Genomic DNA, 57,325 nt, shown 5'->3' on the forward strand with positions numbered 1-57,325 from the left:
TTCCGCATGAACGACAGCATCGCGAGCGCAACCTGGCTCTCCGACGATGAAAAGCGCCATCTGCAAACCGTGCTCGCGAGCGAGAACCGTCACAAGCTGGAGACGGGCTTCGGCGCGCTGCTGGCAAGCGGCCGCATGTGGGCGCTGATCGCCATCTACTTCGGCTTCACGATGGGCCTCTACGCCATCAGCTTCTGGATGCCGACGCTGGTGCAGCGCATGGGCGTGAAGGACGCGGCGAGCATCGGGCTGCTGACGGCGATTCCGAGCGCCTGCGCGATCGTCGCGATGGTGCTGATGGGCCTCAGTTCGAGCCGCCGCAACGACCTGCGCTGGCACCTGACCATCGCCTATGTCACGGCTGCGGTGGGCTTTGCGCTGTGCGTCGTGTGGCAACGTCAGCCGGCGCTCGGCGTGTTCGCGCTGTGCGTGGCGAACATGGGCGTGTATTCGATTCCCGCGCTATTCTGGGGCTTGCCCACCGCGCTGCTGACCGGCGTGACGGCGGCCGCGGGCATCGCGCTCATCAATGCAATCGCAAACCTGGCGGGCTTCGTCGCGCCCTATCTCATCGGCTATCTGAACACCGTGACGGGGCGCACCGACGTGGCGCTGATCGTCGTCGGCGCATGTCTTGCGCTCGGCGCGGCGCTGGTGCTGATCGTCACGCGCGAACGCCGGCTCGCCGCGGGCGGCGTGGACCGGCGCGCGGCCTGAAGCAAACCAGTCAAACAAATCGACCTGAAAGGAGACAGACATGGCAGGACCTCTGAGCGGAATGCGCGTGATCGAACTGGCGCACATCATGTCGGGACCGGTGTGCGGCATGATGCTCGCCGACATGGGCGCTGAAGTCATCAAGGTGGAGAAGATCCCGCATGGCGACGACTCGCGCCGCTTCTCACCGATGCTCGACAACGGCGAATCCGCATCGTTCATGATCGTGAACCGCAATAAGCGCGGCATCGGCCTCAATCTCAAGACCGAAGGCGCACGCGACGTGCTGCGCAAGCTGCTCGAAAGCGCGGACGTGGTGACGGAGAACTATCGCGAAGGCACGATGGAGAAGTTCGGTCTCGGCTACGACACGCTGAAGACCATCAATCCGGGCCTCATCTACTGCTGCATCTCGGGCTTCGGACGCACCGGTCCGTGGGCGAGCAAGGGCGGCTTCGACCTGATCGCGCAGGGCATGAGCGGCATGATGAGCCTCACCGGCGAGGAAGGCCGGCCGCCGGTCAAGGCGGGCTCGCCGGTCGCGGACATCAACGCGGGCATCCTCGCGGCGCTCGGCATCTCGGCGGCCTACACGCACAAGCTCAAGACGGGCGAAGGACAGATCGTCGATACCTCGCTGTTCGAAGCGGCGTTGCAGCAGATGTACTGGCCCGCCGCGAGCTGGTTCGCGCAAGGCGCCTTGCCGAAGAAGATGGGCTCGGCCAACACGACGAGCGCGCCGTATCAGGTGTTCGCATCGAAGGACGGCTGGATCAACATCGGCGCGGCGAACCAGAGCAACTACGAGCGTTTGCTGTCGGTGCTCGACATGCCGCAGCTCGCCGCCGATCCGCGTTTCGCCGACAACGCCGGACGCATGGCCAATCGCGACGAACTCGTGCGCCTGCTGACCGAGCGCCTGATGACGCGCACCACCGACGAATGGATTCGCGCGTTCGATGAAGTGGGCCTGCCCGCCGGTCCGGTGCTCGATGTCTCGCAGGCACTGGAACATCCGCAGGCGCAGGCGCGCGGCATGGTGGTGGAGTCGCACCACCCGCTCGCGGGCGACGTGAAGGGCATCGGCCTGCCGATCCGTTTCTCGAACGGCAATGCCTCGCAGTCGGGGCTCGCGGCGCCCTTGCTCGGCCAGCACACGCGTGAGGTGCTGCGCGAGATCGGCTATGCCGATGCCCAAATCGACGCGATGCACGAATCCGGCACCGTGTTCGCGCGGGCCGAATGAAGCCGGCTGAAACTGAAATACGGCACTTATCTCAAGGACATTCAATGTTTCTCGAACTGACGCGACCAGAGCTGGTGCGCACGGGCAATCTGATCGACGGTACCTGGAGCGGGGCGGCCGAAGGCGGACGCTATCCGGTCATCAATCCCGCCAATGGCGAACGCTTCGCCGAGGTCCCCGACAGCAGCGCCGCCGATGCACGCGCCGCCACCGATGCCGCCGCCCGCGCCTTGCCCGCCTGGCGCGCGACGCTGCCGCGCGAGCGCGCAGCCATCCTGCGCCGCTGGCACGGGCTGATCCTCGCGAACCTGGAAGATCTCGCGCGCATCATGTCCACCGAACAGGGCAAGCCGCTGGCCGAGGCGCGCGGCGAGGTGCGCTATGGGGCGTCGTATGTCGAATGGTTCGCGGAGGAAGGCCCGCGCGTCTATGGCGATCTCATTCCGCAGCAGCAGCGCGGCAAGCGCATGAGCGCGGTGAAGGAGCCTATCGGCATCGTCGCGGCGATCACGCCGTGGAACTTCCCGCTCGCGATGATCGCCCGCAAGATCGCGCCCGCGCTCGCGGTGGGCTGCACAGTGGTCGCAAAGCCCGCCGAGGATACGCCGCTCACCGCGCTGGCACTTGCGCAACTGGCGCTCGAAGCGGGCCTGCCCCATGGCGTGCTCAACATGATCGCGGCTTCGCGCGAACACGGCGTCGCGGCAGTGGCCGACTGGCTCGCCGATGCACGCGTGCGCAAGATCACCTTCACCGGCTCGACGGCGGTGGGCAAGCATCTCGCGCGGGCGTCGGCGGATACGCTGAAGAAGCTCTCGCTCGAACTGGGCGGCAACGCGCCCTTCATCGTGTTCGATGACGCCGATCTCGATGCGGCCATCGAAGGGCTCATGGCCTCGAAATTCCGCAACGGCGGGCAGACCTGCGTGTGTCCGAATCGCGTGTACGTGCAGGCCGGCGTCTATGAAGCGTTCGCGCGCAAGCTGGGCGAGCGCGTGGCGTCGCTGAAGGTCGGCCCCGCCACCGACGATGCCGCGCAGATCGGCCCGATGATCAACGCGCGCGCGGTCGAGAAGATTGCGCGGCACGTGGACGATGCGCTCTCGCACGGCGCACGTGTGCTGACCGGCGGCCGCAAGCTCGATGCGCTCGGTCCGAACTACTATGCGCCGACCGTGCTGCTCGATGCCCGAGACGGCATGGCGGTGTGCTGCGAGGAGACCTTCGGGCCGGTCGTGCCGCTGTTCCGCTTCGAGCGCGAGGAAGACGTGATCCGCGCGGCGAACGACACGCCTTATGGCCTCGCTGCCTACTTCTACACGCGCGATGCGCGGCGCATTCATCGCGTGGCGGGGCAGCTGGAAGCGGGCGTGGTCGGTGCGAACGAAGGCGCGGTGTCGAGCGAGGCGGCGCCCTTCGGCGGCGTGAAGGAATCGGGCTATGGCCGCGAAGGCTCGCGCTACGGGCTGGACGACTATCTCTCGGTGAAGTACGTGTGCGAGGGCGGGCTCGATTGAACCGTCATGTCGACCTGAACGATCTGCGCGTCTTCCATGTCGTCGCGCAGAAAGCGAGCTTTGCCGCGGCGGCGGATTTTCTGTCGGTGTCGCCCGCGTATGTCAGCAAGCGCATCCAGTTGCTCGAAAGCGCGCTGGATGCGCCCTTGCTGTTCCGTTCGACGCGGCGCGTGGCAATGACCGAAGCCGGCGAGCGTCTCTACCGGCGCGCGCAGCAACTGCTCGACGATGCGGATCAGCTGATCGACGATGTCTCCGGCGTCAAGCGCGCGCCGCGCGGCATGCTGCGCATTTCGAGCAGCTTCGGCTTCGGACGGCGCGTGGTCGCGCCGGTGCTGGCGCGCTTCATCGAAACGCATCCGCAACTGAACGTGCGGCTCGACCTGTTCGACCGCATCGTCGATGTCGCGGCCGAAGGCTATGACCTCGATATCCGCGTGGGCAACGACATCGCGCCGCATCTGATCGCGCGGCGTCTCGCGACCAACCATCGGATCCTGTGCGCGTCGCCGGACTATCTGCGTACCCGTGGCACACCGGACAGCATCGAGGCATTGCAGGCGCACGAATGCCTGTGCATCAAGGAACGCGATCATCCGTTCGGCGTGTGGCGCTTCGCCGTGAACGGCGCGGACGTACGCGTGAAGGTCAGCGGCGCGCTTGCATCGAACGATGGTGAAGCCGCCGTGCAATGGGCGCTGGCGGGTCGCGGCATCATGCTGCGCTCGATCTGGAACGTCCGTTCGTACCTCGACGACGGCCGGCTCATCCAGGTGCTGCCCGAGGTCACGCAGCCCGCCGATATCTTCGCCGTGTATCCGGCGCGGCTCGCGACGTCGGCGCGCGTCAAGGCATGCGTCGAGTTCCTGGAGTCGGAGTTCGAACGCGGCGCATGGTCGCCGCGCGGGTGACGCACGCGGCCTTTCTTCAGGCCTTTTTCTTCCTTTGATTGTTGCGCTCGCAACAACATCACGGTCCCCTCCGCGACGCTACTGGCGTCCGCTGCTCCTGACTACACTTCGTCGCACAGCTGATCGGCATGCAAGCAAACGCAGCGTGCCAACGTCGTCGCCCCGTGCGGCGTTTCCCCATCGACAGAAGGAGTAGCGAACATGAGCCAGACCACCCGCAATGTGCAGCCGGTCATCACGAGTCCGGGCAAGCAGGCTTCGGGAGAACTCGTGCCGTCGCGTTACGCGGTGCGTATCGGCGACGTGGATGTGGTCCTCATCAGCGACGGCGTCCTGCCGCTGCCGACGTCCACCATGTCCACCAACGTGAGCGAGGCGGATCGCAACGCCTGGTTCGACAGCCGCTTCCTGCAGCGCGACCGCTTCGACTGGGCGCTCAACATCGCGCTCGTGCGCAGCGGCGAGCAACTGATCCTGATCGATTCGGGCGTGGGCGACGGCTTCGAATACTTCACGCGCGCCGGGCAATCCGTGATGCGCCTCGAAACCGCCGGCATCGATCTGAAAGCGATCACCGATATCGTGGTGACGCACATGCACATGGATCACGTCGGCGGCCTGAACGTCGATGGCATCAAGGGCAAGCTGCGTCCCGACGTGCGCATTCACGTAGCGGCTGCTGAAGTCGAGTTCTGGAAGAATCCCGACTTCAGCAAGACGGTGATGCCGGAAACGGTGCCGCCGGCGCTGCGCGAAGCCGCCGCGAAATTCGTGAAGCTCTACAGCGAAAACCTGGTTCGTTTCGATCGGACCACGAACGTGGCGCCGGGCGTCTCGGCACGCGTGACGGGCGGACATACGCCGGGTCATTGCGTCGTGGATATCGCATCGAATGGCGAGAAACTGACCTTTGTCGGCGATGCGATTTTCGAAGTCAACTTCGACCATCCGCTTTGGCAGAATGGCTTCGAGCATGACCCGGAGAAGGCCGCGGAAGTGCGTGTGGCCTTGCTCGATGAAGCCGTGCAGACCGGCAGCCTGCTGGCCGCCGCGCACGTCGCCTTCCCGTCGATCGGTCACGTGGCGAAGCACAAGGAAGGCTTCCGCTTCGTGCCGGTTCTGTGGGATTACTAAGCCGCGTCAGTGCGGATTGCGCGCGCTGCTTCAGTCCATGCAGCCCCTGCAGCCCCTGTCTAATCCGGAACCTCGCCCAATTTTGATTTTTGATTGCGGTTGACAAGCAAAAATTCAGCGCCTTAGACTTGGGCTCATCCTCGCGGCCCGACAAAGATGTCCGCCCGAGGACCCGGCACCGAAGCCCCCTGACGAACCGACCGTTCGTCAGGGGGCTTTTTTTTGTCCGAATTTTCCCGTTCAAGCGCCCACTTCTGGAGAACCCGCATGTTGCTGAAGCCGTCGGGCTGGATGCGTCTCGCCCTTACCGCAGGACTTGCACTGACCTCGCTCGCATCGAGCGCCGCCGATCCCGTGAAGATCGGCTTGCTGGAGGACGCTTCGGGAAACTTCGCATTGGCCACTATCCCGAAGATCCACGCTACCCAACTCGCGGTTGAGGAGATCAACGCGAAGGGCGGCATTCTTGGACGTCCGGTGACGCTGATCGCCTACGACACGCAGTCGGACAACACCAAGTTCCAGGAGCTCGCCCGGCGCCTCGTGCAGACCGACAAGCCCGATGTGATCTTCGGCGCGTTCTCCAGCGCGTCGCGCGAGGCCATCCGTCCGATCATGGACCGCGCGCATCAGCTCTACTGGTACGACAACCAGTACGAAGGCGGCGTCTGCGACACCAACACCTTCGTGACCGGCGCGGTGCCCGAGCAGCAGTTCTCCACCCTCATTCCGTGGATGATGCAGAAGTACGGCAAGAAGGTGTACACCATCGCCGCCGACTACAACTTCGGGCAGATCTCGGCGGAATGGGTGCGCAACATCGTGAAGGAGAACGGCGGCACGATGGTCGGCGAGGAATTCATCCCGCTGTCCGTGTCGCAGTTCGGCCAGACCATCCAGAACATCCAGAAGGCCAAGCCGGACTTCGTGGTCACGCTGCTGGTCGGCGCAAACCAGGCGTCGTATTACGAGCAGCAGGCGTCGGCGCACCTGAACCTGCCGATGGCCAGTTCGGTCAACGTCGGCCAGGCCTACGAGCACAAGCGCTTCAAACCGCCGGCACTGAAGGACATGTATGTGACGGCGAACTATGTCGAGGAAGTCGATTCACCGGCAAGCAATGACTTCAAGAAGCGCTTCCACGCCAAGTTCCCGAACGAGCCGTACATCAACCAGGAAGCGGCCAACGCCTACGACGCCATTTATCTTTACAAGGCGGCCGTCGAAAAGGCCAAGACCACGAACCAGGATGCGGTGCGCCGGGCGCTGGAAAGCGGCGACATCTGCACGACGGGCGCGCAGGGCAAGGTCTGCATCGACCCGAAGAGCCATCACGCGAGCCATACCATCTACCTGGTGCACGTGAAGGAAGACCATAGCGTCGAGATTCCGAAGGTATGGGACGACGTGCAGCCGTACTGGCTCGGCAAGGTCGGCTGCGATCTGCCGAACAAGCCGGATCATCGCCAGTACACGCCGTCGAACCTGCCCAAGAAGTCCTGATCCGAAGCCGGCGCGCGCTGCCTGACGCGGCGCGCGCGTCTTCCTGAACGTGGAGCATGCATGGCCACTCTCACCACGCTTTACTCGCTCGTCTACCAGTTCGGCGACAACTTCGCCTACCTGGTGCTCGCCGCGCTCGGTCTTGCGGTGATCTTCGGCATGATGGGCGTGATCAATCTCGCGCACGGCGAGTTCATCATGTGCGGCGCCTATGTCACCCTCATCGCCGCAAAGCGCGGCCTGCCGCTGCCGCTCGCGATGCTGCTCGGCGCGCTCGCGGCGGCGTGCGCAGGCGTGATCGTCGAACGGCTCGTGATCCGTCATCTCTACGACCGCCTGTTCGATTCGGTGGTCGCCACCTGGGCCATCAGCCTCATCGTGCAGCAGACCATGCTGCTCGTCGCGGGGCCGTCCATGGAAGGCATCGCGACGCCCTTCGGTTCCTTCTCGCTCGGCGAATATTCGTTCTCGACCTATCGCGCCGTGCTGCCGCTCATTGCCCTCGCGATTCTCTTCGGGCTCTATCTGCTGTTCTTCAAGACCAACTACGGCGTGTGCGCCCGCGCGACCATCCAGAACGCGAGCATCGCGCAATGCCTCGGCCTGCGCACGGACCGGCTCTATACGCTGACCTTCGCGCTCGGCGCCGGGCTTGCCGGCCTCACGGGCGCGCTGTATGCCCCGACCATGACGGCGGTGCCCACCATGGGCAGCAATTTCATCGTGCAGGCTTTCGTCTCGGTGGTCGTGGGCGGCGCGAACGTGATTGCCGGAACGACGCCGGCCGCAGGCGTCCTCGCCATCATTCAGACCGCGCTCACGGCTTCCTATGGACAATTGTTCGGGCAGATCGGGCTGCTGTTGACGGTGATCGTCGTGATCCGCCTGATGCCGCAAGGCCTCGGCAATCTCTTTACCCGCCTGCGCTAGGAGGCCTGCATGAAGCAAACCGGAATGGCTTCCAGCGCCGCGCCCGGCGCCTGCGCGCGGGTCCTGCGCGTGCTGCCTTGGCTCGTTGCGCTGTGCCTGCCACTCGTTGTCGATGCAACTACCAGCGGCAATCTCGCGTATTGCCTGCTGTGGGCCTTCAGCGCGATGGGCCTCGCCGCGATGTGGGGCTACGGCGGCATTCTGTCGTTCGGGCAGACCGCGTTCTTCGGGCTGTCGGGCTATAGCTACGGCATCTTCACGCTGAACTATGGCGACTACTGGTTCCAGTCGTGGCTCGGTCTCGGCGCGGGGCTCGTGGTCAGCGTGCTGGCGGCCGCGCTGATCGGCTACATGATCTTCTATGGCCGCATCAAGGGCGTGTTCATTGGCATCGTCACGCTGTCCGTGACGCTGGTGCTCGAAACCTTCATGGCGCAGACCGCCGGGCCGCAATGGGCGATCGGCGAGGCGCGGCTCAACGGCTACAACGGCATGGGCGGTATGACGCCGCTGACGATTCCCTGGCCGGGCGGCCCGCTGACGCTGGAGAACGCCAGCTTCTACTACCTCGTGCTGATCCTGCTGATCGTGGTGTACGCCGTCATGCGCAAGCTGCTCGACGGACCGTTCGGCCTCACGCTGATCGCCATCCGCGAGAACCCGCAGCGCGCGGAGATGCTGGGCGTCGACATCCGCCGTCATCAGTGGCTCGTGTTCGTGCTCGGCTGCACGCTGGGCGGTCTGTCGGGCGCGCTCTACACGATCTGGGGCTCCTACATCACGCCATCGACGATGGGCCTCACGGCCGCCGCCATGCCGGTGATCTGGGTGGCCACATCGGGGCGCAAGACCATCGGCGGGACGATTCTCGGCACTGCGCTGCTGGTCTGGCTCTCGCAGAATCTCGCCGTGTACGGCAGCCAGTACGCGCTGATCCTGCTCGGCGCGATCCTGCTGATTGTCGTGCTGGCCGCGCCCGAAGGGCTGCTGCCGTTCGTCACGCGGCAACTCGGACGGCTCGCCGGCCGCGCGGGCGGCGGCGCGCGCCACGGCGGCCCCTGTCTCAAGCGCGAGGAGGGCAAGTCATGACCACGCTGCTGGAAACGCGCGGGCTCAAGAAGCACTTCGGCGGCGCGCACGTCATCAACGGCATCGACTTCAGCATCGACGCGGGCGAGATCCGCTGCGTGATCGGGCCGAACGGTGCGGGCAAGAGCACTTTCTTCAAGCTCATCACGGGGGAGCATCGGCCATCGGAAGGCAGCGTGATGTTTCTCGGCGAGGACATGAGCCATGTGCTGCCGCACGAACGCATCCGCCTGGGCATGAGCATCAAGTTCCAGATACCGGGCGTGTTCCCCGATCTCAGCGTGCGCCAGCATCTGCAACTGTCGCTGCATCGCGCCCGCGATGACCGCCCCGAAAGCCTCGACGACCTGCTCCAGCGCTTCATGCTGGAGCAGGAGGAGCATGTGCTCGCGCGCAATCTGTCGCACGGCAAGAAGCAGTGGCTCGAAATCGCCATGGCGGTTTCGTTGCAGCCGAAGCTGCTGTTTCTCGATGAACCCGTGGCCGGGATGTCGGTCGAGGAAACCCATGCGACGGGCGAACTCATCAAGCGGCTGTCGGCGGCCGGGCTCACGATGATGGTGGTCGAGCACGACATGACCTTCGTCAAGCAGATCGCGTCGCGCGTCACGGTGCTGCACGGCGGCAGCGTGCTGGCGGACGGCCCGCTCGACGAGATCCTCGCGCGCGACGATGTCGCCGAAGTGTATCTGGGGAAAAAGAAATGAGCGCGTTGCTCGAAGTGTCGGGCGTGGAAGCGGGGTATGGCGGTGGACGCGTGCTCAACGGCGTGTCGCTCAGCATCGGACGGGGCGAGGTGCTGGCGCTGATCGGCCGGAACGGCGTCGGCAAGACGACGCTGATGCGTGCGCTCATCGGACTGGTGCCGCTCGATGCTGGAGAGATCGTCCTCGACGGCACGGCCATCGGCCACGAGAAGCCCTACGTGAGGGCGCAGCAGGGCATGGGCTATGTGCCGCAGGGCCGCGAGATCTTCGGCGCGCTGACGGTCGCGGAAAACCTTCAGGTCGGCGCGCAGGCGAACCGCGCGAAGGCCGCGCAGATGCGCGAGCGGGTGGTCGACTATTTTCCGATCCTGAAGCAGCGTTACGCGCAGAAGGCGGGCACCATGAGCGGCGGCGAACAGCAGCAACTCGCCATTGCGCGTGCGCTCATCAGCGCGCCGAAGGTCCTGTTGCTCGACGAACCGTCGGAGGGCATCCAGCCGTCCATCGTCGATCTGATCGGCGAGACCTTGCAGCAGATCGCGCGCGAAACCGGCATTGGCGTGGTGCTGGTCGAGCAGGACATGGGCATGGTCGAGCGCATCGCGACACGCTGCTGTGTGATGGACAAGGGCCGCATTGTCGAGACATTGAGTCCCGCGCAACTCGGGGACGAGCAACTCATTCGCCAGTATCTGGCACTGTGACGGAGAGCGGAACATGAAATGGCTTGAGGACTCGATCATGATGAAGCGCGGCCAGGGCGCGGGCCGCGAGCCGGTGGAGCATCATCTCACCGAGCAGATGCAGAAGACCTATCACTACACCATTGGTCCGTACTCGGAGCCGGTGCTGCACGTGAAGCCGGGCGACCGCATCGTGGTGGAAACGCGCGATGCCTTCGAAGGCAAGATCAAGGAGGAGACGGACAAGCCGTCGCAAGTGTTGCAGGTGCCGTTCCTCAATCCGCAGAACGGGCCGATCATGATCGAGGGCGCGGAAAAGGGCGACGTGGTCGCGGTGCACATCGAGAAGATGGCGCCGCGCGGCCCGGACCCGCACGGCTTCTGCTGCATGATCCCGAACTTCGGCGGCCTGACGGGCACCGACTACACTGCGCTGCTCAACGAGCCCTTGCCGGAAGTGGTGCGCAAGATCAGGATCGACGAGGAGAACGTGTACTGGAGCAAGCGCAACACCTTGCCGTACAAGCCGCATATCGGCACGCTGAGTCTTTCGCCGGAAATCGATTCGATCAACTCGCTCACGCCTGATAATCACGGCGGCAACATGGACGTGCCGGACATGGGGCCGGGCAGCATCACGTATCTGCCGGTGCGCTCGCCGGGCGGACGCTTGTTCATCGGCGATGCGCACGCCTGCCAGGGCGACGGCGAAGTGTGCGGCACCGCCGTCGAGTATCAGAGCACGACCACCGTGCGCGTGGACCTGATCAAGGGCTGGCGGATCGACTGGCCGAGGCTCGAGAATGAAGATGCGCTGATGAGCATCGGCAGCGCGCGGCCGCTGGAGGATGCCACGCGCATTGCCTATCGCGAGCTGGTGTTGTGGATGGCCGCCGAGTATGGCTTCGACAAGTGGGATGCGTACATGATGCTGAGTCAGGTGGGCCGCGTGCGCCTCGGCAATTTTGTCGATCCAAAATACACGGTTGGCGCGATGGTCGCGAAGCACTATCTGAAGTAACGCATCATTCAGTCGGAAGAAACGGTAACAGACGGCACCAGACAGCACCAGACGACCCAGGCGCGAGGCCACGGCTTCGCGCAAACAAGAGAGCGTGTCAAGAAATGGCTTTGTCCGATCCCATTCGAGTGGGCCTGCTGTGCTCGACCAGCGGTTCGACCGCGCTGCTCGAGCAGTCCCAATGGCGAGGCGCCTGTCTCGCCGTCGACGAGATCAATGCGCGCGGCGGTATTGGCGGACGCGAACTCGTCGCGCTGCACTATGACCCCGGCTCCGACCCGGCCGCGTTCCGCGAACTGGCGGAGCGGCTGATCCTGAAGGACGGGGTCAACACCATCTTCGGCGGCTATACGTCCACGAGCCGCAAGGCCATGCTGCCGGTCGTCGAAAAGCACAACCGTCTGCTGATCTATGCGCAGATGTACGAGGGCTTCGAGTACTCGGACAACATCATCTATAGCGGCGCGTCGCCGAATCAGAACGGCGTGCAGCTCGCGGACTTCATGACCGAGACCTTCGGCGCGCGGGTGTATTTCGTCGGGTCGAGCTATGTCTATCCGTACGAATGCAATCGCACGATGCAGGAGCTGCTGCTCCAGCATCCCGAAGGCGCGATCCTCGGCGAACGCTATCTGCCGCTCGACGCCACGCGCGAGCAGTTCGAGCAGGTCATCGCCGATATCCGCCGCAAGGCGCCTGACTGGATCTTCTGCACCGTGATCGGCGAGACCGTGCCGTATCTGTACGATGCCTACGCGCACGCCGATTTCGATCCGGCCCGCATGCCCATCGGCAGCCTCAATACCTCGGAGACGGAAATCCGCGCGATGGAGCCCGGCAGCGCCACCGGCCACATCACGGCCGCGCCGTATTTCCAGAGCATCGACACGGTGGAGAACCATCGTGCGGTCGCGCTGCATCAGTCGCGCTACGGCGCGCACACGCCCACCGACATGAACTGGGAAGCCGCCTACTATCAGATGCACATGTTCGCGGAAGCGTTCGCGCGCGCGGGCTCCGACAAGCTCGCGAGCATCATGCCGCAGCTGCTCGGTTCCGAGTTCAATGCGCCGCAAGGGCGTGTGCGCATCGATCCGGTGAATCATCACATGGCGCTCTATCCGCGCATTGGCCGCGCTTCGGCGGACGGCCAGTTCACCATCCTGCGCGAATCGAAGTTCGCCGTCGGGCCCGATCCCTACATGACGCGTCAGACGCTCGGGGACTGGGTCACGAAGCTGAGCACACGGGACTCCTGACGTGAGCGCGCGCCCGGACCGAGGCCAGCGGAGCCTCACCAGTTCGATCCTCGAGCGCCATGCGCGGGTGCTCGTCTTCCATCCCGACGACAACGATGGACAGACGCTCGCCAATCACCTGCGGCGCATGGGCTTCCAGGTGGAGCGTTGCTGGCCGCCGCTGGACAGCTTGCCGGAGCGCGTGGATCTCGTGTTCCGCGCGTTGCTGCCGGAAGAGCGCGCGCCCTGCGGCGAGTGGTCCGGACCGGATGCGCCGCCCGTCATCTGCGTGGTGGCCTACGAGAATCCGACTTTCATCGATCAGGCCATCAAGCTCGGCGCGGACGGCATCGTCACGACGCCGGTGCGCGCTTCGGGGCTGCTCTCCACGGTGGTGATGGCGCTGTATCACTCGAAGCGCGCGCGTCAGCATGCGCAGCGCATCGCGAAGCTCGAACAAAAGCTACTCGACAGCCGGCATCTGCAGGAAGCCAAGAACATCTTGATGATCATGCATCGCGTGAGCGAACGCGAGGCCTACGACATGCTGCGCGCGCAGGCAATGGAGAAGCGCGTGACCATCGACGACATCTGCCACTCCGTCATCCAGGCGGGCGAGGTGTTGCAGATTGCGCGCGGCATGAGTTCCGGGGACGGGCGCGAGAAAGCGTGAGCGCGCCGTCCCGGCGTCTGACCGACATGCACAGGAGCGGCGAACATGGACCTGCAACTGAAGGGCTTGAAGGCGATCGTGACCGGCGGCACCAAGGGCATCGGGCTGGCGATTGCGCGGACATTGGCGGCGGAAGGCGCGGACGTCGCCATCTGTGCGCGCGATGCGGCCGCCGTTGAAACCACTGCGGAGGCGCTGCCCGAATTGAGCGGTGCGCGTGCATCGGGCGCGGCCGTCGATGTGGCGGATGGCGCCGCGCTCAAGGCATGGGTCGCGCGCGTCGGGGCGGACTGGGGCGGGCTGGATATCGTCGTCGCCAATGTGAGCGCGCTCGCCATCGGCAATGACATTGAATCGTGGCGCAAGGAGTTCGAGACGGATCTGCTGGGCACCGTCAATCTCGTCGATGCCGCGATGCCTTTCCTCGAGGCAAGCAAGGCGGCTTCGATCGTCGCGATATCGAGCGTGTCGGGACGCGAGATCGATTTCGCCGCCGGTCCCTACGGCGTCTTCAAGGCCGCGCTGATTCACTACATGCAAGGGCTCGCGAACCAGCTGGCCGCGAAGGGCATTCGCGCGAATACGGTATCGCCGGGCAATGTGTATTTCGAAGGCGGCGTGTGGGACTGGATCGAGCATAACGATGCCGCGCTGTTCGAACGCGCGCTCGCTCTGAATCCGACCGGACGCATGGCCCGGCCGCAGGAAATCGCCAACGCGGTGGCGTTCATCGCGAGTCCGGCGGCGAGTTTCGTGAGCGGGGCGAACTTCGTCGTCGATGGCGCGCTCACGCGCGGCGTGCAGCTTTGAGCGTCGCGCGTTCGAACACCACCTCAACAGGAGCAGCGAATGGAACGAGGCAGTGCGATGGACATCGATCTGGACACGCTCACGGTCGAAGCCGTGCAGGCGGGTTTCAAGGCCGGCACGTTCACGGCGGAACAACTGGCGCAGGCCTGCTTCGAGCGGATCGAGCGCGATAACGGGCGCTACAACGCGCTGATCTTGCTGAACCCCGCCGCACTCGACGATGCACGCGAGATCGACAGGCGGCGCGCTGCCGGCGAAGTGCTGGGGCCGCTTGCCGGCGTGCCGGTCGTCATCAAGGATCCGATGGACATGGTCGGCTTTCCGACCACGGCGGGATGGAAGAAGCTTTACAGCAAGCATGGCGGCGTCGACCTGATGCCGGCCCGCGATGCGCCGGTCGTCGCACGCATGCGGCGCGCGGGCGCGATCCTGCTCGGCAAGACCAACGTGCCCATCCTGAGCCACACGGGCACGCATGCGAACGACAGCTGGGCAGGCCCGACCCTTAACGTACCGATGCCCGACCGCGCACCCGGCGGCAGCAGCGCGGGAACGGCGTCGGCGGTGGCATCAGGCATGGCGGTGCTCGGGCTCGCCGAGGAAACGGGCGGGTCGATCCAGAACCCGGCGTCGGCGCAGGATCTCGTCGGCATCAAGCCGACCATCGGACTAGTGCCGAATGCGGGCGTCGTACCCTTGTCGGGCAATCGCGATGTAGTGGGGCCGATTGCCCGCACCGTGCGCGACGCGGCGCTCTGCCTCGATGCGCTCGCGGGATATTCGAGCGAAGACCCGAAGACGCTGGCGGGCGTCGGGCGGCAGCCTGCTGGAGGTTATGCAGCGGCGCTTGCGGCGGATGCGTTGCAGGGCAAGCGCATCGGCTTGTATGGGCCGGGCTGGCGCACGCAGGCGCTCTCCGACGAAGCCGCCGCGCTCTATGAACGCGTGCAGCGGGAACTGGAGGAACTGGGCGCGGTGCTGATCGAGGATCCGTTCGCCGGTTCGGGCTTCGCTGACTTGCGCAAGCCGACGCCGCCGCTCGAACACTTCGATGCACGTGGACTCGAATCGATTCCGTACGATCTGGAAAAGTATCTGCAACGGCTGGGCAAGGATGCGGCGCTCAAGACGTTCGCGGAATTCGCCGAAGCGACACGTGATGAAGATGCGTTCGGACCTGAAGGCGTGCTGCGTTATCTGCATAGCCTTGCGGACTTCCGCACTGCGCTGGCCGATCCGTCGCTGCCGCCAAAGATGCCGGAATTCGTCGCACTGAAGGCGCGCTATCTGACGATCTTCGACAGCGTGATGAGCCAGCATCGTCTCGATGCGCTCGTGTTCCCGCAAATGCGCAGCGAGCTTCCGTCGCTGCGTGGCAAGGAAGTCATCCAGGAAACGACCGTCGGCGAGATCAATATCGCGGGCTTGCCGGGCATTGCGGTGCCGGCTGGATATTACGCATCCGGTTCGCCGTTCGGCCTGATCTTCGTCGGACGCCAATGGGACGAGGGCGCGCTGCTCGGCTATGCCTACGCGTATGAATGCGGGACGCAGCACAGGAAGGCGCCGCGGCTTTCCTGACTTCACGTTGGACCGGCGCCCGGGCGTCGGTCGGCTCAAAAAAGACCAGTCGATCAGCCTTCTCCGGGTAAACCGCAGGGCTCCGATAAATTCTTGGATATAGTTGGCATACGGAGTATATTTCGATCCAGAGAAATCGAGACCTTGTGGAGGCAGACATCATGCAATTTCATCTCAACGGTTTTCGCACGGACGATCCGGGCATCGAACCCGCGGCCGAAGGCGCGCCGCACGTTGCAATGCCAGACGCGGTGGATGTGCTCATCGTCGGCAGCGGTCCGGCTGGACTCGTGCTCGCGGCACAGCTGGCGCAGTTTCCGTCGATCACCACGCGCATCGTCGAACGTCGTGCGGGACCGTTGCTGATGGGGCAGGCGGACGGGGTCGCGTGCCGCACGGTGGAAATGTTCCATGCCTTCGGCCTCAGCGAACGGCTGCTGCGCGAAGCGTACTGGGTCAACGAAACGGTGTTCTGGCGGCCGGATGCCGCTGACCGGGACGCGATTCGTCGTACCGGACGCGTTCAGGATACCGAAACCGGCATGTCCGAATTTCCGCACGTGATCGTGAATCAGGCGCGCTTGCAGGCCTATCTGCTCGATCTGATGCATCGTTCCGCGCAGCGCCTCGAACCGGATTACGCGCTCGAAGTCGTCGATGTCACGCGCGACGACGCTTCTGATCATCCGCTTACCGTCACGCTGAAGCGCACGGAAGGGGAGCGTGCCGGTGAAGAGACGAAGGTCCGCGCGCGTTATGTCGTGGGTTGCGACGGCGCTCGCAGCCGCGTGCGTGCGGCCATCGGTCAGACGCTCAACGGCGACGCCGCGAATCACGCGTGGGGCGTGATGGATGCGCTGGCGGTGACCGACTTCCCCGACATTCGCCTCAAGGCCGCGATTCAATCGGCGAGCAAGGGCAATCTGTTGCTCATCCCGCGCGAGGGCGGTTATCTGGTGCGCTTCTATGTCGATCTCGGCGAAGTGACGCCGGAGAACCGCGACGGCATTCGACAGATCGAGGTGGAGCGCATCATCGAGACGGCGCAGCGCATCCTGCATCCTTATACGCTCGACGTGAAGGAAGTCGCGTGGTTCTCGGTGTATGAAGTGGGCCAGCGTCTGACCGAACGTTTCGACGACGCCATGACGCCCGATGGCTCATCGCGCGAACCGCGCGTGTTCATCGCGGGCGATGCCTGTCATACGCATAGCGCGAAGGCGGGGCAGGGCATGAACGTGTCGATGCAGGATGGTTTCAATCTCGGCTGGAAGCTGGGCGCAGTGCTTCAGGGCCGCAGCGATGCCAGCGTGCTGCGCACCTATTCCGATGAACGCCAGCCGGTCGCGCAGGAGTTGATCGACTTCGACAAAGAATGGTCCGCGATGATGGCCGCGCCGCCGAAAGACCCGGCGCATCCGGAAGCGGGCGGCGTGGATCCGGCGGAGTTGCAGGCGTATTTCGTGCGCGCGGGCCGCTATACGGCGGGCGTTGCCACGCATTACCGGCCAGGTCCGCTGACGGGCGAGACGACGCATCAGACGCTCGCGCGCGGCTTCACGATCGGCACGCGCTTTCATTCGGCGCCGGTGATCCGCATCGCCGATGCCAGGCCGATGCACCTCGGTCACGCAGCGCTCGCCGATGGCCGCTGGCGTCTGTATGCGTTCGCGGATGCAAGCGTCCAGGCGTTCGATGCGCTCTGCGAGCATCTGGCTGCATGGCTGCGCGACATCACGCCACCTGATGCCGACATCGACAGCGTCATCGATCTGCGCGCGGTGTTGCAGACTCCGCATCGCGACGTGCGCTTGCAGGACTTGCATGCGCTGCTGTTGCCGCGCAAGGGCCGCTACGGGCTGGTGGATTATGAAAAGGTATTTACGCGCGACGAGTCGGCTGATATCTTCGACGCGCGCGGCATCGATCGCGAACGGGGTGCGCTTATCGTGGTCCGTCCGGATCAATACGTGGCGCATGTGCTGCCGCTCGATGCGTTCGATGAACTGAACGCATTCCTGCGTCCGCTGTTCCGAACCCGTTCCACTGCTTGATCCCGTCGACCGTGCCTGCTCAAACTCATTTCCCCGCCGCCCTTTCCCGATTCACCGGCAGTCTGGTGCGGCGCGCGCAGCAGCGGCATCTGGCGGTCTGGCAGAGCGAGGTGTCGACGGAGATCACCAGCGTGCAATACGCCGCGCTTGAAATCCTGCAACGCACGCCGGGCGTGAACCAGCGTCAGCTCGGCGACGAACTCGATGTTGACCGCTCCACCATCGCGGAACTCGTGGCGCGCATGGCCCGCAATGAGCTGATCGAGCGTTCCGACGATCCTGTCGACAAGCGCAGCTACGTGCTCTCGCTGACACCCGCCGGCAAGAAGCAGCTTGCGACGCTGCGGCCTCGCGTGGAGCAGGTGGAGCGCATCCTGACCGCAAGGCTGTCAGCAGCGGAGGGCCGTGAATTGCGGCGCCTGCTGCTGGCCTTGTTGCCGGAAGAAGCGTGACGCGTTAGTTCGAGCTTTCGAACGGCACACGCACATTTCCTTCCATCAGCACGCGGGCGCTGCGGCTCATGATGGCCTTGGTGACTTGCCAGGCACCTTCCGCCTGCACCGCCTCCGCGCCGACCCGCAGCGTGCCCGACGGATGCCCGAACCGCACTGACTGACGCTCCCCGCCGCCCGCCGCGAGATTGACGAGCGTGCCGGGGATCGCCGCCGCCGTGCCGATGGCCACCGCCGCCGTACCCATCATCGCGTGATGCAGCTTGCCCATCGACATCGCGCGCACCAGCACGTCCACATCTTCGACGCCCACTTGCTTGCCGCTCGATGCCGTATACGCCGCCGGCCGCGCGACGAACGCGACCTTCGGCGTGTGCTGGCGCGTGGCGATTTCATCGAGACTCTTGATGAGCCCCATGCGCAGCGCACCGTGCGCGCGGATGGTCTCGAAGCGCTTCAAGGCCGCTTCGTCGCCGTTGATGGCGTCCTGCAACTCGGTGCCCGTGTAACCGATGGCATCGGCGTTCAGGAAGATGGTCGGAATGCCCGCGTTGATCATCGTGGCCTTCAGCGTGCCGATGCCCGGCACGTCGAGATCGTCGACCACATTGCCCGTCGGGAACATCGCGCCGCCCGCGCCTTCTTCCTCGGCTGCCGGATCGAGGAATTCGAGCTGCACTTCAGCGGCCGGAAAGGTCACGCCGTCGAGTTCGAAGTCGCCGGTTTCCTGCACGGCGCCGTTCGTCATCGGCACATGCGCGATGATGGTCTTGCCGATGTTCGCCTGCCAGATGCGCACGATCGCAATGCCGTTGTCCGGCACGCGTTCCGGATCGACGAGCCCGCCGCCGATCGCGAACGGACCCACCGCCGCCGAGAGATTGCCGCAGTTGCCGCTCCAGTCGACGAAGGCCTTGTCGATCGACACCTGACCGAACAGGTAATCGACATCGTGGCCGGGCCGCGTGCTCTTCGAGACGATCACCGTCTTGCTCGTGCTCGACGTCGCGCCGCCCATGCCGTCGATCTGCTTGCCGTACGGGTCGGGGCTGCCGATCACGCGCATGAACAGCGTGTCGCGCGCCGCGCCGGGCACGCGTGCGGCCTCGGGCAGATCGTTCAGGCGGAAGAAGACGCCCTTGCTGGTGCCGCCGCGCATGTAGGTCGCGGGGATCCTGATTTGAGGTGCGTGTGCCATGTGAATCGAATCCTTTGAAAGAATAGACGGCGCGTCAGGCGGCAGCCTTCGACGATTCCAGGAAGTCCTGCGCGAAGCGTTGCAGCACGCCGCCTGCTTCGTAGATGGACACCTCTTCGGCGGTATCGAGCCGGCACGTGACGGGCACTTCCACGCGTTCGCCGTTCTTGCGCTGGATCACGAGCATGAGGTCCGCGCGCGGCGTGCGTGCGCCGATCACGTCATAGGTTTCGGTGCCGTCGAGCGCGAGCGTCACGCGGTTCACGCCCGGCTTGAATTCGAGCGGCAACACGCCCATGCCGATCAGGTTCGTGCGATGGATCCGCTCGAAGCCTTCCGCGACGATCGCCTCGACGCCCGCGAGCCGCACGCCTTTCGCGGCCCAGTCGCGCGACGAGCCTTGGCCGTAGTCCGCGCCCGCGACGATGATGAGCGGCTGCTTGCGCTCCATGTAGGTTTCGATGGCCTCCCACATGCGCGTGACCTTGCCTTCGGGCTCGATGCGCGCCAGCGAGCCTTTCTTGATCTGGCCATCGACCACGGCCATTTCGTTGATGAGCGTCGGATTGGCGAAGGTCGCGCGCTGCGCCGTCAGATGATCGCCGCGATGCGTCGCATACGAATTGAAGTCCTCTTCGGGCAGGCCCATCTTCGTCAGATATTCGCCGGCGGCGCTGTTCGCGAGAATCGCGTTGGACGGCGAGAGGTGATCGGTCGTGATGTTGTCGCCGAGCAGGGCGAGCGGCCGCATGCCGCGCAACGTGCGTTCGCCCGCCAGCGCGCCTTCCCAGTACGGCGGACGGCGGATGTACGTGCTCTGGCCGCGCCAGTCGTAGAGCGGGTTGATCGCGTCGTCGCGCGTCTGCGTGAGCGCGAACATCGGCTCATACACGCGGCGGAAATGCTCGGGCTTCACGCTCTGCGCGACGATCGCATCGATCTCCGCATCGTCGGGCCAGATGTCCTTCAGATACACCGGCTGACCGTTCGCGCCGGTGCCGAGCGCATCTTTCTCGATGTCGAAGTGGATCGTGCCCGCAATCGCATACGCGACGACGAGCGGCGGCGAAGCCAGGAACGCCTGCTTCGCATACGGGTGAATGCGGCCATCGAAGTTGCGATTGCCGGAGAGCACGGCGGTGGTGTACAGCTCGCGCTCGACGATCTCCTGCTGGATCACCGGATCTAGCGCGCCCGACATGCCGTTGCAGGTCGTGCATGCAAACGCGACGATGCCGAAGCCGAGCTTCTCGAGTTCAGGCAGCAGGGCGGCGTCCTGCAAGTAGAGTTCGACGGCCTTCGAGCCCGGCGCCAGCGACGACTTCACCCACGGCTTGCGCGTGAGGCCTTGCGCATTGGCGTTGCGTGCAAGCAGTGCCGCTGCGATCACGTTGCGCGGATTGCTGGTGTTGGTGCAGCTGGTGATGGCCGCGATGATGACCGCGCCGTCCGGCATCTTGCCGGGCGTCTCTTCCCACTTGCCGGCGATGCCGCGCGCCGCGAGCTGCGACGTGGGCAGGCGCTTGTGCGGATTCGACGGCCCCGCCATGTTGCGTTCCACGCTCGACAGATCGAAGCGCAGAATGCGCTCGTAGCGCGCGTTCGTAAGCGTATCGGCCCACAGGCCCGCGGTCTTCGCGTAGGTCTCGACGAGGCGGATCTGTTCTTCGTCGCGGCCGGTGAGGCGCAGATAGTCGATGGTCTGCTGGTCGATGTAGAACATCGCCGCGGTCGCGCCGTATTCGGGCGCCATGTTCGAGATGGTCGCGCGGTCGCCGAGCGTCAGGCTCGCCGCACCTGCGCCGTAGAACTCCAGATACGCGCCGACCACCTTCTCCTTGCGCAGGAATTCGGTGAGCGCGAGCACGATGTCCGTCGCCGTGATGCCCGGCTGCCGCTTGCCCGTCAGCTCCACGCCGACGATGTCCGGCAGACGCATCCAAGACGCGCGGCCCAGCATGACGTTCTCCGCTTCCAGGCCGCCGACGCCAATCGCAATGACGCCGAGCGCATCGACGTGCGGCGTGTGGCTGTCGGTGCCGACGAGCGTATCGGGGAACGCGACGCCGTTGATCGCATGGATCACGGGCGACATCCGCTCCAGATTGATCTGATGCATGATGCCGTTGCCCGGCGGGATCACCTCGACGTTCTCGAAGGCCTGCTTGGTCCAGTCGATGAAGTGAAAGCGGTCCTCATTGCGGCGGTCCTCGATGGCGCGGTTCTTCTGGAACGCATCGGGATCGAAGCCGCCGCATTCGACCGCCAGCGAATGATCGACGATCAGCTGCACCGGCACCACGGGATTCACCTTGGCGGGATCGCCGCCCTGTTCGGCGATGGCGTCGCGCAGGCCGGCCAGATCGACCAGCGCGGTCTGGCCCAGGATGTCGTGACACACCACGCGCGCCGGATACCACGGGAAGTCGCGCTCGGTCTTGCGCTCGATCAGTTGCAGCAGCGAGGCGTCGAGCATCGCCGGATCGCAGCGGCGCACCAGGTTCTCGGCCAGTACGCGCGACGTATAGGGCAGGGTGTCATAGGCGCCGGGCGAGAGGGCGTCGACGGCCGCGCGCGCATCGAAGAAATCGCACGGGGTGCCGGGAAGAGGTTTTCGGTTTGCAGTATTCATGGCCGTGTCTCGCTCATCGCATGGTCTGGTTTCAAGGGCCATGCTGCAAGGGTATTGTCGGGGGTCGAACGTTGACTACGATATCAAAAAGGCCCTGCTGCCGTGCGCGGCGGCAAGGCCCGGGTGTTACATGCGCTTCACTTGCGTTCGCGCAGCGGCGTGAACTTCAGGTTGTCCGGTCCCGTGTAATTCGCGCTCGGGCGGATGATCTTGTTGTCGATGCGTTGCTCGATGATGTGCGCGCTCCATCCCGACGTGCGCGAGATCACGAACAGCGGCGTGAACATGGCCGTGGGCACGCCCATCATGTGATAAGAAACGGCGCTGAACCAGTCGAGATTGGGGAACATCTTCTTCGCGTCCCACATGACCGTTTCGAGGCGCTCGGCGATGCTGAAGAGCTTCGTATCGCCCGCTTCCTTCGAGAGCTTCTTCGCGACTTCCTTGATGACCTTGTTGCGCGGGTCCGAGATCGTGTACACCGGATGCCCGAAGCCGATCACCACTTCCTTTCGTTCCACGCGCTGCTTGATGTCGGCTTCGGCTTCGTCGGCGTTCAGATAGCGCGACTGGATTTCGAACGCGACTTCGTTGGCGCCGCCGTGCTTCGGGCCGCGCAATGCGCCGATGCCGCCCGCGATCGCCGAATACATGTCCGAACCCGTGCCCGCGATCACGCGCGCCGTGAAGGTGGACGCGTTGAATTCATGTTCGGCGTAGAGGTTGAGCGACACATGCATCGCATCGACCCACGACTTCGACGGCTCCACGCCATGCAGCAGATGCAGGAAGTGTCCGCCGATGGAATCGTCATCGGTTTCCACTTCAATGCGCTTGCCGTTGTGCGAATAGTGATACCAGTAGAGCAGCATCGAGCCGAGCGAGGCCATCAGCTTGTCGGCGATATCCTTCGCGCCCGGGATGTTGTGATCGTCCTTCTCGGGCAGGATCGTGCCGAGCACGGAGACGCCGGTGCGCATGACGTCCATCGGATGCGCCGAAGCGGGAATCCATTCGAGCGCGGCCTTGAGGTTCGCGGGCAGGCCGCGCATGGCCTTGAGCTTGGTCTTGTAGGCCTTCAGTTCGGCGGCGTTCGGGAGCTTGCCGTGCACGAGCAGATAGGCAATCTCTTCGAACTCGGACGTGTTGGCGAGATCGAGAATGTCATAACCGCGATAGTGCAGATCGTTGCCGGTGCGGCCGACCGTGCACAACGCGGTATTGCCCGCCGTCACGCCGGACAGCGCAACCGACTTCTTCGGCTTGAAACCGCCCGTGGCGGTGCTGTTGTCTGCTTCGCTCATGTGTTCGTCTCCTGGGTGCGTTATTTCTGGGCGGAAAACAGCTGGTCGAGCTTGTCTTCGTAGGCGTGATAGCCGAGGTACTTGTACAGGTCCGCGCGCGATTGCATGGTGTCGACGGCAGCCTTTTGCGTGCCGTCGCGCCGCACGGTTTCATAGAAGTTCAGCGCCGCTGCGTTCATCGCGCGATATGCGCCGCAGCAGTACAGCGCGATATCGACACTGGCGTCCTTCAGTTCATCGACGGTGAAGAAGGGCGTCGAACCGAACTCGGTCAGGTTCGCGAGGATCGGCACCTGCACCGCCGCCTTGAAGCGCCGGTAGTCATCGAGCGTCTTCATCGCCTCCGGGAAAATCATGTCCGCGCCGGCTTCGACATAAGCCACCGCGCGTTCGATCGCGGCATCGATGCCTTCGACAGCGGCCGCATCCGTGCGCGCCATGATGACGAAGGAGGCGTCGGTGCGGGCATCGACGGCCGCCTTGACGCGATCCACCATCTCGCCCGTCGAAACCACTTCCTTGCCCGGACGATGGCCGCAGCGCTTCTGTCCGACCTGATCCTCCATATGCACGGCCGCCACGCCCGCCTTGATGAACGAGCGGACCGTGCGCGCGATGTTGAATGCGCCGCCCCAGCCCGTATCGATATCGACCATCAGCGGCAGCGACGACGCATCCGTGATGCGCCGCGCGTCGGTCAGCACGTCTTCCATGGTGCTGATGCCCAAGTCCGGCATGCCGAGCGAGTTCGCGGCGACGCCGCCGCCCGACAGATACAGCGCCTTGAAGCCGACGGCCTCGGCCATCTTCGCCGCATAGGCGGTAATGGCGCCGACGACCTGCAAGGGGGATTCGTCCCGGACGGCCTGGCGGAAGCGCGCGCCGGCAGTCTGTTCGAGTGGGGAGTTTGAGTTCACGTTTGATGTCTCCTTGGAAGGCACCGATCGTTTGCAAAATCCCTGCCATGTGGGGCAGGCGGTGTAAGCCGTTGATTTGCCTGAAGTTGGCTCACTGCCTTGCGCGTCGGTTGATTTCAGAAATGAAATTCGAGTTTCGAAATGGGTATGCGTGCGTTAGGCTATGGGTTTCCGTCCATGCCTGTGACAGCCCCACCATGAAACCCGAAACCGCCTCACGTCCCCGCATCTGGGCGGTCGGCATCAGCCGGCTGCGCGACCTGTTCATGGACGTCGGCGAGGAATACGCCGACCGCGCCGATCTCGACGCCATCCCGCTCGGCTATGAAGACGCCGTCACGCGCATCGAGTCCGAAACCGGCGGGCGGCCCGATGTCATCGTCGCGGGCGGTTCGAACGGCGCGTATCTGAAGACGCGCGTGTCGGTGCCGGTGGTGATCGTCAGCCCGACCGGCTTCGACGTGATGCAGGCGCTCGCCAAGGCGCGGCGCGAGGATGCCCGCATGGCGCTCGTCACGCACGGCGAGACGCCGCCGGAGATTCGCCGCTTTCTCGCGGCGTATGCCATCGACGTGGCCTGCGAGTCGTATCGCTCGGCGCAGGACGCGGAGCATCTCGTGCTCGATCTGCGCGACCGCGGCATCGACGTGGTCGTGGGCCCCGGCCTCGTGACCGATCTCGCCGCCCGTGCCGGCATGCAGTCGGTGTTCCTCTATTCGCGGACCTCGGTTGCCTCGGCGCTGGAGACCGCGCTCGAAGTCGCGCAGGCAATGCGTCGCGAAGCCGGGCGGCGTGCGCGGCTCGACAACCTGCTGCAGCATCTGCGCGACGGCGTCGTGGCAGTGGATGCCGAGGGCCGCATCGAAGCGATCAATCGCCGCCTGCTCGATGCGCTCGGCCTGCCCGATGCCGCCCGCGTCGCCGGCCGTGCGCTGCTGGACGTGGCGCCGGCGCTCGACGGCATCCTGCCCGCGGATGGCGAGGATGTCGTCGGCCATGTGCGCGGCGTCAGCTACGCGATCCATCGCGGCCCGCTCGGCGCGGACGGCGCCACCGGCGGTACGCTCTTCACGTTCCAGGAATCGCGCGCCGTCGAGCGGCTGGACCGGACGCTGCGCGCGCGGCAGGGCGCACAGGAATTCGTCGCGCGCTACCGGCTGGAGGCGATCGTCGGCGAGTCGGACGTCATGCAGCGCGTGAAGACGCTGGTGCGCAAGTACGCCACGTCCGACGCCACGCTGCTGATCCTCGGCGAAAGCGGCACCGGCAAGGAAATGGTCGCGCAGAGCATGCACCAGATGAGCCGCCGCAAGGACTTTCCGTTCGTCGCGATCAACTGCGGCGCGTTTCCGGAAGCCTTGCTGGAAAGCGAACTGTTCGGCTACGAGGAAGGCGCGTTCACCGGCGCGCGCAAGGGCGGCCGGGCGGGACTGATCGAAGCGGCGCATCGCGGCACGCTGTTTCTCGATGAAATCGGCGAGATGCCGTCTTCGCTGCAAAGCCGGCTGCTGCGCGTATTGCAGGAGCGGGAAGTCGTGCGGCTCGGCTCGACCGAACCGACGCGCGTGGATATCCGCGTGATCGCCGCGACGCATCGGCCGCTGGCGCAGGCCGTGCAGGACGGCTCGTTCCGTGCCGATCTGTTTTATCGCATCAACATCCTGAGCATCGCGTTGCCGCCGCTGCGCGCGCGGCCCGGCGATATCGCGCCGCTCGCCGTCGAACTGCTCGCGCAGGCGGCCAGCCGCGATGAAACGCTCGGCGGGCGGCTGCCGGATCGCGACGCGGTCGGCAAGGCGCTCGCGCCCTTGCAGGCAGCGCTGGGCGCCTATCGCTGGCCGGGCAACGTGCGCGAACTGCAGAACGTGATCGAACGGGTCGCCGTGGAGATGGCGCATCTGCCGGGGCGGAGCGGGCGGGAGCCGAAGCTGTCGCTGGACGATTTCGCGGCCCTCGCGCCCGAAGTCTTCGATACGGCGCAGGACGCGGACGCCAACCCCGGCCTGCGCCAGATGAGCCGCTCGGCGGAGGCGGATCAGGTCCGCGCCACGCTGAACGAATACGGCGGCGATCGCGATGCGGCGTGCCGGGCGCTCGGCATCAGCAAGACGACGCTGTGGCGCAAGCTGAACGACAAACGCTGACGGACAGCGCTGACGGGAGTCGGGAAACTACGGAGAAAACGCCTGCCCGGCGGAAAGCTTTCAGAAGGGCACGGTTTTTTATACTTCCTGACATTGCAGGCGATTGTTTCGGCAAGCGCCTTGAAGCTGTTCAGGAGACTTTCCCGATGCCGTTCCGAGCACGATCGCTCGCCCGCTGGCTGGTCTGCGTTGCCTTGGCAAGCGCGCTGTGCGCGGCGCAGGCGGCGCGCGCGGAGCCCATCCGGCTGATGACGGGCGGCGTCGCCAAGCTGATCTATCTGCCGGTCATGCTCGCCGACCAGCTCGGCTACTTCCGTCGCGAAGGCCTCGACGTGCGCGTGCTGTCGTCGCCGGCGGGCATCGACACGTCCACCGAACTCGTCGCGGGCGCCATTCAGGGCGCAGTCGGTTTCTATGACCATACGATCGGTCTGCAAAGCCGTGGCATGGACGTGCAGTCGGTGATCGTGCTGGGGCGCTCGGCGGGCCTGATCGAACTGACGCGCAGCGCAAGCGCCATGCGCACCATGGCCGATGTCAAAGGCCGCAAGCTCGGCGTGACCGGTTTCGGCTCGTCGACGGATTTCCTCACGCGCTATCTGGCGGCCCGCGCGGGCGTGCCGGCCGGGGCTTACACCGTGGTGCCGCTCGCGACCGAAGCGGCGTTCGAGCGGGCGCTCGTGTCGGGTGAAGTCGATGCCGCCATGACCGAGGAACCCACCGCCACGCGTCTTCTGTCGCGCGGCGTGGCGCGGCCGCTGGTGGACTTGCGCAGCATCGCCGACTCGCGCGCGCAACTGGGCGGCTCGTACGTGGGCGCGTGTCTCTACATGCGCCGCGAATGGATCGACGCCCATCCGGATGAAACGGCGCGTCTGGTGCGCGCGATGCTGGCCTCGCTGCGCTTCATCCAGACGCACAGTGTGCAGGACATCGCGGCCGCGATGCCGGCGGCGCTGAAGGGCGACAACCCGGCCATCTACCGGCAGGCGCTGACGGTCATGAAACCGGCCTTTTCGACCGACGGACGCATGCCCGCCGACGCCCCCGCAACGGTGCTCGCGATCCTCGCCGAAGCCGATGCCGAAATATCGGCACGGCACGTCGATCTCGCGCGCACGTGGACCGACCGCTTCGTCGCCGCCGCGCAGTAACGCGATTCCACATCACAACGGAGACACGCTCATGCGAGCGATTCAGATTCATGAGTACGGCGGTCCGGAGGTTCTGCGGCGCGTCGAGATCGAGGTGCCGAAGCCGGGGCCGGGCGAGGTGCTGGTGCGCGTCGTCGCGGCGGGCATCAACTTCATGGACGTCCATACGCGTCAGGGCAAGTATCGCGATTCGCGCACCTATCCCGTGCGCCTGCCGTGCACGCTCGGCATGGAAGGCGCGGGCGAGGTGGTGGAGTGCGGCGCGGGCGTCACGTCGTGCCGTCCGGGCGACCGGGTGGCGTGGTGCATCGCGTGGGGCGCGTATGCGGACTATGCGGTGATTCCCGCCGCACGCCTCGCGCGACTGCCGGACGGCATCGCCTACGACATCGCCGCCGCCGCGATCTTCCAGGGTTCCACGGCGCACTATCTGCTCGACGATGTCGCGCAACTCGAAACCGGCATGACCTGCCTGGTGCATGCGGCGTCCGGCGGCATCGGACAGTTGCTCGTGCAACTGGCGAAGCGGCGCGGCGTGCAGGTGTTCGCGACGACCAGCACCGCCGAGAAGGCCGCCATCGCCCGCGAGCGCGGCGCCGATCACGTGCTGCTCTACGAGCACGGCGGCTTCGCGGACCGGGTGCGCGAACTGACCGACGGACGCGGCGTCGACGTGGTGTTCGACGCCGTCGGCAGGACAACCTTGCGCGACAGCTTCCGCGCGACGCGCGTGCGCGGGCTGGTGGTGAACTACGGTTCGGTGACAGGCCCGATGCGCGATCTCGATCCTTATGAACTCGGCGAAGCCGGTTCGCTGTTCCTGACGCGCCCGCGCCTCGCCGACCATCTCGCCGATGCCGCCACCGTGCAGCGCCGCGCCGACGATGTCTTCGCCGCCATCCAGCAGGGCGCGCTGCGTGTGGAGATCAACGGCCGCTACACGCTGGACGACGTCGAACTGGCGCATGCGGCGCTCGAAGAGCGGCGTCAGTCCGGCAAGGCCGTGATGGCGATCGCCTAGGTTTCAACTTTTCCCAATTCTTCCGGCGACGCCCAAGCGTCGCCGGTGCTCCAACTCGTCCTTTCGCTATCCGAGGATGCTGATGAAAACCGATATTCCGAATCGCTCCGAATCGCCGTTCCGCTCCGTGTTTCGCGTGGTCAGCGGCAATTTCCTGGAGATGTACGACTTCACCGTCTACGCCTATTACGCGAGCGCCATCGCGCATACCTTCTTTCCGGCCGAGAACGAATTCGTCTCGCTGCTGCTGGCGCTGTCGGTATTCGGCGCGGGCTTCGTGATGCGGCCGATCGGCGCGCTCGTGCTCGGCGCCTACGTGGACCGGCACGGACGCCGCAAGGGGCTGATCCTGTCGCTCTCGCTGATGGCGGTCGGCACCGCGTGCGTGGCGCTCGTGCCGGGTTATGCGGCCATCGGCATCGCGGCGCCGGTGGTCGTGCTGTTCGGGCGCCTGCTGCAAGGCTTCTCGGCGGGCGTGGAGCTGGGCGGCGTCTCGGTGTATCTCGCCGAGATCGCGACACCCGGCCGGCGCGGCTTCTTCTGCTCGTGGCAGTCGGGCAGCCAGCAGGTCGCGGTGATCTTCGCGGCATCGCTGGGCGTGCTGCTCAACCAGACCCTGCCGCCCGCCGATGTCAACGCCTGGGGCTGGCGCATTCCGTTCCTGATCGGCTGCCTGATCGTGCCGTTCCTGTTCCTGATCCGCCGCACGCTGCGCGAGACCGACGAGTTCGCGGCCCGCAAGCATCATCCGTCGATGAGCGAGATCATGAAGTCGATGGTGCAGAACGCCGGCCTGATTCTCGGCGGCATGGGGCTCGTCATCATGACCACGGCATCGTTCTATCTGATCACCACCTACACGCCGACCTTCGGCAAGAACGTGCTGCATCTGTCGTCGATGGATTCGCTCATCGTCACCGTCTGCGTGGGTCTCTCGAACCTGATCTGGCTGCCGGTGTCGGGCGCGGTGTCGGACCGTTTCGGACGCCGTCCCATCCTGCTGCTCTTCACCGTGCTGACCATCCTCACGGCCTATCCGGCGATGCAATGGCTGGTCGCGGCGCCTTCGTTCGAGCGCCTGCTGGCGGTGGAACTGTGGCTCTCGGTGCTCTATGCGTGGTACAACGGTGCGATGGTGGTCGCGCTCACCGAGCTGATGCCGGCGCACGTGCGCACGACCGGTTTCTCGATGGCCTATAGCCTCGCCACGCTGGTGGGCGGCTTCACGCCGGCCATCTCGACCTCGCTGATTCACTTCACCGGCGACAAGGCCGCGCCCGGCGCGTGGATGGCCGTGGCGGCCGTGTGCGGCGCGGTGGCGACACTGGTGCTGTACCGCTCCCGCGAGGCCCGCAACGGCTACAGGTGGCACGGCGTGACCGAGCAATGAAACTGCTGCTGATAGAAGACAATCATCAACTGGCGCACTGGCTCGCGAGAACCCTGACCGACGAGGGCTTTCTCGTCGAGCATGCGCCGGACGGCGAAGCGGCCGAGGCGTCGCTCGCCGGCACACGTTACGACGTCGTGCTGCTGGACCTCAACCTGCCGGGGATGTCGGGCAAGGCGGTGCTGCGGCGCATGCGCGACGGCGCCAACGACACCCCCGTGCTGGTGCTGACGGCCACGGGCGATATCGGCGAGAAGGTCATCTGCCTGAGCGACGGCGCGGATGACTACGTCGTCAAGCCCTTCGACGACCGCGAACTGGTTGCGCGCATCAAGGCGCTGGCGCGGCGTCACGCGCCGGTGCGCTCGAACCGCCTGCGCTGCGGCACGCTGCTGTACGACATGGACCGCCGCCAGTTCTTCGTCGACGACGACGCGCTCTCGCTCACGCCGCGCGAGCACGCGGTGCTCGAAGCATTGATCCTGCAGGCCGGACGCACCGTATCGAAGGCGGTGCTGGCGGAAGCGGTGGACGACCGCGATGCGCCGCCGAGCGGCGATGCCATCGAAATCTATATCTCGCGGCTCAGGAAGAAGATCGAGAAGAGCACGGCGGCGATCATCACGCTGCGCGGGCTCGGCTATCTGCTGGAACATGAAGAGCCGCACGCGTAGCCTGCGCACGCGGCTGCTGCTCTGGTTCATCGTGCCGATGACGGCCTTCGGCCTGATTGCGGCCTGGATCACGCATGCGAACGCGCGCCGTACCGCCGACCTGCTGCAGGACGCGGCGCTGCTGGCCGCCGCCCGCGTGCTCGCCGCCGATGTGCGCTGGAGCGGCGACGACCTGGTGGCGTCGGTGTCGCCGAGCACGATCCAGATCGTCGGCACGCCGGAGGGCGATCAGGTGTTTTATCGCGTGCAGATTGCAGGCGGTGCGGTGATCGCGGGCACGTCCGATTTTCCGGGCCTGCCGCTCGCCGGACTGCCGCAGTGGTACGACGCGCGCGTGTCCGGACTGCCGGTGCGCGCGGTGTCGCTGACGCGCCCGATGTTCGACGCGGGCCGCACCGTCGAGGTGGTCGTCTCCGTGGGACGCACGCAGGCGGCGCGCGACGCGCTCGTCGCCTCGCTGTGGAAGCCGCAACTCGCCTATATCCTCGGCAGCATCGCCGTGGCGATGGCGCTGATCTGCGCGGGTCTCGCGCTGGAACTGAGGCCGCTCGAACGGCTCGCCGCCGCGCTCACCGCGCGTCCCCGGCAGGGCCGCAACCGCATCGACGCCACCGATCTCCACGCCGAGTTGCAGCCGCTGGTCGCGGCCTTCAACGCGTCGCTCGACGTCATCGAGCAGCAGAGCGCGACGCAGCGGCGCTTCATCGCGGACGCCGCGCATCAGATCCGCACGCCGCTCACGCTGCTCGGCTCGCAGCTTCAGTACGCGCGCCGTCAGCACAATCTCGACGAAGTGCGCGAGACGCTCGCGGCCATGCATCACAGCAATCGCGCGATGGTCGCGCTCATCAATCAGTTGCTGATGCTGGCGCAGGCCGAATCGGCCGATTACACGCGTTTCGAGCGCGAGTCCGTCGACCTGAAGGAGGTCATCGCGCGCGCGGTGGAGAAGCTGGCGCTGGCGGCGAGCCGTCGCGAGATAGAACTGGCCGTATCCTTCGATGATGCCGCGCTCGTCGTCAGAGGCAGCGAGCCGTTGCTGTCGGCGGCGCTTTCTAATCTTGTCGATAACGCCATCCGCTATTCGCCCGACGGCACGCGCGTCACGGTCGAGGCGCGGCGTGTCGACGACGCCGTGCAGGTCTGCGTCCTCGACGAAGGCCCGGGCATTCCGGCGGAACTACGCGAGCGGGTGTTCGAGCCGTTTTTCCGGGCGTCGGAGGAAGAGGGCAGCGGGTTGGGTCTCGCCATCGCGCGGGAGATCGTGCGGGCGCATGGAGGGACGATCGAGATCGGTGAAGCCACGCCGCAGCGGGGCGCCAAGTTCACGGTGATCCTGCGGGGGTGATTAACCGCGCCCGCTCCCGCCGTCCTGAAACGTGCGCGCCATGAAGTCGACGAACGCGCGAATCCGCGTCGACATCTGGTGACGTTGCAGATAGACCGCGTAGATATCGGCGTTGGGCGTTTCGTAGTCGGTCAGCACGGGCACGAGGCGGCCGTCGTTCAGATACTCGGCGATATCCCATTCCGCCCGCATCAGGATGCCGTGGCCGTCCAGCGCCCATTTCACGGCGATCTCGCCATCGTTCGTCGTCAGATTCCCGCCGATGCGCACCGCCTCCGTCCTGCGCGCGCTTCCGCGTCCGGATGTCAGGCGCCAGACGCCGTAGGCTTCGTCGCCCTGACGGATGCCGATGCAGTTGTGGCGCGTCAGGTCATGCGGCGTGGCCGGCATGCCGTGCGCGCGCAGATACTCCGGCGTCGCGCACAACAGCCGCCGGTTGGCCGCCAGCCTACGGGCCACGACGCGCGTATCGGGCGGCTCGCCGAAGCGGATGCAGACGTCGAAGGCGTCATCCGTGAGCGAGGGCGGCGCCACCGACAGCTGCAACTGCGCCTGCACCTGCGGATACTGCCGCACGAAACGCGCGAGCGCCGGGCCGACATGACTGCGCCCGAAGCCGAGCGTCGCGTTGACGCGCAGCAGCCCCTTCGGATTCTTGCGCGCGCTGCCGAGCAGTTCGGCGAGTTCGTCGATCTCGTCGAGGATGCGCCGCGCCCGTTCCAGATACAACTCGCCCTCGGGCGTCAGCATCATGCGGCGGGTCGTACGCGTGACGAGCGGCACGCCGGCGCGCTGCTCCATCTGCGCCAGACGCTTGCTGACCGCCGCCGCCGTGAGGCCCAGCTCGCGCGCCGCGGCGCTCAGGCTACCCGCAGCCGACAGCGTCGAAAAGAACGAAAAGTCCGCAGCCTGGACGGTCTCTGCCATATCCCCACTTTCAACTCAAAGTTAAAGATGCCTTGAGTCTAGCACCAGTTGATGCACTCCCGCTTCGGTAAAGTGAACCCACTCGAACCCGACATAGATGGAGACACCATGAAGACCTATCGCATCGCGACCATTCCCGGCGACGGCATCGGCAAGGAAGTCGTGCCCGCGGGCAAGCAGGTGCTCGAAGCGCTCGCGCAAACCGTCAGCACGTTCCGCTTCGAATTCGAGGACTTCGACTGGGGCGCGGATCATTACCGCCAGCACGGCGCGATGATGCCCGCCGATGGCCTCGACGCGCTGCGCGACAAGGACGCCATCCTGTTCGGCTCGGCGGGCGATCCGGACGTGCCCGATCACATCACGCTGTGGGGCTTGCGCCTGAAGATCTGCCAGGGCTTCGATCAGTACGCGAACGTGCGGCCGACGCGCATCCTGCCCGGCATCGACGCGCCGCTGAAGCGCTGCGGTCCCGGCGACCTGAACTGGGTGATCGTGCGCGAGAACTCGGAAGGGGAATATGCGGGTGTCGGCGGACGGGTGCATCAAGGGCATCCGATCGAAGCGGCCACGGACGTTTCCATTCTCACGCGCGCCGGTGTCGAGCGCATCATGCGCTACGCGTTCCGGCTGGCGCAGTCGCGTCCGCGCAAGCTGCTGACCGTGGTCACGAAGAGCAATGCGCAACGTCACGCGATGGTGATGTGGGACGAGATCGCCACGCAGATCGCCGCCGAGTTTCCCGATGTGACGTGGGACAAGGAACTCGTCGATGCCGCCACGGCGCGCATGGTGAATCGGCCGAAGTCGCTGGACACGATCGTCGCGACCAATCTGCATGCGGACATTCTCAGCGATCTCGCGGCCGCGCTGGCGGGCAGCCTCGGCATCGCGCCGACGGGCAACATCGATCCGGAACGCCGTTATCCGTCGATGTTCGAGCCGATCCACGGCTCGGCCTTCGACATCATGGGCAAGGGTCTGGCGAATCCGGTCGGCACGTTCTGGTCGGTGGTGATGCTGCTCGAACATCTCGGCGAGCACGAGGCCGCGCAACGCGTGATGCAGGCCGTGGAAGCGGTGACCGCAAATCCCGCGCTGCATACCGGCGATCTCGGCGGCACCGCGACCACCGCGCAAGTCACCGAAGCCGTCTGCGCGTTGCTGCAGAAAGTCGCGGCCGCGGCCTGAACATTTCCTTTCGAGCGCCGGCTCCGCGAGGGCACGGCGCCGCCTCGTCCGGAGGAGACACATGCAGAACGACATCGAAGCGCGCGTATCGCGCAAGCTGATGTGGCGCATCATTCCGCTCGTCATGCTGCTGTATTTCGTGAGCTTTCTCGACCGCGTGAACATCGGCTTCGCGGCGCTGACGATGAACCGCGACATCGGCCTCTCGCCGGCCGCGTTCGGGCTCGGCGGCGGGCTGTTCTTCATCGGCTATTTTCTGTTCGAAGTGCCGTCGAACCTGATACTCGACCGCGTCGGCGCGCGCATCTGGATTGCACGCGTGATGGTGAGCTGGGGCATCGTGTCGGCGGCGTCGGCGTTCGTGGCCGGCCCGCAGAGCTTCTATGTGTCGCGCTTCCTGCTCGGCATCGCGGAAGCGGGCTTCTTTCCCGGCATCATCCTGTACCTGAGCCAGTGGTTCCCGACGCGTCAGCGCGCCGTGGCCGCCGCCTGGTTCATGGCGGCCGCGCCGATCTCGACGGCCATCGGCTCGCCGCTCTCCGGCGCCATCATGCAACTGCCGCCGATGTTCGGCCTCGCCGACTGGCAGATGCTGTTCATCATCGAAGCGCTGCCTGCCGTGGTGCTCGGCTTCGTCGTGCTGCGTGCGCTGACGGATTCGCCGCAGAAAGCAGGCTGGCTCGCCGACGATGAAAAGACCTGGCTCATCGACCGTCTGCGCGAGGAAGCCGACGCGCGCCGCCAGCATGCGGGTCACACGGGCGCGGCGCTCGCCGCGTTGCGCGATGTGCGGGTGCTTGCGCTGGCGCTGGTGTACTTCGGCACGTCGGCGGGTTTATATACGCTCGGCTTGTGGGCGCCGCTCATCATCAACCAGTATGGCTTTGGCGCGCTCCAGACCGGACTGCTCGCGGCCATTCCCGCGTTGATCGCGGTGCTCGCGATGATCTGGTGGGCGCGGCGCTCCGACCGCTTGCAGGAACGCACATGGCACGTGGTGCTGCCGTGCGTGCTGGCATGCATCGGACTGATCCTGGCCGCGAATGCCCATAGCGCGTTTGCGATCGTCGGGGCGCTGGTGCTCGTGAATGTCGGCATCAGCGCGGCCAAGGCGCCGCTGTGGGCTATGCCGAGCACGTTCCTTTCCGGCGCGGGCGCGGCGGCGGGCATCGCGATGATCAATTCGATCGGCAATCTCGGCGGCTTCGTCGGGCCGTCCGCGATCGGCTGGCTGAAGAAGATCACGGGCGGTTATGGAGCGGGTCTCTATGTGGTGGCGGCGACGCTCGCATTGTCCGCGATCATCACGCTCTTGCTGGCACGCAAGCAGAGCGGGCCTGACATGCATGCCGCAAGTACGGCAGCGGGTTCGACGCCGCGTTGATCGACTCGTCAGCCGATGTCGCGAAGCAGCGCCGCAAGGCGTTGCGTCTCGGCTTCGGACAAGGCCTTGAGCGGCGCGCGCGGAATGCCCGCCTCGAAGCCCTGGATTCTCAGGCCGGCCTTGATCGTCGTCGGCAGGCCGCCCTTGAGGATGAACTCCAGCACCGGCAGTTGCTTGTAGAACACCTTGCGGGCTTCATCGAGCGCGCCCTTCGTGATGGCTGAGAACAGGTCGAGCGTGAGCTGCGGAATCAGGTTCGGTGCGGCCGTACACCAGCCCGACGCACCCGCGCACAACGCTTCCAGCGCCAGCGGATTGCTGCCGTTGTAGAACGGCAGCTCGCCGTTCGACGCGCGATACAACGCGTGCATGCGCTGAATGTCGCCGGTGCTTTCCTTCACCATCGTCACGTTGTCGATCTCGCGCACCAGCCGCATGATGATCTGCGGCGTCAGGTCGATGCCGCTCGTCGCCGGGTTGTTGTACACCATGATCGGCAGGCTGATTGCGCCGGCGATGGCCGCGTAGTGATCGAAGATCTCCTGCTCGTTGAGCTTCCAGTACGAGATGGGCAAGACCATCACCGCATCCGCGCCCGCACGCTCGGCAAAGCGCGCGCGCCGCACGGCGTTCGCCGTGGTCAGGTCCGAGATGCCCACGACCACCGGCACGCGCTTGTTCACCGCGCGCAGCGAGCTATCGGCGACCGCGTCCCACTCGGCATCGCTGAGATACGCGCTTTCGCCCGTGCTGCCGAGCGGCGCGACGGCATGAACGCCATCCTTGATGAGACGCTCGATGCCCTGTTCGAGCGCGGGGATATCGAGCGCGCCGTCCCGCTCGGAAAACGGTGTGACCGGATAGGCAATGATGCCCTTGAACAACGTCGATGCCATGCTGATTTCCTCTTGAGATGAATGTTGATGTGCCCGCCTGAATGGAGGCGGCGTCAGCTGAGTGCGTCGCCGTGCGTGCGCAGCGCGCGGCGGGCGTAGTAGGCGAAGGTGACGGCATCGCGTTTGGGCGTGCTGATCCAGTCGTGCGCTTCGCGGCCGAGTTCGGCGGGAATCGGTTTGATCTCACCGGCCGCCATGGCCGCGAGTTGCAGGCGTGCCGCGCGCTCCATCAGCAGCGCGAGTCCGCAGGCTTCCTCGACGGTCTTGCCGGTCACGAGCATGCCGTGATGCGACAGCAATACCGCGCGCTTCGAGCCCAGCGCAGCCGAGATGATTTCGCCTTCCTCGTTGCCCACGGGCACGCCGGGCCAGTCCTTCAGGAACGCGCAATCCTCATAGAGCGGACACAGGTCCATGTGCGAGACCTGCAAGGGCACTTCGAGCATCGACAGCGCGGCGACATGCAGCGGATGCGTATGGATGATGCAGTTCACATCAGGCCGCGCGCGATAAACCCATGTGTGAAAGCGATTGGCCGGATTGGGAATGCCGGCGCCGTCCAAAGTGTTGAGGTCCTGATCGACGAGCAGCAGATTCGACGCGGTGATCTCGTCGAAACCCTGTCCCAGCGGCTGCGTGAAGTAGGTTCCGGGGGCTTCGGCGCGGGCGGTGATCTGTCCGGCGAGGCCGGAGTCGTGGCCGCCATCGAACAGGATGCGGCAGGTCAGCGCCAGCTTTTCGCGCACGGACCAGGTGCCTTCGCTCAAGGTGTTCAGCCGCTCGTGCGAGCGCGACACGAGTTCGGCCTTCGAGAGGTTCAGGGTGTTGGGAGCAGTCATGGATTCCTCGGGTAGCATACGGACTTGAAGTCGCGACACGGTGTCGCCTATGACTCTGGGTGTAGTATATGACACGACGTGTCATTTGCAACCCGTATTCCGAGGATTTTTTGCGTGTCCGTGTTTCGCTTGAAGATTCTGCGCAGACAGATGAACCTGAGTCTGCAAGACCTGGCCGACCAGACGGAGCTGACCAAGAGCTATCTGTCGAAGGTGGAGCGGGGGTTGAGCGTGCCGTCGGTGGCGGTGGCGCTGAAGCTCGCGAAGGCGCTGCATGTGGAAGTGGATCAGCTATTCGACGATGCCCCCGCCGATGACGCCATCACCGTCGTGCGTGTGGCAGACCGTGTGCCGATGGGCAAGGCCGATGCGGGCGCCGGGTCCGCGTATGAAGTGCTGGCCGCGCGCGCGGGGCACAAGCGGATGCTGCCGTTCGTGATCCGGCCTTCGAAGGACTTCGCGGTGACGGAGTTCAAGGAGCACGAAGGCGAGGAGTTTCTCTTCGTGCATCGCGGCAAGATAGAAATGGAGTTCGCCACGCACAAGGTCGAGCTCGCGACGGGCGACTCCATCTACTTCAATGCGCAGATTCCGCACCGGATTCGCTCGGTGGGTGCGGCGGTGGCCGAAGTGCTGCTGATCGTGGCCACCGATCTTTGATGGTTTGCCTGCGGCCTACAACCCGAAGATGAGCGATCGATGCGCGGCGACGCCCGCCGTCACGCCGGCAGCCGAGGCGAACGTTGCGTTGGCCCACTCCGTCGCTGCATCGCCTGCGGCGAAGACGCCCGGGACACTCGTCTGCTTGCCGTCGTCGACGACGAGGAACGGCCCGAGCGCGCCTTCCTTGAGCGCGCATCCGAGTTGCTGTGCGAGCGGGCTTGCCTGATGCGTCCGCGGCGCCACGAAGAGCGCATCGATGCCGACGACGCGGCCATCGGCGAGACGCACTCCGGTCATCTCCGGCGCATTGCCCAGCACCTCGACGACGCGCGACCGTTCTATCCGCACATGACGAGCTTCGAGCAATGCGGTTTCGTCGGCGGTCGGTTCGACGATGCCTTGCGTGAACCATGTCGTCGGTCCCCAGTCGGGAACCAGCATCGCCTGATGGAATGAAAGCGGGTGCGTCGCCAGCACGCCCAGTTGCTTGTCCGCGACTTCGTAGCCGTGACAATACGGACAATGCAGTACCGAATGTCCCCAGCGTGCTTCGAGTCCCGGTAAAGCAGGCAGGTCGTCGCGCACGCCGGTAGCCAGGATCAGGCGATCCGCGCTCGACGAAGTTCCATCCGCACACGTCACCACGAAACGTCCGGCTTCGCGTTCGGCAGCGAGCGCTTCGCTCATCGTGACTCGTGCAGTCGGGTAGGCCAGCAACTGTGCTGTTGCGTCGCGGATGATGTCGGCCGGCGTCTTGCCATCCTGTCCGAAGAAGCCGTGCGAATGCGGCGCGAAGCGGTTGCGCGGCCGCCCTCCGTCCAGCACCAGCACGCGCCGTCTGGCACGCGTCAGCTGCATCGCCGCCGAGAGTCCCGCAAAGCTCCCGCCGATCACGATCACATCGAAGTGCGTTTCCATCTGATGTCCTCTCAAGTAACTTCACGAGTTTCATGATAGCCGCATGCTACACTTTCATGCAACTTCAAAAGTTTCTTGAGATGATCGTCCGACATGAGAACCGATAGCCGCCTGTCACGCGTCCTGCATGCCTTGATTCACCTGCAGCAGGCGGATGGCCCATTGACCTCCGAAGCGCTCGGCGAAATGCTTGGCACGAATGCGGTGGTGGTCAGACGCTTGTTCGGCGGATTGCGGGACGGCGGTCTGGTTGTCTCGGAGAAGGGGCACGGCGGAGGATGGGCGCTGGCGCAACCGCTCGAAAAGATCACGCTGCTGGATGTGTATCGGGCGGTGGGCGAGCCGCCTCTGTTCTCCGATCTGGTCTCCGAAGATCATCCGGAATGTCTCGTCGAACAGGCCGTGAACGCGCATCTCTCGGCCACCTTGCAAGATGCCGAAGCGGTCATGCTGGCGCGCTTCGAAAAGCTCACGCTTGCAGCGCTGATGCGCGGCGTCAGGCTTCCGGTGTCGCGCGGGAAGGCTTCTGGCAAGCGTTGATAACTTCTTCATCTCCTTCTCTGTTCGTAACTTTTCCCCGCATCACGAACGTCGATGCTATTGCTCGGTAAATGACGATTCAAATGTAAGAGTTCACTAACCTTCCAGTAACACTCCCAACGTTTCCTTATAGTCATCAAACTGTCATCAACGCGCTATTGAGGCGATCTTTTGTCATCTCATAGCTTTGAATAACAAGGACGGTTTGGAGAATCATGCTGGAAATGTTACCGGGCACACAGACCAAAACGCGCAAGCCTCTTTCATCTTCGACGCTTGCATCCATGCTCTTGTCGGTTGTTCTCGTTGCCTGCGGGGGCGGAGGCGGCAGCGATAGTTCATCGACACCCGCAACCAGCGCAAGCGGATCGCCGACGAGCTCAGCGAGTGCAACGCCGGAAGCGTCGGCGCCTGCTCAAGGCGGAAGCACTGCGCCGGATAACAATCCGCAGGCGAACGACTCCGGATCGTCGACACCACCTGCCGATAGCGGTACGACGCCAGCCGCAGGCACCGATACCGGCGCTTCAACCCCTGCCACGTCGGACAACGGCGCATCCACGCCGGTCGTCATCGGCAACATCCTGCTGCCTGCCAAGGTAAGCATCACGACAGACGGCGCCGCACCGATCGCCGACAAAGTGAACTATGTAGGCGCGACGATCAGCATCGCGCAAACCGACAGCAACTACGTCTATTCAGGCCGGGCCTCCATTCGCGGACGCGGCCATAGCACCTGGGACATGCCGAAGAAGCCGTACAAGATCAAGCTCGACGAGAAGGCCGGCTTGCTCGGCTTGCCCAAGGACAAGAACTGGGTCCTGCTGGCGAACTACTCCGACAAGACCTTGTTGCGCAATCGCGCGGCCTTCGAGCTGGGCAAGCGACTCGGCATGGACTGGACGCCGCGTGATCTGCCTGTCGAAGTGACGTTGAACGGCGAATACCTGGGTGTCTACGATCTGGTTGAATCGGTCCGTGTGGACAAGAACCGCGTCAATATCGCCGACACGGATAACACCGTTACTCCGGAGAATACCGGCTTCATTCTCGAGATCAACGAGCGTCTGGATGGCGATTCATGCTGGACCACGACGCATGGTGTTCCGCTCTGTATCGATACGCCGTCGCCGGCGTCGGATGCACAGGCGGCGTACATCAGGCAATACGTGCAGGCCGCCGAGGATGCGCTGTTCTCGGATGCCGCCACGGATTCCGCTTCCGGCTATGAGAAATACTTCGACGTCTCCGCGCTGATCAACTGGTATCTCGTCAATGAGCTGTTCAAGAACCAGGATGCGCAAGGTTATGCGAGCATCTATCTCTACAAGGAAGTCGGCGGCAAGCTGAAATTCGGTCCGCTCTGGGACTTCGACATCGGCGCCGGCAACGTCAATTATTCGGGCGCGCAGTATCCGCTTGGATGGTGGATCGCCGACAACAAGTGGATCTCGCGCATGAAGAGTGTGGATCCCACCTTCGAGACGCGCGTGCGGGCCAAATGGGCGGCAGCGAAGGCCGCGCAAATCGATACCTTGCCCGCGTATTTCGATACCAGCGCGGCGGCGCTCGTATCGAGCGGAGGCGAGGCGCGCAACTTCCAGCGCTGGCCGATTCTCGACCAGTCCGTGTGGCCGAATCCGGTCGTGACCGGCTCGTATCAAGGCGAGATCGACTATGTGAAGAACTGGCTCCAGCAACGCACGACCTGGCTGGACGAGAATCTCTGATCTTGCATGAGGACCCGGGCGCCAGGCGCGCTCGGGTTTGCCCCTAGTTCGCGATAAACAAATGGAATTGCTTCACGAGGAATATTGATTGGATTTCTAACAGTCGCGGACCTATTGTGCGTCAGTCCAATGCCGCAATGCGCGCGTGCGGATCGATAAAACGGCCTCGCCGATTAGAACAAAACATCCAGGAGACTTTCCCATGGAGCAATCCTCCACGGCGCCGCGCGTGCCGGAGTCAGACGCCGGCGGCGTCCATCACCTCGCTACCAGCGATCAGGCCTCACCCCGGATCAAACGCATCCAGCGTACCGCGCTGGCCCTGCTGCTTTTGAGCGGTGTCATCAATTACATCGACCGCGCCACCCTGTCCATCGCCAATCCGCTGATCCGCCAGGATTTGGGATTGTCGGTCGCTGAGATGGGCTTGCTGCTTTCCGCGTTTTTGTGGGCCTATGCGTTTGCCCAATTGCCGGCCGGCGCACTGGTCGATCGCTTCGGCGCGCGGGTCATGCTCGCCGTCAGTCTCGCGACGTGGTCGGTGGCGCAGGCGTTCGGCGGCGTCGTGACCAGCTTCAGCCAGTTCTTCGCTGCGCGCATGGTGCTCGGCGTCGGCGAGGCGCCGCAATTTCCGACGAGCGCCAAGGTCGTCCGCGACTGGTTCGGCAAGAAGGAACGCGGCGCGGCGACCGGCATCTGGAACAGTTCATCGACGCTCGGCACCGCGATCTCGGCGCCGCTCCTGACGGTCGTCATGCTGAGCGTGGGGTGGCGCTGGATGTTCGGCATCATGGGGATCGCCGGTCTCGTGGTGGCGCTGTGCTTCTATCTCGTGCACCGCGATCCGCGGCAAGTGGACCTGACCCACAGCGAGCGCGCCTATCTGACCGACGTCGAAGGAGAAGCCCAGACGCGTCCGACCTGGAGCGACTGGCGTCGCCTGTTCGAGTTCGGCACGACGTGGGGCATGCTGCTGGGCTTCTTCGGCACCATCTACGTGCTGTGGCTGTACAACGCGTGGCTGCCGACTTACCTGCAGATGGAGTTCCACCTGACCATCTCCAAGTCCGGATGGGTCGCGGCGGTGCCCTATCTGTTCGGCGTCGTGGGCAGCCTGTCCGGCGGGAAGATCTGCGACGTGCTCGCGCGCCGGGGCGTCTCCGCGATCAACAGCCGCAAGTACCCGATGGCCGCCTCGCTGGCCGGCGTCGCGGTGTTCACGGTCCTGACCGGCCTCACGCACAGCGCGATGCTGGCGGTTGTCTTCATCTCGATCTCGATGTTGCTGCTCTACGTATCGAGCAGCGCGGCCTGGGCGACGGCATCGGTTGCGGCGCCCGCCAACTGCACGGCGTCCATTGGCGCCATGCAGAACTTCGGCGGCTACTTCGGTGGCGCGCTGGCGCCGGTGGTCACGGGCTTCATCGTGCAGCAGTCGCACTCGTTCCAGCCCGCGTTGTTCGTAGGCGCAGGCGTGGCGGCGGTTGCCGTCATCGGCTACTGGCTGCTGGTGCGTGGCCCCATTCCTCCGGCTGCGCTCAGCCGGGACGCATAACCTCAGTGCAACAAGCGAGAGCCTTGGGCTCTCGCTTGCCTTCATCCAGCCAGGACTTCCGGAAGCCGAATATCGTAGCGCTGCGCACAAGCTGAAAGTGCCGGCGCGATGGTCGGATGCAATGCTACCCCTTCGCGCAGTTGTTCGCGCTTGAGCGCGAGTCCACGATCACCCGGCATGCGCACGCTCGATGTGCCGGGACGCGGCGGGTTATCGCGGCACGCTTCGCCGATCCAGTCCATCTGCCGCGTGAATGCGGCGGGGCCGCCGAATGCCGCCGGATCATAAAGCGACAGGAAGACGGTGGCGCCCCAGCCATCGGCGGGATCGGCCCGGCCGTGACCTGCAAGACCGCCCGTCAGCGCCTCGATCAATAGCGCCAGCCCGAAGCCCTTGTGCCCGTACGTCATGCCGCCGACCGGAAGAATGGAGCCCGGCGGATCGGCGGACAGCACGCCGGGATCGCCGCTCGGATTTCCCTCTGCATCGAGAAAACACGCCTCCTCGAAGACTTGCCCGGCCTTGTGCTGGCGCGCGGTCATGCCGTTCGTCACGGTCGATGCCGAGATGTCGATCAGGAACGGCGTGCCCGACGTCGGGATGCCCGCTGCGATCGGATTAGGCGTGAAGACCGAGCGCGTGCCGCCATGAGGCGCCACGCTCTGCACGGCCGGATCGGAACTGCTGAGCACGATCAGGAAGCCTTCGCCCGTGGCCTTCTCCAGATAACTCGCCAGGCACGCGATATGGTGACTGCGCCGGATCACCAGCGTCGCGCTGCCATGCTCACGCGCCTTCGGCACCAGTGCATCGATGCCGCTCAACACCAGCCAGGGGCCGGGAAGACGGCGGCCGTCCCATAGAAGGCTTGCGCCTCGCTCCGAGATGACTTCGGGTTCGCCGGAGCAGGTCATCGTGCCGCGCTCGATCTCGCCGATATAACCCGGCAGCAAGGCGAGGCCATGTGTGTCGTGTCCCATCAGGTCGCCGTCCAGCAGCGTCTGCGCGACCGCTTGCGCCTTGACCTCTTCCATGCCGGCCTTGACGAGCAGACGCCGTGCGAAGTCCTGCAATGCATCGGCGCGATATCGGACTCGTGCATTCATCGTGAGTGTGTCCGTAAAAGTGATTGAAGCAATTGTTCGGAGACTGCCGCTTGCCTGATTGCAGGAAGCCGGTCTGAATTGTCCTTTGGGCTTTCGATAAAGGTCCAATCGCGAATTGCGTAAAATCAATTCCATCTGGTTATGAGTCGGCGTTTCCCTTCCTAGGTCTTACCCTTATGCCGCAAGATTCCACGCTGTCCGCTGCGCAAGTGCTGCCCAAGCTGCGCTTCAGGCATCTCCAGTTGCTGGAGCTGCTTGGACGCACGCGCAACCTGCGCATCGCGGCCGAGCAGATGCATGTCACCCAGCCGGCCGCTACCAAGATCCTGAGCGACCTGGAAGCGCTGTTCGGCGCGCCGCTGTTCGAGCGGCTGCCGCGCGAGATGCGGCCCACGGACCTCGGTCTGCTCTCGGTGCGCTATGCCACCACGACGCTGTCCAATCTCGGCAAGTTCTCGAACGAGTTCGCGACGTTAAAGAACGGCGGTTATGGTCATCTCACGGTGGGCTTTATTCCGGCGTCCGCCGCTCAACTCGTGACGGCCGCCATCAAGGAGCTTCAGCGCAGGCGGCCGAGACTCATCATCAGGCTGGTCGAGCAGAGCAGCGATCAACTCGCCACCTGGCTCGAGGAAAGACGGCTGGACGTCATGATCGGGCGGCCCACCGAGCCGCGCCATCAGGCGCTATTCCATGTGGTCGATCTGCTGGCGGAGCCGGCGCGCGTGGTGGTCGGGCGGCATCATCCGTTGCTGAAGCGGCGGCGCATGGAGATTGCCGATCTGGGCGAATGGCCGTGGATCCTGTACCCGCAGGGCACCGCCATGCGGCTGCTGTTCGAAGAGACGTTCGCGGCAACGGGCTTGCTGCCGCCGGTGGGCATCGTGGAGACGCCGTCGATCTTCACGACGCTGGAACTGTTGCAGGCCACCGACATGATCTCCCTGCAACCCCAGGCGGCGATGGACAAATACGTGAAGCACGGGCTGCTCGGCTATCTCGACGTGCCGATACGGCGGACGATGTCGAACTACAGCGTGCTGACGCGGAAGGAAGACACCATTTCGCAGGCGGCGGAGGAATTCGTGGCCATCGTGCTGGGCATCGCGGCGCAATGCCAGCCGGAGGCTCGCTCGCTCAGTCTCGCGCCCCCTCCCTCAGCAGTTCGATAAGGCGCGCCGCAATCGGCGAAAGCACGCTGCCGCGCCGCGTGACAATGCCGAAGGTCTGCGACGGCGAGCGCAGCGCAATCGGCAGGATGCTCAGCATCTTGTGGCGCGCGAACATGTCGGCGATATCGGTGGGCAAAAGCGAAGCGAGATCGCGTCCCTGATTGAGCAGCGCGACCGTCACGAACGTGGAGGCGGTCGAGACCGTGTTCGGCGGCATGTCGATGCCGGCCAGATCCATCTCGCGCTCCAGCAGTTCGCGCAGCGGCATCTTGCTCGGATAGGTCACCCATCGGCAATGCGCGAGGTCGTGCATGTCGAGCGGCTTGCGCGAACGCGGCGCCGAGCGATAACCCACGACCACGGACAAGGGCTCGTCGGCGAGCTTCACATAGCGGTACTTCGCCGGTTGCGCGCTGACCGCCGAGCGCCCGATGACCAGGTCGAGCCGCCCTTCGTCGAGTTGCGTCAACATGCGCGCGCTCGTGTCCTCGACGATTTCAATGGTTACGTCCGGCCGTTCCGCGTGCAGCGCATCGAGCGCCGGCACGACGTGCGCGGGAATCGCGCCCATGATCGCGCCGATGGACAGCCGTCCGCCGCGCCCCGCCTTGATGTCGGTCAGGTCGTGGCACAACTGCGTCAGGTCCGTCGTCAGCAGCCTTGCATAGTCGATGACGCGCCGCCCGTACGCGTTCGGAATCATGCCGGAGGCGGAGCGTTCGAAGAGCGCGGCATCGAGCATGGTTTCGAGTTCATGCAGGGCCTTGCTGGCTGCGGATTGCGTGATCGACATCACGACGGCCGCCTTGTGCAGCGACTTGTGTTCGTCGAGCGCAATCAGAAGTTGCAGTTGCTTCATGCGCAACCTCGACAGCAGCATTTGGACGGTCTTCATCGGCGAGTAGAAAAAGTGATCGGGGGATGGAAACAATTCAATATACAGGGGCCGAAGGGCGCCCGTATATTGAGCCCCGGAGACAATCACCAGAGACCCGCCAGACGGGCCAGCTCAATGCACGATACCCACGCATCTTCCGGCGGCGTCATCACTGAAGCCGCTGCACGTCCCCTGGTCATCCGCCTGCATCGTGACGATGACGTCGTCATTGCACGGGAACAACTCATCGGCGGCACCCGTCTTCCTGCCGAGAACATCGCCGTATCCGGACTGATTCCGCCGGGCCACAAGGTGGCGACGCGCAGCATCGCCGCGGGCGAAGCGGTCAAGCGCTATGGCCAGATCATCGGCTTCGCGAGCCGCGCGATCGAGGCGGGCGAGCACGTTCATATTCATAACCTCGCGATGGGCGAGTTCGATCGCGATTACGCGTTCTGCGTCGATGCCCGTCCGACGCCCCGCGCCGCCGCACCTGCGATCTTCGACGGCATCGTGCGCGCCGATGGCCGCATCGCCACGCGCAATTACATCGGCATCTTGACCTCGGTGAACTGCTCCGCCACGGTGGCGCGGGCTATCGCGGATCACTTCCGCCGCGACACACATCCCGATGCGCTCGCGGCCTTCCCGAACGTCGACGGCGTCGTGGCGCTCACGCACGGCGTGGGCTGCGCGGTGGACCCGGAAGGAGAAGGGCTCGCGCTCCTGCAGCGCACGCTCGGCGGCTATGCGGTGCATCCGAACTTCGCGGGCGTGCTCGTGATCGGGCTCGGCTGCGAGACGAACCAGATCGCGCGCCTCCTGGAGACGCAAGGGCTAGAGGAAGCGCCTTCGTTGCAGACCTTCAACATCCAGGAGACGGGCGGCACGGCGAAGACCATCGCGCACGGCATCGAACGCGTGCAGGCGATGCTCGCGGTGGCGAATCGCGTGGAACGTCAGCCGGTGCCGGCGTCGCATTTGATTGTCGGGCTGCAATGCGGCGGCTCGGATGGTTACTCGGGCATTTCAGGCAATCCGGCGCTGGGCGCGGCGGTCGATCTGCTGGTGGCGAACGGCGGCACCGCGATCCTCTCGGAGACGCCTGAGATCTACGGCGCGGAACATCTGCTGACGCGCCGCGCAGTGAGTCGCGAAGTGGGCGAGAAGCTCGTCGCGCGGATTCACTGGTGGGAAGACTACTGCGCGCGCAACCGCGCGGCGATGAACAACAATCCTTCGGCGGGCAACAAGGCCGGCGGCCTGACGACGGTGCTCGAAAAGTCCCTCGGCGGCATTGCGAAAGCGGGCGAATCGAATCTCGTCGAAGTCTATGAATACGCCGAACGCGTCGCTGCGAAAGGCCTCGTGTTCATGGATACGCCTGGCTATGACCCGATCTCGGCGACGGGACAAGTGGCGGGCGGCGCGAACCTGATCTGCTTCACGACGGGACGCGGTTCGGCATACGGCTGCGCGCCGACGCCTTCGCTCAAGATCGCCACCAACGATGCGCTGTGGAACCGCCAGGCAGAAGACATCGACCTGAACTGCGGTCCCATTCTGAGCGGCGAGAAGAGCATCGAACAGATGGGCGCCGAGCTCTTCCAGATGATGCTCGACGCTGCTTCCGGCAAGCGCACGCGCAGTGAGATTCACGGCTACGGGCAGAACGAATTCGTGCCCTGGCAGATCGGCGCGATCACATAAGCGCATTTCACTTCACTCTTACACGTCAACAGCATGTCAAACGATAGCCACTATCGCGGCGTCTTTCCGGTCGTCCCGACGATTTTCAACGACGCAGGCGCACTCGACCTCGACGGCCAGAAGCGCTGCATCGACTTCATGATCGATGCGGGTTCGAACGGCCTGAGCATTCTCGCGAACTTCTCCGAGCAGTTCGTCCTCACCGACAATGAACGCGACGCCATCATGCACGCGGTGCTCGAACACGTGGCCGGCCGCGTGCCGGTCATCGTCACGACGACGCACTTCAGCAGCGAAGTTTGCGCACAGCGCAGCCGGGCCGCAGAAGCCGCGGGTGCGGCGATGGTAATGATCATGCCGCCGTACCATGGCGCGACCATCCGCGTGACCGAGAAGGGCATCTACGAGTTCTTCAGCAAGGTGTCGGACGCGCTCCGCATTCCGATCATGATCCAGGACGCGCCTGTCGCGGGCACGCCGCTGTCCGCGCCGTTTCTCGCGCGCATGGCGCGTGAGATCGAGCACGTGTCGTACTTCAAGATCGAGACGGCACAGGCCGCGGCGAAGCTGCGCGAGCTCATCGAGCTGGGCGGCGACAGCGTGATCGGTCCGTGGGACGGCGAGGAAGCCATCACGCTGATGCCCGATCTCGATGCAGGCGCGACTGGTTCGATGACCGGCGGCGGTTATCCGGACGGCATTCGCAAGATCGTCGATGCGCATCAGCGCGGCGATCGCGAAACGGCGGCCGCGCTCTATCAGCAATGGCTCCCGCTCATCAACTACGAAAACCGCCAATGCGGGCTTGCCGCCTGCAAGATCCTGATGAAGGAGGGCGGCGTCATCGGCTCGGAAGCCGTGCGTCATCCGCTGGCGCCCGTGCATCCGAAGATCCGCGAAGGCCTGCTCGAAGTCGCGCGCCGTCTGGATCCGCTCGTGCTGCGCTGGGGCCGCTGAACATCTTTCGCCCGCAATAAGGGCACACCGCTACGGCTTACTTCACAAAAACAATCAGGAGACAGGACATGGATGTGTCCGGTGTACAGACTGCCCGAATGACGAGCGTGCGATGGAAGATCTTTCTTCTTCTACTGCTGCTCGTGTCGATCAACTATATCGATCGCGCGGCGCTGTCCGTCGCGATGCCGGCCATCGCGGCGGAATTCGATCTCTCGCCCGAGCGGCAAGGCCTCATTCTCAGCTCGTTTTTCTGGACCTATCTCTTCATGCAGGTGCCTTCGGGCATGCTCGCCGACCGCCTGAAGCCGCGTGCGCTGATCGCGTGGGCGACCATCGGCTGGGGTGCATTCCAGGCGCTCGGCGCGCTCTGCACGGGCTGGTTCGCGTTGCTGCTGACGCGTCTCGGTCTCGGCATCACGGAAGCGCCGATCTATCCGGGCGGCGGCAAGCTCAACGCGCTCTGGCTCACGCAGAACGAGAAGACGCGCGGCGCATCCATCGTCGATGCAGGCAGCGCGCTGGGCTCGGGCGTAGGCGCGGTGGTGGTCGCGACGCTGATGACGTGGTTCGGCTCGTGGCGCGCGGCGTTCGTCGTGGCGGGCGTCGGTACGATTCTCTGCGGCATCTGGGCATGGTGGTACATCCGCAATACGCCGCGCGAGCATCCGTCGATCAGCCAGGCGGAAATAGATTATATCGAGCGCGCGCATGCGGAAGAGGACGCACGCGAGCCGAAGACCGCAGCGGGCGGTTCGATGCTGCGCTTCTTCGGCTTCCGTTCCGTGTGGGGCATGTGTGCGAGCCACACGTGTACCAACCTGATCTTCTTCGGCCTGATGACCTGGCTGCCGACCTATCTCTACAAGGCACATGGTTTCGATCTGAAGTCGCTCGGCGGCGCGACCTTCATCATCTTCTTCGCGGGTTTCGTCGGCGAAGTGATCGCCGGATCGCTCGCGGACAAGTGGAAGGCGGCGGGCGGTAGTTCGAACCTGGTGTATCGCAGCATGATGATGATCGGCGCATTCGCGGTGGCCGCGTCCATGCTCGGCGTCGCCAACGTGCGCGCACCGTTCGCCGTGGTCGGGCTGTTGTGCGTCGCGCTGTTCTTCCTGCGCTGGTGCGGCGGCTGCAACTGGGCGACGCCTGCCATGCTCGCCACCCGTGCGCGCACCGGCACGCTGAATGGCATCATGAATTTTGTAGGCAATATTGCAGGCATCTTCGTGCCGATCTTCATCGGCTATATCGTGCAGACGACCGGCTCGTACTTCCTTGCGCTGATGTTCTTCGTCGCTGTCGCGGTGTTCCAGATGATCGTGGTGCTGGCGATCGACTATCAGAAGAAGCTGCCGGTTTGAGGACAGACGAGACCATGCAGCGTCGTCTTTATTCCGGAAACGACCCGCGCCGCGCGCACAGCATCGATGACTTGCGCGCGATGGCGGCGCGGCGCGTGCCTAACTTCTGCTTCGAATACGTGGAAGGCGGCGCGGAAGAGGAAGCCACATTGCGGCGCAATCGCGACGTGTTCGCGGAGATCGCGTTCAGGCCGCGCTCGCTCGTGGATGTCTCGAAGCGCGACATCGGCATCAACCTCTTCGGGAAGCGCAGCGCGGCGCCGTTCATGATCGCGCCGACGGGTTTCAGCGGCTTGCTGTCACACGAAGGCGACATCGCGCTGGCAGGTGCGGCGGCTGCAGCCGGCATTCCGTTCATCCTGAGCAATGCGTCGACCGTGCCGCTCGAACGCGTGATCGAGCGTGCGGGCGGACGCGTGTGGATGCAGGTCTACATGTACCGCACGCGCGACTTCGTGGCGAAGCTCGCGGAGCGTGCGCAACTTGCAGGCGTCGAAGCGCTCGTGGTGACCACCGACAGCGCCATCTACGGCAAGCGCGAATGGGATCTGCGCAACTACGCGCGTCCGCTCAAGCTCGACATGCGCAACACGCTTGATGTGCTCGCGCATCCGCGCTGGATGCTCGACGTGCTATGGCCGCACGGCATGCCGCGTTTCGCCAATCTTGGCGATCTGCTCCCGCCGGGGCAGGACAGCGTGCGCGGCGCGGCGTCGGCGCTGGCGAAGGAACTGGATCCGTCGTTGTCCTGGGAGGACATTCGCTGGCTGCGTGATCGCTGGCCGGGACGGCTCATCGTGAAGGGGCTGCTGCATCCGGACGATGCGGTGCGCGCCGCGTCGCTGGGCGCGGACGGCATCGTGCTGTCGAATCATGGCGGGCGACAGCTCGACGGCTCCATCTCGGCCATGGACGTGTTGCCCGACGTCGTCGATGCCGTGAAGGGGCGCCTTGCCGTGATGCTCGACGGCGGCTTCCGGCGCGGCGGCGATATCGTCAAGGCCATGGCGTATGGCGCGGATGCAGTGCTCGTCGGCCGTGCGACGACGTATGGACTTGCGGCGGGCGGCCGTGCGGGCGTGGATCGCGCGATCGAGATACTGAAGACCGAGGTCGATCGCGTGATCGGCTTGCTGGGCTGTGGGAGCATCGGCGCGCTGGATCGGCAGTATGTGAAGTGGAGCCTGCGTGCAGCAGCGCTGGAACAGGCACATGAGATGGAGTTGCAATGAACGTGACCGGACAGGAAGCGACACCGGCGGCGCGCATCGAGCGTGTCGGCATGGTGGGATTGGGACTGATGGGCAGCGCCATCGCGGGCCAGGTGCTCAATAAGGGGTTCAGGCTGTCGGCGCTCGCGCATCGCAGCCGCACGGCGATCGATGCGCTCGTCGCCCGGGGGGCAACGGAAAGCGCCAGTGCGGCCGAGCTGGCGCGCAACGCCGATGTCATCATCATCTGCGTGACCGGCACGCCTCAAGTGCGCGATGTCGTGTTTCGCGAGGACGGTCTGCTTGCGGGCGCGCATGAAGGGTTGATCGTCATCGACAGCAGCACGTCCGATCCCGAGTTCGCGAAGGAAGCCGCCGCCGCGTTTGAAAAGAAGGGCGCAAGCTTTCTCGATGCGCCGGTGAACCGCACGCCGAAGGAAGCGCGCGAAGGGCGCTTGAATGTGCTCGTCGGCGGGGAGGCGGGCGTGCTCGACCGCGTGCGTCCATTGATGGCCGCGTATGCGGAGACCGTGCATCATCTCGGCGGCCACGGCGCGGGCTATTGTGCGAAGCTGGTTCATAACTTCATCGCACAGGCCAATGGCGCGATCCTCGCGGAAGCTTTCGGTACGGCGGCGAAGGCCGGTCTCGACCTGCACGAATTCGCCGCCGTGTGCCGCCTGAGCGGGGCGCACAGCAAGACCTTCGATCGGATCATGCCGTATCTGCTGGAAGGCGACGACAGCGGTCAGCAGTTCGCCATCCGCAATGCCGCGAAAGATATGCGCTCGTATGCGCAACTCGCGTCGGCGCAGTCGTCGACGGCGGTGATCGCGGAAGCAGTGCGGCAGATGTATGTGCTGGCGACCAATCTCGGACATGGCGAGGCTTATGTGCCGCACATGTTCGATGTGTTGCGGGAATTGAATGGGTTGCGGTAGGGTGTGACGGAAGAGGCGGGGGCGACGGCACGCGCCTTCCCTATTCCTGGATATTTGTTTTGAGACGAGTATTGAGGCAATATGCGGTCGTGGTTGGAATGACGGATTAACAGCGCTCCACGGCACACGCTTGGCGCTGAAGATGCGAAGCGTTTTGTGGATATATGAATGAACAGATGGGTCGTTATCTCCGGTTGTTCTGGCGGCGGTAAGTCCACGTTGCTGGCTGAGCTGAAGCGGCGCGGTTATACCGTTGTCGAGGAGCCTGGCAGACGGATCGTGGAGGCAGAGATACGCGCCAACCGCACCGCGCTTCCTTGGACTGATCCAGTTGCTTTCTTGCGTCGCGCCGTTGCCATGGCGCTCGAAGATCGGGCCTCGATTGAATCGGGCAGAGAAGCGGATCGCTGGGTCTTCTTCGATCGAGGTTTGATCGATGCCGCCGCGGGCCTTCAATACCTGACCGGCGAGCCGCTCCTGGCAGAGTTCGGGCGACTGCATCGCTATCATCAGCGCGTGTTCCTGGCGCCACCGTGGCCGGAGATTGATGTTCAGGACCCGGAGCGAAGGCACAGCCTCAAGGATGCGATAGAGGAGTATTCGAGACTTCTCGACGCATATCCAGCGCTTGGCTACGAGGTCTGCATTCTTCCCAAAGTCGGCGTGGCCCAGCGTGCGGATCTCCTGCTGGATGGGCTTCTGATATAGCCGATTCGAACGGCGACGTGTGTACGAAGATCAACGTGATCGCAATCCCTCAGATTGCTTCTCCAGCCCTTTTCTCTCGCCGATGCCGATGAGGCGTATCAGTGCATCACGCCTTCGCTTACGCGTTACATGGCATGGGAGCCACCGGAAAGCCCCGACGAATTCGCGAAGGTCTGGGAGGCGTGGATACATGCATACGCTAACGAGACGGACCTGGTCTTTGCGGTCCGGGAGAAGCACGACCGCCGCTTCCTGGGAATCGTTGGGCTGCACGACTTGCAGACAAGCGTGCCGGAACTCGGCATATGGATTCGTGAAGATTGCCACGGAAACGGATTCGGACAGGAAGCAATGACTTGCCTTTACGTATGGGCAAGTGCGAAATTCGATCGTTCGAGTTTCAGCTATCCGGTGGCTGAGGATAATCATGCGAGCCGTCGCATCGCGGAATCACTGGGTGGTGTGGTGGCGGATCGCCGCCAGACGCCAAAATATCGCTCTGTCTTGTACTGCATTCGGCGCCATGATCCTGAAGTCGAGTCGCGGCGCCCAGCTGGACCAATCAACGATCAACAAGGGTGACCTGATTTCGGCCCTGTCGCCAGACGCGGGTCCGCTGCCGAACCGCACCCGGCGGCTAGCTGCTCGCGTAGAATCCACCGGACCGGCGCTGACCCGCCTCGACCCTGCCGACCCGGAGACACCATGCGTGCCGTGCTGAGCGTGTTATGCGCCTTGTCGCTTTTCTCTACCTTCAACAGCGCGGCACAAGCCGACATCATCGCTTCATGGCAAGCGACGCAGATGCCGCCACCGCCGCCGTTGAAGCCGTTCACCGTGACCGATCCTGCTCACACTGCCTTGCTGCTGCTGGATTTCGATACCAGCACCTGCAACACGAAGGAACGACCGACGTGCGCGGCCTCCTTGCCCTACGTCGAAGACCTGCTCAAGAAGGCACGCCGCGCGAACCTGATGATCGTCTATAGCCTGACGAGCACGGGCACGATGCAGGCTGTGCCGCCGTCCATCGCGGCTATCGGGGATGAAACGGTGGTGCAGTCGGGCGTCGACAAGTTCTTCGGAACGGATCTGGAGGCCGCGCTGAAGTCGAGGGGGATTCAGACGGTGATCGTGACCGGCACCATGGCGCACGGCGCGGTGCTGTACACTGCAAGCGAAGCCGCGTTGCGCGGCTTCAAGGTCGTCGTGCCGACCGACGGCATGTCGAGCAAGGACCCGTTCGGCGAAGTGTCGGCAGCGTGGGTGCTCGCGAATGCGCCGGCTGGCGTGAGCAGGAACGTCACGCTCAGCCGGTCGGGCATGATCGGGTTCGGGCAGTAGGGCGTCTCGGCCCTTTCAGCGGTCCAATAGCTCGGCTAAAGCAGTCAGGCTCGGAGCAAATGCGTCGAACCAGGCTTCATCGCCCGTATCCGGGTTGCCGCCCGGGCCGAACTCCAGCGGCCGGGGAATGAACGCGACACGAAAACCAAAAGCCTTCGCGGCCTCGAGATCGTACTTGTGGCAGGCCACCATCAGGATCTCGTTGGCATCCAGCCCGAAAGATCGCTGCGCGAGCGCGTACACCTTCGGATCGGGCTTGGAAGAGCGCACCAATTCGGCGGTCAACACGCAATCGAACGGCAGATCGTGCTGCTTGACGATGTGGATGAGGGACGACATCGAACCGTTTGAAAGCGTCGAAAGCGTGTATCGATCGCGTAATTGCATCAGGCCCGGTCGCGTATCCGGCCAAGGCTTCAGCGTGCTCCACGCCGCGCTCAGTTCAGTGCGGTCCTGCGGCGTCAACGCGTCTTCCCACGACGACGCTCGCAAGGCCGTGTCCAGGGTTTCCCGGTAGATCTGATCCGTCGAGCGCCAGCTCGTCGTGCCGTTGATGACTTCATCCAGCTGCACGCGATACGCGTGACGCCAATGCGCCAGCAAGCCGGACCACCCTTCGGCCGCCGCGTCCTTCACGGCGAACTTCGACCCAGCCTCGACAATCGTGCCGTAGAAATCCAGCAGCGTACCTTGCATGTCGAATGCGATGGCCTTGATGCTGCGTGCATCGAGCTTTGAATAAGCATGGGTCGCCGGGGATGATGCGCTGCTCGTGTTCATGCTTACCTCTCCGCGGGTCGTCCGCTAGTTTCGATCAGTTTTCACAGCGTAGCGGACATTATTTAAGCTGGATCTACGCAGACAAATCCAGAGCACGGGATCCGAATAATTTTCAACTCATTCGTGCCAATCAGCATAGGGAGTGTTATCAGAAACCGTTGGTATGCCATGAGTCATCGTGGTTGATCTGATCTTTTGAACTCCGAGGTGAATGATGAGCGTGACGAGCACGAATATCGAAGTAGGCGAAGAGATGGTCGCGGGATTCGCGAAGAAGGGCCTCAAGCAATTGAAGCCCGCGACGCAGCGAGACCGCGGCGAGGGGCCTTTTCAGCGGCTCGTGCTGCGCGGCGCGACCGTGATCGACGGGACCGGCGCACCGCCCTTCGGTCCTGCGGACATCGTGATCGAAGACGGCAAGATCAGTGACATTGCCGTGGTCGGCGTCCCTCACAAGCCGCTGAAACAGGAAGGACGTCCGGCAGCAGGAGACAGGGAGATCGATTGCACCGGCAAATACGTGACGCCGGGCTTCATCGACAGTCATGCGCATATCGGCACGCCCTTTCACGCCGAGAACGGCGAGATGATGCCGGCGGACTATATCTACAAGCTGTGGCTCGCGCATGGCGTCACGTCGGTGCGCGAGACTGGATGCATGAACGGCCTCGCCTGGACGCGCGAGCAAAAGGCGGCAGCCGAAGCCAACCGGATCGCCGCGCCGCACCTGTATCCCTATGTGTATTTCCCGGCCGTCAACGATTATTTGAAGGCCATCTACAGTCCCGAGCAGGGCCGTGAATGGTTGCGGGCGGCGCGCGACAAGGGCGCGGAAGGCGTGAAATTCTTCGGTGCGCCGCCCGCGATCATGCAGGCGGCACTCGACGAATGCCGCAAGCTTGGCCTCCGGGCGTGTTGTCATCATGCGCAGTCATCGGTCGGCAGCATGAATGCGTTGAGAACGGCGCGCTGGGGCCTGACGAGCACCGAGCATTCCTACGGCATTCCTGAAGCCCTGTTCGACGGACGATCGCTACAGGCTATCGCCGACGACTACAACTACAACGACGAGTACTTGCGCTTCTCCACGGCGGGCCAGACCTTCCTTCAGGCAGCAGAACCGGGCTCGCAGAAGTGGGACGATGTGCTCAACGCCTTTCTCGAAGCGGGGCATACGTTCGTGCCGACGCTGAACGTCTATGACGGCAATCGCGATGTCATGCGCGCACGTCGCGCGGAATGGCACGATTCCTACACGGATCAGACCACCTGGAAGTACTTCCAGCCGCAGCGCGGCGGACACGGTGCGTACTTCTACCGCTGGTCCGTGAAGAACGAGGTGGAATGGCGCGAGAGCTATCGCATCCTGATGCACTTCCTGAACGACTACAAGAACCGCGGCGGGCGTGTCTGCCCCGGTAGCGATTCGGGCTTCATGTACCAGATCTACGGATTCGGCTATATCCGCGAACTGGAGTTGCTCCAGGAAGCGGGCTTCCTGCCTTCCGAGGTATTGCGTGCAGGGACGTCGCATGCCGCGGGCCTGCTGGGTATTGGCGAAGAGGCGGGCGTGCTCGAAGTAGGACGGCGCGGCGACGTGCTGGTGCATCGCGAGAATCCTCTAGCGGATTTCAAACTCCTGTACGGGACCGGCGCGATGCGCCTCAACGACGAACTTGGCACGGTCGAGCAGAAGCGTGCGCTGAAACTGACCATCAAGTCCGGTGTGGTATTCGATGTCGATGAACTGCTTCACGATGTTCGCGAGATGGTCGCGACGACCTGGCCCAACGGCGCCACGCCCTTCCACACCGCGACGGAGCAAGCGAAATGAACGGGCGCGGCACTCAATTCGTGGTGCTCGCCGGCATGCTCGGCAGCGGCAAGACCACCTTGCTCGAAGCGCTGCTCGCAGATGACGAAGCGGCTGCCATGACCGCCGTGATCGTCAACGAAGTCGGGGCGATCAATATCGACGGTGCGGTGCTGTCGGAGTCGGCGCGCGGCATTCCCATGGCAACGCTCAGCAACGGCTGCGTGTGCTGTTCATTGACCGATGACCTCGTGACGACGATCGAAGATCTCGTCGAGACACGCGCGCGAAACGGACAGCCTGCGTTCGAACGCATCGTGCTGGAATGCAGCGGCTTGTCGCGTCCGGGACAGGTGATGCGATCGTTGAGTCCGCTTGCTTCGATGGGGCTGCGCATTCATATCCTCGCGACCTATGACTGCAGCCGCCCGCCGCTCGGCACGGAGGATTTCGACAGCGTGTCGGCGCAACTGGGCGCCGCCCATACGATCGTGCTGACGAAGACGGACTTGATCGGCACGGAACAACGGCGACTCGAACGGGACCATGCCCATCGGTTCAATCCGCTGGCGCGTGTCGTTGATGCCGATACCGCTGCGATGCGAGCCATGGAAGCCTTTCGCGAAGTGCAGGGGGCCACGGCGTTCGACT

52 protein-coding genes (2 of these 52 only partly in view) are annotated in these 57,325 nt (G+C 64.5%); 40 read left to right on the forward strand and 12 right to left on the reverse strand.

Features of this window, described 5'->3' with window-relative positions; genetic code table 11:
• The 17 genes from QCE83_RS16340 to QCE83_RS16420 all read left to right on the forward strand — a co-directional run.
• Positions 1–717, forward strand: the 3' portion of a protein-coding gene (locus QCE83_RS16340; protein WP_309812774.1) for an MFS transporter. 585 nt of this gene lie to the left of the window's left edge; 717 of the gene's 1,302 nt are visible here — the last part of the coding sequence; its start codon lies off the left edge, out of view; it ends in the stop codon at positions 715–717.
• 40 nt (positions 718–757) lie between these two features.
• The gene (locus tag QCE83_RS16345) at positions 758–1,963 is read left to right on the forward strand and encodes a CaiB/BaiF CoA-transferase family protein (RefSeq protein WP_309812776.1); all 1,206 of its coding nucleotides are present in this window, start codon (positions 758–760) and stop codon (positions 1,961–1,963) included.
• Between the two features lie 44 nt (positions 1,964–2,007).
• Entirely contained in the window at positions 2,008–3,480 is a 1,473-nt protein-coding gene (locus tag QCE83_RS16350) for an NAD-dependent succinate-semialdehyde dehydrogenase (RefSeq protein ID WP_309812778.1), read from the forward strand.
• Entirely contained in the window at positions 3,477–4,391 is a 915-nt protein-coding gene (locus tag QCE83_RS16355; protein WP_309812780.1) for a LysR substrate-binding domain-containing protein, read from the forward strand. Before QCE83_RS16350 ends, QCE83_RS16355 begins: the two co-directional genes overlap by 4 nt.
• 201 nt (positions 4,392–4,592) lie before the next feature.
• Positions 4,593–5,525 carry an MBL fold metallo-hydrolase gene (locus QCE83_RS16360; protein ID WP_309812784.1) on the forward strand — a complete coding sequence of 311 codons (933 nt, stop codon included), beginning with the start codon at positions 4,593–4,595 and terminating at the stop codon, positions 5,523–5,525.
• A 267-nt stretch (positions 5,526–5,792) separates the two neighbouring features.
• Entirely contained in the window at positions 5,793–7,028 is a 1,236-nt protein-coding gene (locus tag QCE83_RS16365) for an urea ABC transporter substrate-binding protein (RefSeq protein ID WP_309812786.1), read from the forward strand.
• A 60-nt stretch (positions 7,029–7,088) separates the two neighbouring features.
• A complete protein-coding gene (locus tag QCE83_RS16370; protein ID WP_309812789.1) occupies positions 7,089–7,958 on the forward strand; it encodes an ABC transporter permease subunit in 870 nt (289 codons plus the stop codon).
• A 9-nt stretch (positions 7,959–7,967) separates the two neighbouring features.
• Entirely contained in the window at positions 7,968–9,047 is a 1,080-nt protein-coding gene (locus tag QCE83_RS16375) for an ABC transporter permease subunit (RefSeq protein WP_404984909.1), read from the forward strand.
• A complete protein-coding gene (locus tag QCE83_RS16380; RefSeq protein ID WP_309812791.1) occupies positions 9,044–9,754 on the forward strand; it encodes an ABC transporter ATP-binding protein in 711 nt (236 codons plus the stop codon). The genes QCE83_RS16375 and QCE83_RS16380 overlap by 4 nt, the downstream gene beginning before the upstream one ends.
• Entirely contained in the window at positions 9,751–10,458 is a 708-nt protein-coding gene (locus QCE83_RS16385) for an ABC transporter ATP-binding protein (protein WP_309812794.1), read from the forward strand. Before QCE83_RS16380 ends, QCE83_RS16385 begins: the two co-directional genes overlap by 4 nt.
• Before the next feature lie 13 nt (positions 10,459–10,471).
• Complete coding sequence (locus QCE83_RS16390; RefSeq protein ID WP_309812797.1) at positions 10,472–11,458, forward strand: acetamidase/formamidase family protein; 987 nt, start codon at positions 10,472–10,474, stop codon at positions 11,456–11,458.
• A 104-nt stretch (positions 11,459–11,562) separates the two neighbouring features.
• Complete coding sequence (locus tag QCE83_RS16395) at positions 11,563–12,717, forward strand: transporter substrate-binding domain-containing protein (protein WP_309812800.1); 1,155 nt, start codon at positions 11,563–11,565, stop codon at positions 12,715–12,717.
• Position 12,718: 1 nt separating this feature from the next.
• Positions 12,719–13,369: an ANTAR domain-containing protein gene (locus QCE83_RS16400; protein WP_309812803.1), complete on the forward strand. Its 651-nt coding sequence runs from the start codon at positions 12,719–12,721 to the stop codon at positions 13,367–13,369.
• Positions 13,370–13,414: 45 nt separating this feature from the next.
• The gene (locus QCE83_RS16405) at positions 13,415–14,179 is read left to right on the forward strand and encodes an SDR family oxidoreductase (RefSeq protein ID WP_309812806.1); all 765 of its coding nucleotides are present in this window, start codon (positions 13,415–13,417) and stop codon (positions 14,177–14,179) included.
• A gap of 39 nt (positions 14,180–14,218) precedes the next feature.
• Positions 14,219–15,760 carry an amidase gene (locus tag QCE83_RS16410; RefSeq protein ID WP_309812809.1) on the forward strand — a complete coding sequence of 514 codons (1,542 nt, stop codon included), beginning with the start codon at positions 14,219–14,221 and terminating at the stop codon, positions 15,758–15,760.
• 161 nt (positions 15,761–15,921) lie between these two features.
• Entirely contained in the window at positions 15,922–17,814 is a 1,893-nt protein-coding gene (locus QCE83_RS16415; protein WP_309812812.1) for an FAD-binding monooxygenase, read from the forward strand.
• Positions 17,815–17,825: 11 nt separating this feature from the next.
• Entirely contained in the window at positions 17,826–18,266 is a 441-nt protein-coding gene (locus QCE83_RS16420; RefSeq protein ID WP_309812814.1) for a MarR family transcriptional regulator, read from the forward strand.
• A gap of 4 nt (positions 18,267–18,270) precedes the next feature.
• Here the strand turns inward: QCE83_RS16420 and prpF are convergent, their stop codons facing one another.
• The 4 genes from prpF to prpB form a co-directional block, all read right to left on the reverse strand.
• Entirely contained in the window at positions 18,271–19,464 is a 1,194-nt protein-coding gene (gene prpF, locus QCE83_RS16425) for a 2-methylaconitate cis-trans isomerase PrpF (protein WP_309812818.1), read from the reverse strand.
• Positions 19,465–19,498: 34 nt separating this feature from the next.
• On the reverse strand, positions 19,499–22,096 hold the full coding sequence (acnD, locus tag QCE83_RS16430) for a Fe/S-dependent 2-methylisocitrate dehydratase AcnD (protein ID WP_309812821.1): 2,598 nt from the start codon (positions 22,094–22,096) through the stop codon (positions 19,499–19,501).
• 137 nt (positions 22,097–22,233) lie between these two features.
• Entirely contained in the window at positions 22,234–23,400 is a 1,167-nt protein-coding gene (gene prpC, locus QCE83_RS16435) for a 2-methylcitrate synthase (protein ID WP_309812824.1), read from the reverse strand.
• A gap of 20 nt (positions 23,401–23,420) precedes the next feature.
• Entirely contained in the window at positions 23,421–24,317 is an 897-nt protein-coding gene (gene prpB / locus QCE83_RS16440) for a methylisocitrate lyase (RefSeq protein ID WP_309812827.1), read from the reverse strand.
• A 197-nt stretch (positions 24,318–24,514) separates the two neighbouring features.
• Here prpB and prpR point away from each other — a divergent pair, with 197 nt between their 5' ends.
• The 6 genes from prpR to QCE83_RS16470 all read left to right on the forward strand — a co-directional run bounded on the left by prpR (position 24,515) and on the right by QCE83_RS16470 (position 32,048).
• Positions 24,515–26,461 carry a propionate catabolism operon regulatory protein PrpR gene (prpR, locus tag QCE83_RS16445; protein WP_309812831.1) on the forward strand — a complete coding sequence of 649 codons (1,947 nt, stop codon included), beginning with the start codon at positions 24,515–24,517 and terminating at the stop codon, positions 26,459–26,461.
• 146 nt (positions 26,462–26,607) lie between these two features.
• Positions 26,608–27,615 carry an ABC transporter substrate-binding protein gene (locus QCE83_RS16450; RefSeq protein WP_309812834.1) on the forward strand — a complete coding sequence of 336 codons (1,008 nt, stop codon included), beginning with the start codon at positions 26,608–26,610 and terminating at the stop codon, positions 27,613–27,615.
• A gap of 31 nt (positions 27,616–27,646) precedes the next feature.
• Positions 27,647–28,636 carry a quinone oxidoreductase gene (locus QCE83_RS16455; RefSeq protein WP_309812837.1) on the forward strand — a complete coding sequence of 330 codons (990 nt, stop codon included), beginning with the start codon at positions 27,647–27,649 and terminating at the stop codon, positions 28,634–28,636.
• Between the two features lie 82 nt (positions 28,637–28,718).
• Complete coding sequence (locus tag QCE83_RS16460) at positions 28,719–30,026, forward strand: MFS transporter (protein WP_309812840.1); 1,308 nt, start codon at positions 28,719–28,721, stop codon at positions 30,024–30,026.
• Entirely contained in the window at positions 30,023–30,700 is a 678-nt protein-coding gene (locus tag QCE83_RS16465) for a response regulator transcription factor (protein ID WP_309812846.1), read from the forward strand. Before QCE83_RS16460 ends, QCE83_RS16465 begins: the two co-directional genes overlap by 4 nt.
• On the forward strand, positions 30,681–32,048 hold the full coding sequence (locus tag QCE83_RS16470) for a sensor histidine kinase (protein WP_309812849.1): 1,368 nt from the start codon (positions 30,681–30,683) through the stop codon (positions 32,046–32,048). The genes QCE83_RS16465 and QCE83_RS16470 overlap by 20 nt, the downstream gene beginning before the upstream one ends.
• Here the strand turns inward: QCE83_RS16470 and QCE83_RS16475 are convergent, their stop codons facing one another.
• Positions 32,049–32,975 carry a LysR substrate-binding domain-containing protein gene (locus QCE83_RS16475; RefSeq protein ID WP_309812852.1) on the reverse strand — a complete coding sequence of 309 codons (927 nt, stop codon included), beginning with the start codon at positions 32,973–32,975 and terminating at the stop codon, positions 32,049–32,051. It abuts the gene before it with no gap.
• A 108-nt stretch (positions 32,976–33,083) separates the two neighbouring features.
• Here QCE83_RS16475 and QCE83_RS16480 point away from each other — a divergent pair, with 108 nt between their 5' ends.
• Both QCE83_RS16480 and QCE83_RS16485 read left to right on the forward strand, forming a co-directional pair.
• Positions 33,084–34,166 (forward strand): tartrate dehydrogenase, encoded by a 1,083-nt coding sequence (locus QCE83_RS16480; protein ID WP_309812855.1) that lies wholly within the window; start codon positions 33,084–33,086, stop codon positions 34,164–34,166.
• Positions 34,167–34,227: 61 nt separating this feature from the next.
• Entirely contained in the window at positions 34,228–35,550 is a 1,323-nt protein-coding gene (locus QCE83_RS16485; protein ID WP_309812858.1) for an MFS transporter, read from the forward strand.
• A gap of 8 nt (positions 35,551–35,558) precedes the next feature.
• Here the strand turns inward: QCE83_RS16485 and QCE83_RS16490 are convergent, their stop codons facing one another.
• Together QCE83_RS16490 and QCE83_RS16495 are read right to left on the reverse strand one after the other, a co-directional pair.
• A complete protein-coding gene (locus QCE83_RS16490) occupies positions 35,559–36,446 on the reverse strand; it encodes a dihydrodipicolinate synthase family protein (protein ID WP_309812861.1) in 888 nt (295 codons plus the stop codon).
• A 53-nt stretch (positions 36,447–36,499) separates the two neighbouring features.
• Positions 36,500–37,285, reverse strand: coding sequence for an aldolase (locus QCE83_RS16495; protein ID WP_309812864.1), 786 nt, complete (start codon positions 37,283–37,285; stop codon positions 36,500–36,502).
• A 150-nt stretch (positions 37,286–37,435) separates the two neighbouring features.
• On the opposite strand from QCE83_RS16495, the gene QCE83_RS16500 reads away from it, so the two are divergent.
• On the forward strand, positions 37,436–37,945 hold the full coding sequence (locus QCE83_RS16500) for an XRE family transcriptional regulator (protein ID WP_309815402.1): 510 nt from the start codon (positions 37,436–37,438) through the stop codon (positions 37,943–37,945).
• A 15-nt stretch (positions 37,946–37,960) separates the two neighbouring features.
• On the opposite strand, the gene QCE83_RS16505 is transcribed toward QCE83_RS16500, so the two are convergent.
• Positions 37,961–38,866, reverse strand: coding sequence for an NAD(P)/FAD-dependent oxidoreductase (locus tag QCE83_RS16505; protein ID WP_309812867.1), 906 nt, complete (start codon positions 38,864–38,866; stop codon positions 37,961–37,963).
• 93 nt (positions 38,867–38,959) lie between these two features.
• Between QCE83_RS16505 and QCE83_RS16510 the strand changes: the two genes are divergently transcribed.
• A complete protein-coding gene (locus tag QCE83_RS16510) occupies positions 38,960–39,406 on the forward strand; it encodes an Rrf2 family transcriptional regulator (RefSeq protein ID WP_309812869.1) in 447 nt (148 codons plus the stop codon).
• A 136-nt stretch (positions 39,407–39,542) separates the two neighbouring features.
• On the opposite strand, the gene QCE83_RS16515 is transcribed toward QCE83_RS16510, so the two are convergent.
• Positions 39,543–39,692, reverse strand: a complete 150-nt coding sequence (locus QCE83_RS16515; RefSeq protein ID WP_309812872.1) for a hypothetical protein — start codon at positions 39,690–39,692, stop codon at positions 39,543–39,545.
• Here QCE83_RS16515 and QCE83_RS16520 point away from each other — a divergent pair.
• Together QCE83_RS16520 and QCE83_RS16525 are read left to right on the forward strand one after the other, a co-directional pair.
• Positions 39,691–41,136: a CotH kinase family protein gene (locus QCE83_RS16520; protein ID WP_309812875.1), complete on the forward strand. Its 1,446-nt coding sequence runs from the start codon at positions 39,691–39,693 to the stop codon at positions 41,134–41,136. The genes QCE83_RS16515 and QCE83_RS16520 overlap by 2 nt on opposite strands.
• 202 nt (positions 41,137–41,338) lie before the next feature.
• Positions 41,339–42,691, forward strand: coding sequence for an MFS transporter (locus QCE83_RS16525; protein ID WP_309812880.1), 1,353 nt, complete (start codon positions 41,339–41,341; stop codon positions 42,689–42,691).
• A gap of 41 nt (positions 42,692–42,732) precedes the next feature.
• Here the strand turns inward: QCE83_RS16525 and QCE83_RS16530 are convergent, their stop codons facing one another.
• Positions 42,733–43,797: an Ldh family oxidoreductase gene (locus tag QCE83_RS16530; protein WP_309812883.1), complete on the reverse strand. Its 1,065-nt coding sequence runs from the start codon at positions 43,795–43,797 to the stop codon at positions 42,733–42,735.
• 176 nt (positions 43,798–43,973) lie between these two features.
• Here QCE83_RS16530 and QCE83_RS16535 point away from each other — a divergent pair, with 176 nt between their 5' ends.
• The gene (locus QCE83_RS16535; protein ID WP_309812886.1) at positions 43,974–44,969 is read left to right on the forward strand and encodes a LysR family transcriptional regulator; all 996 of its coding nucleotides are present in this window, start codon (positions 43,974–43,976) and stop codon (positions 44,967–44,969) included.
• Here QCE83_RS16535 and QCE83_RS16540 read toward each other — a convergent pair.
• Positions 44,935–45,828, reverse strand: a complete 894-nt coding sequence (locus tag QCE83_RS16540; RefSeq protein WP_404984919.1) for a LysR family transcriptional regulator — start codon at positions 45,826–45,828, stop codon at positions 44,935–44,937. The genes QCE83_RS16535 and QCE83_RS16540 overlap by 35 nt on opposite strands.
• Before the next feature lie 153 nt (positions 45,829–45,981).
• Here QCE83_RS16540 and QCE83_RS16545 point away from each other — a divergent pair, with 153 nt between their 5' ends.
• The 8 genes from QCE83_RS16545 (at position 45,982) to QCE83_RS16580 (ending at position 54,081) form a co-directional block, all read left to right on the forward strand.
• Positions 45,982–47,556, forward strand: coding sequence for an altronate dehydratase family protein (locus QCE83_RS16545; protein WP_309812891.1), 1,575 nt, complete (start codon positions 45,982–45,984; stop codon positions 47,554–47,556).
• 33 nt (positions 47,557–47,589) lie between these two features.
• Positions 47,590–48,513, forward strand: a complete 924-nt coding sequence (locus tag QCE83_RS16550; RefSeq protein ID WP_309812894.1) for a dihydrodipicolinate synthase family protein — start codon at positions 47,590–47,592, stop codon at positions 48,511–48,513.
• A 68-nt stretch (positions 48,514–48,581) separates the two neighbouring features.
• Entirely contained in the window at positions 48,582–49,877 is a 1,296-nt protein-coding gene (locus tag QCE83_RS16555) for an MFS transporter (RefSeq protein ID WP_309812896.1), read from the forward strand.
• A 14-nt stretch (positions 49,878–49,891) separates the two neighbouring features.
• Positions 49,892–51,109, forward strand: a complete 1,218-nt coding sequence (locus QCE83_RS16560) for an alpha-hydroxy acid oxidase (RefSeq protein ID WP_309812898.1) — start codon at positions 49,892–49,894, stop codon at positions 51,107–51,109.
• The gene (locus tag QCE83_RS16565) at positions 51,106–52,029 is read left to right on the forward strand and encodes an NAD(P)-dependent oxidoreductase (RefSeq protein WP_309812904.1); all 924 of its coding nucleotides are present in this window, start codon (positions 51,106–51,108) and stop codon (positions 52,027–52,029) included. The genes QCE83_RS16560 and QCE83_RS16565 overlap by 4 nt, the downstream gene beginning before the upstream one ends.
• Positions 52,030–52,197: 168 nt before the next feature.
• Positions 52,198–52,737 carry an AAA family ATPase gene (locus QCE83_RS16570; protein ID WP_309812908.1) on the forward strand — a complete coding sequence of 180 codons (540 nt, stop codon included), beginning with the start codon at positions 52,198–52,200 and terminating at the stop codon, positions 52,735–52,737.
• A 54-nt stretch (positions 52,738–52,791) separates the two neighbouring features.
• Positions 52,792–53,319, forward strand: a complete 528-nt coding sequence (locus tag QCE83_RS16575) for a GNAT family N-acetyltransferase (RefSeq protein ID WP_309812910.1) — start codon at positions 52,792–52,794, stop codon at positions 53,317–53,319.
• Positions 53,320–53,442: 123 nt separating this feature from the next.
• A complete protein-coding gene (locus tag QCE83_RS16580) occupies positions 53,443–54,081 on the forward strand; it encodes a cysteine hydrolase (protein ID WP_309812913.1) in 639 nt (212 codons plus the stop codon).
• Between the two features lie 15 nt (positions 54,082–54,096).
• On the opposite strand, the gene QCE83_RS16585 is transcribed toward QCE83_RS16580, so the two are convergent.
• Positions 54,097–54,861, reverse strand: coding sequence for a haloacid dehalogenase type II (locus QCE83_RS16585; RefSeq protein WP_309812916.1), 765 nt, complete (start codon positions 54,859–54,861; stop codon positions 54,097–54,099).
• Positions 54,862–55,075: 214 nt separating this feature from the next.
• Between QCE83_RS16585 and QCE83_RS16590 the strand changes: the two genes are divergently transcribed.
• Together QCE83_RS16590 and QCE83_RS16595 are read left to right on the forward strand one after the other, a co-directional pair.
• Positions 55,076–56,695 (forward strand): amidohydrolase, encoded by a 1,620-nt coding sequence (locus tag QCE83_RS16590; RefSeq protein ID WP_404984925.1) that lies wholly within the window; start codon positions 55,076–55,078, stop codon positions 56,693–56,695.
• Positions 56,692–57,325, forward strand: the 5' portion of a protein-coding gene (locus QCE83_RS16595) for a GTP-binding protein (RefSeq protein ID WP_309812922.1). 353 nt of this gene lie beyond the right edge of the window; the window shows 634 of its 987 coding nt (coding positions 1–634); the start codon lies at positions 56,692–56,694; its stop codon lies beyond the right edge, outside the window. Before QCE83_RS16590 ends, QCE83_RS16595 begins: the two co-directional genes overlap by 4 nt.

The organism is Caballeronia sp. LZ034LL, from assembly GCF_031451215.1.
Classification (GTDB): Bacteria; Pseudomonadota; Gammaproteobacteria; order Burkholderiales; family Burkholderiaceae; genus Caballeronia.

Bases quoted from the DNA above. Each gene is read 5' to 3' on its own strand.
- prpC (WP_309812824.1), bottom strand. From the start codon at position 23,400: ATGAGCGAAGCAGACAACAGCACCGCCACGGGCGGTTTCAAGCCGAAG.
- QCE83_RS16375 (WP_404984909.1), top strand. From the start codon at position 7,968: ATGAAGCAAACCGGAATGGCTTCCAGCGCCGCGCCCGGCGCCTGCGCG.
- prpR (WP_309812831.1), top strand. From the start codon at position 24,515: ATGAAACCCGAAACCGCCTCACGTCCCCGCATCTGGGCGGTCGGCATC.
- QCE83_RS16470 (WP_309812849.1), top strand. From the start codon at position 30,681: ATGAAGAGCCGCACGCGTAGCCTGCGCACGCGGCTGCTGCTCTGGTTC.
- QCE83_RS16580 (WP_309812913.1), top strand. From the start codon at position 53,443: ATGCGTGCCGTGCTGAGCGTGTTATGCGCCTTGTCGCTTTTCTCTACC.
- QCE83_RS16450 (WP_309812834.1), top strand. From the start codon at position 26,608: ATGCCGTTCCGAGCACGATCGCTCGCCCGCTGGCTGGTCTGCGTTGCC.
- QCE83_RS16585 (WP_309812916.1), bottom strand. From the start codon at position 54,861: ATGAACACGAGCAGCGCATCATCCCCGGCGACCCATGCTTATTCAAAG.
- QCE83_RS16350 (WP_309812778.1), top strand. From the start codon at position 2,008: ATGTTTCTCGAACTGACGCGACCAGAGCTGGTGCGCACGGGCAATCTG.
- QCE83_RS16480 (WP_309812855.1), top strand. From the start codon at position 33,084: ATGAAGACCTATCGCATCGCGACCATTCCCGGCGACGGCATCGGCAAG.
- prpF (WP_309812818.1), bottom strand. From the start codon at position 19,464: ATGGCACACGCACCTCAAATCAGGATCCCCGCGACCTACATGCGCGGC.
- QCE83_RS16390 (WP_309812797.1), top strand. From the start codon at position 10,472: ATGAAATGGCTTGAGGACTCGATCATGATGAAGCGCGGCCAGGGCGCG.
- QCE83_RS16365 (WP_309812786.1), top strand. From the start codon at position 5,793: ATGTTGCTGAAGCCGTCGGGCTGGATGCGTCTCGCCCTTACCGCAGGA.
- QCE83_RS16410 (WP_309812809.1), top strand. From the start codon at position 14,219: ATGGAACGAGGCAGTGCGATGGACATCGATCTGGACACGCTCACGGTC.
- QCE83_RS16525 (WP_309812880.1), top strand. From the start codon at position 41,339: ATGGAGCAATCCTCCACGGCGCCGCGCGTGCCGGAGTCAGACGCCGGC.
- QCE83_RS16475 (WP_309812852.1), bottom strand. From the start codon at position 32,975: ATGGCAGAGACCGTCCAGGCTGCGGACTTTTCGTTCTTTTCGACGCTG.
- QCE83_RS16395 (WP_309812800.1), top strand. From the start codon at position 11,563: ATGGCTTTGTCCGATCCCATTCGAGTGGGCCTGCTGTGCTCGACCAGC.
- QCE83_RS16500 (WP_309815402.1), top strand. From the start codon at position 37,436: ATGAACCTGAGTCTGCAAGACCTGGCCGACCAGACGGAGCTGACCAAG.
- QCE83_RS16485 (WP_309812858.1), top strand. From the start codon at position 34,228: ATGCAGAACGACATCGAAGCGCGCGTATCGCGCAAGCTGATGTGGCGC.
- QCE83_RS16550 (WP_309812894.1), top strand. From the start codon at position 47,590: ATGTCAAACGATAGCCACTATCGCGGCGTCTTTCCGGTCGTCCCGACG.
- QCE83_RS16520 (WP_309812875.1), top strand. From the start codon at position 39,691: ATGCTCTTGTCGGTTGTTCTCGTTGCCTGCGGGGGCGGAGGCGGCAGC.
- QCE83_RS16530 (WP_309812883.1), bottom strand. From the start codon at position 43,797: ATGAATGCACGAGTCCGATATCGCGCCGATGCATTGCAGGACTTCGCA.
- QCE83_RS16560 (WP_309812898.1), top strand. From the start codon at position 49,892: ATGCAGCGTCGTCTTTATTCCGGAAACGACCCGCGCCGCGCGCACAGC.
- QCE83_RS16565 (WP_309812904.1), top strand. From the start codon at position 51,106: ATGAACGTGACCGGACAGGAAGCGACACCGGCGGCGCGCATCGAGCGT.
- QCE83_RS16515 (WP_309812872.1), bottom strand. From the start codon at position 39,692: ATGGATGCAAGCGTCGAAGATGAAAGAGGCTTGCGCGTTTTGGTCTGT.
- QCE83_RS16570 (WP_309812908.1), top strand. From the start codon at position 52,198: ATGAACAGATGGGTCGTTATCTCCGGTTGTTCTGGCGGCGGTAAGTCC.
- QCE83_RS16455 (WP_309812837.1), top strand. From the start codon at position 27,647: ATGCGAGCGATTCAGATTCATGAGTACGGCGGTCCGGAGGTTCTGCGG.
- QCE83_RS16360 (WP_309812784.1), top strand. From the start codon at position 4,593: ATGAGCCAGACCACCCGCAATGTGCAGCCGGTCATCACGAGTCCGGGC.
- QCE83_RS16545 (WP_309812891.1), top strand. From the start codon at position 45,982: ATGCACGATACCCACGCATCTTCCGGCGGCGTCATCACTGAAGCCGCT.
- QCE83_RS16590 (WP_404984925.1), top strand. From the start codon at position 55,076: ATGAGCGTGACGAGCACGAATATCGAAGTAGGCGAAGAGATGGTCGCG.
- QCE83_RS16505 (WP_309812867.1), bottom strand. From the start codon at position 38,866: ATGGAAACGCACTTCGATGTGATCGTGATCGGCGGGAGCTTTGCGGGA.
- QCE83_RS16460 (WP_309812840.1), top strand. From the start codon at position 28,719: ATGAAAACCGATATTCCGAATCGCTCCGAATCGCCGTTCCGCTCCGTG.
- QCE83_RS16555 (WP_309812896.1), top strand. From the start codon at position 48,582: ATGGATGTGTCCGGTGTACAGACTGCCCGAATGACGAGCGTGCGATGG.
- QCE83_RS16510 (WP_309812869.1), top strand. From the start codon at position 38,960: ATGAGAACCGATAGCCGCCTGTCACGCGTCCTGCATGCCTTGATTCAC.
- QCE83_RS16540 (WP_404984919.1), bottom strand. From the start codon at position 45,828: ATGAAGCAACTGCAACTTCTGATTGCGCTCGACGAACACAAGTCGCTG.
- QCE83_RS16490 (WP_309812861.1), bottom strand. From the start codon at position 36,446: ATGGCATCGACGTTGTTCAAGGGCATCATTGCCTATCCGGTCACACCG.
- QCE83_RS16495 (WP_309812864.1), bottom strand. From the start codon at position 37,285: ATGACTGCTCCCAACACCCTGAACCTCTCGAAGGCCGAACTCGTGTCG.
- QCE83_RS16465 (WP_309812846.1), top strand. From the start codon at position 30,023: ATGAAACTGCTGCTGATAGAAGACAATCATCAACTGGCGCACTGGCTC.
- QCE83_RS16345 (WP_309812776.1), top strand. From the start codon at position 758: ATGGCAGGACCTCTGAGCGGAATGCGCGTGATCGAACTGGCGCACATC.
- QCE83_RS16415 (WP_309812812.1), top strand. From the start codon at position 15,922: ATGCAATTTCATCTCAACGGTTTTCGCACGGACGATCCGGGCATCGAA.
- acnD (WP_309812821.1), bottom strand. From the start codon at position 22,096: ATGAATACTGCAAACCGAAAACCTCTTCCCGGCACCCCGTGCGATTTC.
- QCE83_RS16385 (WP_309812794.1), top strand. From the start codon at position 9,751: ATGAGCGCGTTGCTCGAAGTGTCGGGCGTGGAAGCGGGGTATGGCGGT.
- QCE83_RS16535 (WP_309812886.1), top strand. From the start codon at position 43,974: ATGCCGCAAGATTCCACGCTGTCCGCTGCGCAAGTGCTGCCCAAGCTG.
- QCE83_RS16405 (WP_309812806.1), top strand. From the start codon at position 13,415: ATGGACCTGCAACTGAAGGGCTTGAAGGCGATCGTGACCGGCGGCACC.
- QCE83_RS16370 (WP_309812789.1), top strand. From the start codon at position 7,089: ATGGCCACTCTCACCACGCTTTACTCGCTCGTCTACCAGTTCGGCGAC.
- QCE83_RS16380 (WP_309812791.1), top strand. From the start codon at position 9,044: ATGACCACGCTGCTGGAAACGCGCGGGCTCAAGAAGCACTTCGGCGGC.